Origin of the sequence: Klebsiella sp. TF21-TM, assembly GCF_019753495.1 — a bacterium.
GTDB lineage: Bacteria > Pseudomonadota > Gammaproteobacteria > Enterobacterales > Enterobacteriaceae > Klebsiella > Klebsiella quasipneumoniae.
The window spans coordinates 169,764-225,881 of the sequence record NZ_JAIJYL010000005.1; the positions used below are offsets into that span (position 1 = coordinate 169,764).

Here is a 56,118-nt window from a genome sequence, read left to right on the forward strand (position 1 = left end):
CGATCTCTGAGAACGTCGGCGCGCTGAACAATCATCTGGCGCAGCTGCTCTCCGGTAAGCTCTACTCCACCCTGCGCGAAGGCGGCAAAAAGGTCTTCTCCGGCGTACCGCCGATTAAAGAGCTGCTTAAGCGGACCGAAGAGCATATCAAAGGCATGGTGGTGCCTGGGACGCTGTTTGAAGAGCTGGGCTTTAACTACATCGGCCCGGTGGATGGCCACGATGTGCTCGGTCTGGTCAGCACTCTGAAGAACATGCGCGACCTGAAGGGCCCGCAGTTCCTGCATATTATGACCAAAAAAGGCCGCGGCTATGAGCCCGCCGAGAAAGACCCGATCACTTTCCACGCGGTGCCGAAGTTCGACCATACCAGCGGCGTGCTGCCCAAAAGCAGCGGCGGTCTCCCCTCCTACTCGAAAATCTTCGGCGACTGGCTGTGCGAAACGGCGGCCAAAGACAGCAAGCTGATGGCCATCACCCCGGCGATGCGCGAAGGTTCAGGGATGGTGGAATTTTCGAAGAAATTCCCCGATCAGTACTTTGACGTCGCCATCGCCGAGCAGCATGCGGTCACTTTCGCCGCCGGACTGGCGATTGGCGACTACAAGCCCGTCGTCGCCATCTACTCCACGTTCCTGCAGCGAGCCTACGATCAGGTGATCCACGATGTGGCTATTCAGAAGCTGCCGGTGCTGTTTGCCATCGACCGCGCCGGGATTGTCGGCGCAGACGGCCAGACGCATCAGGGGGCGTTCGATCTCTCCTTCCTGCGCTGTATTCCGGATATGGTGGTGATGACGCCGAGCGATGAAAATGAATGCCGCCAGATGCTGCACACCGGCTACCACTACAGCGACGGACCCTGCGCGGTGCGCTATCCGCGCGGCAGCGGCACCGGCGCGACGCTGGAGCCGCTGGCATCGCTGCCGATCGGCAAAGGGGTCATGAAGCGCCAGGGCGAGAAGGTAGCGATCCTTAACTTCGGCACCCTGCTGCCGGAAGCCGCGGCGGTGGCGGACAAACTCAACGCCACCCTGGTGGATATGCGCTTTGTGAAGCCGCTGGATACCGCGCTGATCCTGCAGCTGGCAGGCGAGCACGACGTTCTGGTGACGCTGGAAGAGAACGCCATTATGGGCGGCGCCGGCAGCGGCGTGAATGAAGTGCTGATGGCCCATCGCCGGGCGGTACCGGTGCTCAATATTGGCCTGCCGGATGTCTTTATTCCGCAGGGCACTCAGGAAGAGATCCGCGCCGACCTCGGCCTTGATGCCGCCGGCATTGAAGCCAAAATCCTCGACTGGCTGACATAATCGCCCCTCCCGCTCCTGCTATGCTTAAGGGATACCCTTGATGAATAGCAGGAGCGCACTATGCACTATATCCCCCTCGGCGATACTGCCTTACGTGTTTCCCGACTCTGCCTCGGCTGCATGACCTTCGGCGAGCCGGACCGCGGCAGGCACGCCTGGACGCTTCCGGAAGAGAGCAGTCGCCCGCTCATTCAGCACGCCATTGAAGGCGGCATCAACTTCTTCGATACCGCCAACAGCTACTCCGACGGCAGCAGCGAAGAGATCGTCGGCCGCGCCCTGCGCGACTTTGCCCGCCGCGATGAGGTGATTGTCGCCACCAAGGTCTATCATCAGGTCGGCGATCTGGCGGAAGGGCTTTCCCGGGCGCAGATCCTGCGCTCCATCGACGACAGCCTGCGCCGTCTCGGGATGGACTATGTCGACCTGCTGCAGATCCACCGCTGGGACTACAGCACCCCGATTGAAGAGACGCTCGAAGCGCTGGACGAGGTGGTGAAATCCGGCAAAGCGCGCTATATCGGCGCCTCGTCCATGCATGCCCGGCAGTTTGCCCAGGCGCTGGCGCTTCAGCAGCAGAACGGCTGGGCGCGCTTCGTCACCATGCAGGATCACTACAACCTGATTTACCGGGAAGAAGAGAATGAGATGCTGCCCCTGTGCCAGCGTAACGGCGTGGCGGTGATCCCGTGGAGCCCGCTGGCGCGCGGCAGGCTGACCCGCCCATGGGGTGAGACCACCGCCCGGCTGGTCTCGGATGAGTTCGGCAAATCGCTTTACAGCACCAGCGAAGAGAACGACGCGCAGATCGCCGGGAATCTCGCGGACGTGGCGGAAGAGCTCGACGCCAGTCGCGCACAGGTCGCCCTCGCCTGGCTGTTAAGCAAGCCCGGCGTCGCCGCGCCGATTATCGGTCCGTCGCGTCAGGAGCAGCTCGATGACCTGCTGCAGGCGGTGGATTTGACGCTATCTTCGGAACAGATCGACAAACTGGAGGCGCCCTATCAGCCGCATCCGGTGGTGGGCTTTAAGTGACGGGCGTGATTTCCCCGACAGCATGGCGCTGCCGGGGAGCAGCGGTCAAAGCAGACCGATCGGCCAGTGATGGCCAATAACATACAGCACGCCGGCGGAGATCACGCCGGCGACGATATCGTCCACCATGATCCCCATTCCGCCGTGAATATTGCGGTCAAACCAGCGAATCGGCCACGGTTTCCACATATCGAAGATACGGAAAATGACGAAGCCGGCGGCCACCCACTGCCAGTCCAGGGTCGGCAGCGCCATCAGGGTGATCCACATCCCGACGAACTCGTCCCAGACGATGCTGCCGTGGTCATGGGTGCCCATATCTTTGGCCGTACGATGGCACAGATAGACTCCGATACAGATGCTCATCATCACCACCAGCGAGTAGAGCTGCCAGGGGAGAAAAGTCATCAGATACCAGAACGGGATCGCCGCCAGCGAGCCCATCGTCCCCGGCACCACCGGGCTTAAGCCGCTGCCAAAGCCGGTCGCCAGCAGATGCCACGGATTACGCATACTCAGGCGGCTAAGCGCCTCGTCTCGACTACGCAAAGTGATCGTATCCCTTTAAATCAAGCGTGACCGGCTTACCGTCGCGGATAAACTGCAGACCTTCGCTCTCAGGCGCAATCTGTCCGATACAGGTAAAACGCGCGCCTAGATGGCCAAGGGCCACGTCCAGCGCCCCGCGGTTCAGTTCCGGTACGGTAAAGCACAGTTCGTAATCTTCTCCACCGGCGAGCGCCCAGCGCAGCGCCTGCTCGGGCTCAACCTGGCGCAGCATGGCGTCGGAGTACGGCATGGCATCAAGATCGATGCGCGCGCCGCAGTCGCTGGCTTTGAGAATATGACCCAGATCGGAGATCAGGCCGTCGGAGAGATCGATGGCCGACGTCGCCAGGTCGCGCAGCGCCTGGCCCTGCAGCACGCGGGGCATCGGACGCAGGTGACGGGCCAGCAGGTAATCGGCATCCGTCGACGCATCCACCGTCAGACGGTTCTGCAACAGCGCCAGGCCGGCGGCGCTGTCCCCCGGAGTGCCGGTGACATAGATCCAGTCTCCCGGCTTCGCGCCTGAACGTTTCATGGCGCGCCCTGGCGGCACAAAGCCGTGGATACCCAAGGTCATGGCGAGCGGGCCGCGGGTGGTGTCGCCGCCAATCAGCTGCATATCGTAGTAGTCAAGCTGGACAAAAAGGCTGTCGCTGAAGGCTTCCAGCCAGGCTTCATCCACCTCCGGCAAGGTCAGCGCCAGGGTGAGCCACGCCGGCTCCGCGCCCATCGCCGCGAGGTCGCTCAGGTTTACCGCCAGCGCTTTATAGGCGAGGTCGGCCGGGTCGATATCGGGTAAGAAGTGATTGCCCGCCACCAGAGTGTCGGTGCTGATTGCCAGCGTTTTTTTCTCGGGAATATTCAGGAGAGCGCAGTCGTCGCCGATACCGGTTTCGACATCAAGACGAGCGCTTTTAACGCGATCAAAATAACGGGCAATCAGGGAGAATTCGCCACATGCCATACGTTATGCCTCAGCAAAATAATAAATAAGGCCGGGTTGCGAGGCGACCCTCGCAAAACCCGGCCTGCAGTTTACTTCTTGTGGGGACGAATTACCGGAGCCGCTTTGTCCAGCACGCCGTTGACGAACTTGTGGCTATCTTCAGCGCCGAAGGTTTTCGCCAGTTCGATAGCTTCATTGATGGCCACTTTATACGGTACGTCATCACGTTTGGATAGCTCAAACAGCGCGATACGCAGCACCGCTTTTTCCACCTGACCCAGCTCTTCCAGCTGACGGGACAGGTAGGGCTTCATCAGGCCGTCGAGGTACGCGCTGTTAGTCGCCACTCCGGACAGCAGTTCGCGGAAATACAGAACATCAACATCTTTTACGTCCTGTTCCGCCAGGAACTGGTATTCGACATCAGCGATGTCGTTGTGGGACAACTGCCAGGAGTAGAGCGCCTGAACGGCACACTCACGGGCGCGGCGACGAGCAGCAGGTTTCACGGAATTCCCCTTACAAAAATCAGGCCTTGATGGCTTTCAATACGTTAATCATTTCCAGCGCGGTCAGCGCAGCTTCTGCGCCTTTGTTACCGGCTTTGGTGCCAGCGCGCTCGATGGCTTGTTCAATACTTTCAGTGGTCAGAACACCAAAGGCTACCGGGATTTCGCTGTCCTGAGCGACGTGCGCCAGGCCATTGCTGGCACCGCCAGCCACATATTCAAAGTGGGCGGTACCGCCGCGAATCACCGTACCCAGCGCAATCACCGCGTCATATTTACCGGTTTTCGCCAGTGCGCCAGCCGCCAGCGGCAGCTCGTACGCGCCTGGAACCCAAACAACGGTGATGTTTTCATCTTTTACCTGACCAATGCGTTTCAGGGCGTCAATCGCACCTTCCAGCAGGCTGTCATTGATAAAGTTGTTGAAACGCGCAATGGTGATGGCGACGCGAGCGTCCGGGGTAGCAACGTTAGCTTCAATAATGTTCATACTCTTCCTTCGGGTTCATGTGCCCCGCAAGGGGGGCGGATTTTATCATATTATTCTGAGCGCTGCTTCCTAATAATCAGGAAAGCCTCACGCAGTGGTTAAATGCAGGCAGACATCCGGGCCAACCTGACGTATCTCATTGAATTTGAAATGGGGCGCCTGACTCAGTTCTTCAAGCCCCGGCAGCGCGCATAATCCACGCGCCGCATTGCCTAACAGTTTAGGCGCAATATAAACGATAAGCTCGTCGACCAGGCCCGCCTGCAGCAGCGCCCCGGCAAGCGTGGCCCCCGCCTCCACCCAGACGCTGTTGATCTGCTGTTTGCCGAGCAGCATCATCAGCAGCACCAGATCGAGATGGCCGTTATGTTCCGGAACCAGCAGCGTGCGCACGCTGTCCGGCCACTGGCGCTCATCGGCGCTCAGGCGGGCAAACAGCGTTTCCCCCGCCTGCTGCACAATACGATGCTCGGGCGTGACGCGGTTCTGGCTGTCGATAACGACGCGCAGCGGCTGGCGCAAATTCGCTTCGGGATACAGCGCCTGGGTATCGGCGCTCAGCTCCTGCCAGCGCACAGTCAGCGCCGGATCGTCCGCCAGCACGGTGGCGCTGCTGGTCAGGATAGCATGGCTCTGGGCGCGCAGACGCTGCACGTCGCGTCGCGCCTGCGGGGAGGTGATCCACTGGCTTTCGCCGCTGGCCATCGCCGTGCGGCCGTCCAGCGAGGCGCCCAGCTTGAGCTGGACCCAGGGAAAACCGGTGCGCATCCGCTTCAGGAAGCCCTTATTCAGCGCTTCCGCCTCGTTCATCATCAGCCCGTGGCTGACGTCAATACCGGCCTGCTGCAGACGGTACAGGCCGCGCCCCGCCACCTGCGGGTTCGGATCCTGCATCGCGGCGACCACGCGGCTGACGCCGGCGGCAATCAGGGCGTCGCAGCACGGCGGCGTACGACCGTGGTGGCTGCAGGGCTCGAGGGTGACGTAGGCGGTGGCGCCGCGCGCCTTTTCCCCGGCCATCCGCAAGGCGTGCACTTCGGCATGCGGCTCGCCGGCGCGATAGTGGAACCCTTCGCCGACGATCTCGCCGTCTTTGACAATGACGCAGCCAACGTTAGGGTTAGGATGGGTGGTAAAGCGACCGCGGGCGGCGAGCTTGAGCGCACGCGCCATGTACATTTCGTCCTGCATGGCTTAGTCCTGTAAGCGGGCGATCTCTTCGCCGAATTCTTTGATATCTTCGAAGCTGCGATAGACCGACGCGAAGCGAATATAGGCGACTTTATCCAGTTTTTTCAGCTGCTCCATCACCAGGTTGCCGATCATTTTGCTGGCCACTTCGCGCTCGCCGGTGCCGCGCAGATGGGTTTTGATATGGTTGACCGCCATTTCGACGTCATCGGCGCTGACCGGACGTTTCTCCAGCGCTTTCAGCATCCCACTGCGCAGCTTGTCTTCGTTGAAGGGTTCACGTACATCGTTACTCTTCACCACCCGCGGCATGACCAGCTCCGCCACTTCAAAGGTGGTAAAGCGCTCATTACAGACCAGACACTGCCGACGGCGACGCACGGAAGAGCCTTCCCCTACCAGACGAGAGTCGATCACTTTGGTATCCACGGCGAAACAGAAAGGGCAATGCATAGCGCGTCCTGACAGGTAGTTAAACTGAAGGGTAGTTTACCGCGAAGTGACCTGACTACAAAGAAAGAGCTTTTGAGACAAAGGATCTATGGGAGAGTCAGGCGGTTTGGCTAACATTAAGCATCCTCTGCAAACGGAATCCTGACCATGACAAGACGTTACCTGAAACTCGCCATCGCGGGCAGCCTGTTTACCCTGACCGCCTGCGCCCAGCAAAGCGAAATCCGCCAGATGCACCAGAGCGTGAGTACGCTGAGCCAGGAGATGACCCAGCTCAATCAGCAAACGATCAAAATTACCCAGCAAAACGCGCTGAACGCGAAATCCACCCGCGGCGTCTATCTGCTGCCGGAGGCGAAAACCCCGGCGCGGCTGGAGAGCCAGATCGGCACCCTGCGCATGTCGGTGGCGAGCATTACGCCGGATGGCGACGGGTCACGCCTGACCTTACGTATTCAGGGCGAATCCAACGATCCGCTGCCGGCCTTTACCGCCACCGTCGCCTCCGGACAGATCACCGGCACTACCCACAGCTACCAGGAAGTGAATGTTCAGGATCAATTGATCAGCACCCCGGCCAGCATTCTCGCCCCCAGCGATGTTGATATCCCGCTGCGCCTGAACGTGACGCCGGACAAAGTCGGTTTTATTCGCGTCCACGATATCCAGCCCGCCGCCGCGCAGTAAGCCTTGCCGCCGGGCTTCCCCCTGCCCGGCGACGCCCTGTCCCGTTATTCTTATCCACTTACAACTTTTCGCAAGAGTTCATTAGAAATCGTTCTGCATCGCGATTTTCAGTAGCATTTTGTCAAGAAATGCATAGAATCGTGAACGCAATCGATTACGCATGTTCTGGTTATGTGAAACAACACGTATTTTTGTGAGCAATGATTCCTATAATAGACCCCCACAGAAACACGAAATATTTAGAAACGCTTCGGCACTTCTTTTAACGCCTTCAGGCTCAATTTAAACAGTGGCATTACTATGAAAAAAACATTACTGGCAGCGGGTGCGGTTGTGGCGCTCTCCACTTCTTTTACCGCGGGCGCGGCAGAAAACGACAAACCGCAGTATCTGTCTGACTGGTGGCACCAGAGTGTTAACGTGGTGGGCAGCTACCACACCCGTTTTGGACCGCAGATCCGTAACGATACCTACCTGGAATACGAAGCGTTCGCCAAAAAAGACTGGTTTGATTTCTACGGTTATATCGATGCCCCGGTATTCTTCGGCGGCAACAGCACGGCAAAAGGTATCTGGAACAACGGCTCCCCGCTGTTTATGGAGATCGAACCGCGCTTCTCTATCGATAAGCTGACCAACACCGACCTGAGCTTCGGGCCGTTCAAAGAGTGGTATTTCGCGAACAACTATATCTACGATATGGGCCGCAATGACTCCCAGGAGCAGAGCACCTGGTATATGGGTCTGGGTACCGATATCGACACCGGCCTGCCGATGAGCCTGTCGCTGAACGTCTACGCCAAATACCAGTGGCAGAACTACGGCGCGTCCAACGAAAACGAGTGGGACGGCTACCGCTTCAAAGTGAAATACTTTGTGCCGCTGACCGACCTGTGGGGCGGTTCGCTGAGCTACATCGGCTTCACCAACTTCGACTGGGGCTCTGACCTCGGCGATGACAACTTCTACGATCTGAACGGGAAGCACGCGCGCACCAGCAACTCCATCGCCTCCAGCCATATCCTGGCGCTGAACTACGCGCACTGGCACTACTCGGTGGTGGCCCGTTACTTCCATAACGGCGGCCAGTGGGCTGACGATGCCAAGCTGAACTTCGGCGATGGCGATTTCAGCGTCCGCTCAACCGGTTGGGGTGGTTACTTCGTGGTTGGTTACAACTTCTGATTGCTGAAACGGCAGGACAGCGCCCGGGCCACCCGGGCGTTTTTATTTCTCCCACACGTCGCAGCGGACCTTGCGCAGAAAATCGCTTAACGAGCGGTCGGCGCACTCGCTGAATCGACGCTCGGTCGCCCTGACCGTCAGACAGCGGTCGAGGCGAAAGTTGCGATAATCATTGCGCAGCTCGCACCAGGCCACCAGCAGCCAGCGCTCCCCCCAGAAAAACAGCCCCAGCGGCAGCACGTCGCGCTCGGTCACCCGACCGGACTCATCCTGATAGCGCAGCGCCAGCACCTGCTGGCTGGAGACCGCCTGATGAATGACGTCAAAGAAGGTTTTGGCATAGCGATGGGCGCCGAGATCGGGGGCAAACAGGCGGGTCTGCTCCGCCTGGCGCCGGCGCGCCTCCGGCAGGATCGCCAGCATCTTCTCCTGGGCAGACTCCAGCGATTGCGACAGCGCCTCGCCGCCCCAGGTTTTCAGCAGCCGGATCGCGGCGATCAGCGCTTCGGATTCTTTGGTGGTCAGCATTAGCGGCGGCAGATCATAACCCGCCAGCAGGCGATAACCGCTCCCCGCCTCGCCCTCCACCGGCACGCCGGAGAGGGAGAGATCGCGAATATCGCGATACACGGTGCGCTCCGACACGCCCAGCCGCTCCGCCAGCAGCGCGGCGGTGGTGAGCCGCCTGCCGCGCAGGATCTGCACAATCTGAAATAAACGGTCGGCGCGTCGGGTCATGTCTCACTTCACAAAAAGTTCAGGTTAAGCCGGTTGGTGCAGGCCGACGCGGTTGCCCTCGCTGTCAGTAAACAGCGCGATGGTGCCAATATCATTCGGCAGCGTCAGCGGCCCGAAAACACATGCCCCACCCGCCGAGGCAACGCGGTCGAGGGTGGCGGCAAGATGGTCTGTATGCAGGTAAATAATAGCGCCCTGCGCAGAGGGCGCGATACCCTCAAATTTGGCCAGCGCGCCGCCGGGGGCCGGATCCTGATGCGGGAACACCGCCAGCTCGGCGCAGTCCATGGTTTCGCGACGCAGCGTCACCTGCATCACCGGCTCATAAAACGCGACGGCGCGATCCATATCGGCGACCGGAATTTCGAACCAGTTAATCACGTTATTCATACTTCCTCCTGCTCGTTAGTGAGTTCAGAAGGAGTGTATGGGAGGGCTCCTGACAGCATACTGTCAGCAGGTTTTGTCGCGGGCAAAAAAAATCCCGCCCGCCTGGCCGGGATTGCGTTATTTCAACTGAACCGTATTACGGCAGAATAGACGGCTGGTCCGCCCCTTCTTTTTCGACCTTCTGCTGCAGCAGATGCTCGCGCTTCATGCCCAGCTTCAACGCCAGCGCGGAGGCGACGTAGATAGAAGAAGCCGTACCGATGGAGACACCGATCAGCATGGTCAGCGAGAAGCCTTCCAGAATAGGGCCGCCGAACAGGAACAGCATCAGGATCACCATCAGGGTGGTCCCGGAGGTGATCAAGGTACGGTGCAGCGTCTGGGTCAACGACACGTTGAAGATCTCGTACGGCGTACCGCGGCGGATCTTACGGAAGTTTTCACGGATACGGTCCGATACCACGATACTGTCGTTCAGCGAGTAGCCGATAACCGACATCAACGAGGCCACAATGGTCAGGTCGATCTCGATATGGAATAGCGACAGCACCCCCATGGTGATCACCACGTCGTGCGCCAGGGCGATAACCACCCCCGCCGCCAGACGCCATTCGAAGCGGAAGCCGACGTAGATCAGGATACAGACCAGCGCGGCAATCAGCGCCAGGGCGCCGGTTTGCGCAAGGTCCGCGCCGACGCTCGGGCCGACAAACTCAATACGCTTCACCGCCGCGTTCTGGCTGGTCGATTCGTTAATCACCGTCACGACCTTGCTGCCCAGCTCCTGGCTGACGTTGGCGTCATGCACCGGCGGCATACGTACCATGATGTCGCGGCTGCTGCCAAAGTTCTGCACCTGCGGCTCTTCAAAGCCCGCTTTCTGCAGGGAATCGCGCATCTGGTCCAGATCGACCGGCTTCTCAAGGGTAATTTCGATCACCGTACCGCCGGTGAAATCGAGACCCCAGTTAAAGCCGCGGACGCCGATGATGGCGATCGACACAATCAGCAGAAAGCCTGAAATGCCGAAGGCCCAGTAGTCCCAGCGCATAAAGTCCCAGACTTTACGGCCGTGGTTCAATTGTTCAACAGTATATTCCTGTGCCACAACGCACTCCTCAGATAGACAGCTTTTTAACGCGCTTGCCGCCGTACAGCAGGTTCACGATGGCACGGGTGCCGACGATAGCGGTAAACATTGAGGTCGCGATACCGATACCGGTGGTAATCGCAAACCCTTTAATGGCACCGGTACCGACCGCGTACAGGATGATCACTTTGATAAGCGTCGTCACGTTGGCGTCGAAGATCGAGCTGAACGCGCCGCGATAACCTTCGTCAATCGCCTGCTGAACGGTACGCCCGTTGCTCAGCTCTTCTTTGATACGCTCGTTGATCAGAACGTTAGCATCGACCGCCACCGCAAGGGTTAACACGATACCCGCGATGCCCGGCATGGTCAGCGTCGCCCCCGGGATCAGGGACATAATGCCGACAATCAGCACCAGGTTGGCAATCAGCGCCGAGGTCGCAATCAGACCGAACTTCTTATAGAAGAGGATCATGAACAGGATAGAGACCACCAGACCGGCCAGACAGGCTTCCAGACCCTGCTTGATGTTCTGCATGCCAAGGGTTGGGCCGATAGTCCGCTCTTCGACGATCTGAATCGGCGCAATCAACGCGCCGGCACGCAGCAGCAGCGACAGCTGGCGCGCTTCGTTCGGGTTGCTGATACCGGTAATACGGAAGCTGTTGCCCAAGCGCGACTGGATGTTGGCGATGTTAATCACCTCTTCCTCTTTCGCCAGGATAGCGCGACCGTTGGCGTCTTTCTTACCGCTGTCTTTATACTCCACGAACAGGGTCGCCATCGGCTTGCCGATGTTGTCCTTGGTGAAGTTGGACATGATGTTGCCGCCCGCGCTGTCCAGCGAGATGTTGACCTGCGGCTGGTTGTACTCATCCATGCTGGAGGTCGAGTCGGTGATATGGTCACCGGTCAGGATCACCCGCTTGTACAGCACCACCGGCTGGCCTTCACGCGTCTCTTTCACTTCCGAGTCGCCCGGCACGCGGCCAGAGGCGGCGGCGGACTGGTCCACGTTGGTATTGACCAGACGGAACTCGAGGGTCGCGGTCGCGCCAAGGATCTCCTTCGCCCGCGCGGTATCCTGGATACCCGGCAGCTCAACCACGATGCGGTCAGCGCCCTGACGCTGAACCAGCGGTTCGGCGACGCCCAGCTGGTTCACACGGTTACGCAGAATGTTAATGTTCTGCTGAACCGCATACTCACGAGCTTCTTTCAGGCGCTCATCGGTCATCACCGCTTTCAGGCTGTTGTCACCCTGAGAGGAGATCACCAGATCGCGATGGCGAGGGCTGAGATAAGAGATAGCCTGGTCGCGCGCCGCGCTGTCGCGGAAGACGATGCTCAGACCATAGTTGTCTTCCTTGCGCACGGTCGCGTAAGGAATGCCTTTATCGCGCAGCTCGCTGCGCAGGCTATCGATGTTCTGTTCCTGCAGTTTGCCTAACGCGGTGTCCATGTCGACTTCCATCAGGAAGTGCACGCCGCCGCGCAGATCAAGACCCAGCTTCATCGGCTCGGCATAGAGTGCCGCCAGCCAGCGTGGGGTTGCCGGAGCAAGGTTTAGCGCCACGACGTATTTGTCACCCAACACGGTAAGCAGCGCTTCACGCGCGCGCAGCTGGGTATCAGTGGTGTCGAAGCGCGCAAGAATAGCGCCCTCTTCCAGTGCCACAGACTTCGCGGTAATTTTTTCTTCTTGTAAAGTTTTCTGGACCTGGATCAGCGTTTGCTCACTGGCGGCGACGCCGCGCGCGCCAGTGATTTGAACAGCCGGATCCTCACCATACAGGTTGGGAAGCGCATAGATCAGGCCGACGACAATGACGACGACCAGCATGACATACTTCCACAAAGGATAACGGTTTAACACGGCAGTTCCCTTTGGGAAAAATTAGATTACAGCGCCTTCATGGTGCCTTTCGGCAGAACGGCAGCAACGAAGTCACGTTTGATAACCACTTCAGTGGTATCGTTCAGCGCGATAGCAATGTAGCCAGTTTCCGCTACTTTGGTCACGCGACCGACCAGACCGCCGTTGGTCAGCACTTCATCACCTTTGGCGATGGAGTTCATCAGGTTCTTATGTTCCTTGGTGCGCTTCTGCTGTGGACGCAGGATCATGAAGTAAAAAATCAGACCGAACACCACCAGCATCAGAATCAGAGACATCGGGCTGCCCTGCGCCGGTGCACCCGTTGCCGCTACCGCATCAGAAATAAAAAAGCTCATTGAAATTCCCTCATTATTAAAATTAATCAACGTTCAAAGGAGGCACGGTGCGCCCCTGACGTTGGTAAAAATCGGTCACGAAGCTCTCTAATTTACCCTCTTCGATAGCCTTGCGTAAACCAGCCATTAAACGCTGATAGTAGCGCAGGTTATGAATGGTATTGAGACGCGCGCCCAATATTTCGTTGCAACGGTCAAGGTGATGCAAGTAAGCGCGTGAATAATTGCGACATGTATAGCAATCACACTCGGCGTCCAGCGGCGCGGTATCGCTTTTGTGCTTCGCGTTGCGGATTTTCACCACGCCGTCGGTGACGAACAGGTGGCCGTTACGCGCGTTGCGCGTCGGCATGACGCAGTCGAACATATCGATACCGCGACGTACCCCTTCCACCAGATCTTCCGGCTTCCCGACGCCCATCAGGTATCGTGGTTTATCGGCCGGGATCTGCGGGCAGACGTGCTCCAGAATACGGTGCATGTCTTCCTTCGGCTCGCCGACCGCCAAACCGCCGACAGCGTAGCCATCAAAGCCAATCTCTACCAGACCTTTCACCGAGATATCACGTAAATCTTCGTAAACGCTGCCCTGAATGATGCCGAACAGCGCATTTTTATTGCCAAGGCTATCGAAACGGTCGCGGCTGCGCTTTGCCCAGCGCAGAGACATCTCCATCGAGCGCTTGGCGTAATCCCAGTCCGCCGGGTACGGCGTACATTCGTCGAAGATCATCACGATGTCGGAACCGAGATCGTACTGAATCTCCATGGATTTTTCCGGATCGAGGAAAATCGGATCGCCGTTGATCGGGTTACGGAAGTGGACGCCCTGCTCGGTGATCTTACGGATATCGCCAAGGCTGAACACCTGGAAGCCGCCGGAGTCGGTCAGGATCGGTCCTTTCCACTGCATAAAATCGTGCAGATCGCCGTGCAGCTTCATGATCTCCTGACCCGGGCGCAGCCACAGGTGGAAGGTGTTGCCGAGAATAATCTGCGCGCCGGTGGCTTCCACCTCTTCCGGCGTCATCCCTTTGACGGTGCCGTAGGTGCCAACGGGCATAAAGGCCGGTGTTTCCACCACGCCGCGCTCAAACACCAGGCGACCGCGGCGGGCGCGACCGTCGGTGGTATCCAGTTCAAATTTCATGCTTGCTCCTGCGTCAGAAAAACAGTCCGACGTTTTGATACTCGCCACGGAATGATTCCGTGGCTAAAAATGCGTCATGGCGTGCCAAAAGCCGGCGGGCCGGCCTTTTCAGGGACGCTCAGAAATAGCCTGCGGATTGTACGTGATAAACATCGCATCCCCGTAGCTAAAAAAGCGATATTTCTGCTCTACCGCTACCTTATAGGCGTTCATGGTGTGCTGATAACCCGCAAACGCCGACACCAGCATAATCAGTGTGGATTCAGGGAGATGGAAGTTGGTCACCAGCGCATCGATCACCTGGTACTGATAACCCGGATAAATGAAAATCTGCGTATCGTCGAAGAACGGCGCGATCAGGGCGTCTTTCGCCGCCTGCGCCGCGCTCTCCAGCGAGCGTACCGAGGTGGTGCCCACCGCGATCACGCGATTGCCGCGCGCTTTCGCCGCCAGCACCGCATCGACCACCTCCTGCGGCACTTCCGCATATTCTGAGTGCATCGTGTGCTCTTCAATGCTGTCGACGCGCACCGGCTGGAAGGTACCCGCGCCCACGTGCAGGGTGACAAACGCCATCTCAACGCCTTTAGCGCGCAGTTTGTCCAGCAGCGGTTCGTCGAAGTGCAGACCCGCGGTCGGGGCGGCTACCGCGCCCGGCCGGGTGCCGTAGACGGTTTGATAGAGCTCGCGGTCAGCGTCTTCGTCCGGGCGATCAATGTAGGGCGGCAGCGGCATATGGCCGATCCCGTTAAGGATCTCCAGCACCGGGCGCTCGTCGTTAAATTCCACTTCAAACAGCGCGCCGTGACGCGCCAGCATGGTGGCCTGAATGCTCTCGTCGTCGCCCAGTAGCAGCTCGGCGCCCGGCTTCGGCGCTTTCGAGGCGCGAATATGGGCGAGGATGCGCTTATCATCCAGCATCCGCTCCACCAGCACTTCAATCTTGCCGCCGCTGGCCTTGCGGCCGAACAGACGCGCCGGGATCACCCGGGTGTTGTTAAACACCAGCAGATCGCCGGGATTGAGCTTATCGAGGATGTCGGTGAAGGTGCCATGCGTCAGCGCGCCCGTCGGCCCGTCCAGGGAGAGTAAGCGGCAGCTACTGCGCTCAGGCATCGGATAGTGGGCGATCAGGGATTCGGGTAGTTCAAAAGCAAAATCGGTAACGCGCATGACGATAACTCAGACTGAATAAAGAGGCGGGTAGTCTAGTGCCGGGGCGGTCTGCCTGCAACCTTTACCCCTCCGGATGAATGACATAATCTATATTCCAAATCATTCCGAATGCCGCCATGCGGCAGCCGAATGCATCACCGGTGGCAGAGGGCCGCGCGCGGCCAGACAGCACGCCATCCGGGCACCGGGGCTGCCGTTCAGGGCGACGCGCAGCGCTACACCGCTCACTCTGCCCGCCAGAAAGTATTTGAAGGATGTCGTCACTATGAATTTTCTCGCCCACCTGCACCTGGCCCATCTCGCCGACAGTTCGCTGCCCGGCAATCTGATGGCCGACTTTGTGCGCGGCAACCCGCAGGGCGACTATCCGGCGGAGATTGTTGACGGCATCTATATGCATCGGCGGATTGACGTGCTGACTGACAACCTGGCGGAAGTCAAAGAGGCGCGGGAGTGGTTTCGCCCGCAGACCCGCCGCGTCGCCCCGATCACCCTCGACGTCATGTGGGATCATTTCCTGTCGCAGCACTGGGCGCAGCTCTCCCCTGACCTGCCGCTGGAGGAGTTCGTGCGCTACGCCGAGCGGCAGATCGTCCCCATCCTGCCCGACTCGCCGCCCCGCTTCGTCAATCTCAACCAATATCTGTGGTCGGAGCGCTGGCTGGAGCGCTATCAGGAGATGGATTTTATTCAGCGCGTGCTTAACGGCATGGCCAGCCGCCGCCCGCGTCTCGAGGCGCTGCGCGACTCCTGGCAGGATCTGGATACCCACTACGACCGGCTGGAGGGGCAGTTCTGGCGCTTTTATCCGCAGATGATGCGTCAGGCGAAAAACAAACAGCTGTAATCGCTGCGACATTGATAGGTAAAAGCTGGCTGAACGATTGTCAGTGCCTCTTTGTGTTATTGGCGGACAGGCTCTATACTTGCCGGCGTTGCGTTTTAAATAACCTTAGTAATTACAGGAGAATCAAATGGTTCTGGTCACTCGTCAAGCGCCGGATTTTACTGCAGCCGCTGTGCTGGGTAATGGTGAGATCGTTGAGAAATTCAATTTCAAACAGCACACCAACGGTAAACCTACCGTTCTGTTCTTCTGGCCGATGGACTTCACCTTCGTTTGCCCGTCTGAGCTGATCGCGTTCGACAAACGTTACGAAGAATTCAAGAAACGCGGCGTAGAAGTGGTTGGCGTTTCCTTCGACTCCGAGTTCGTGCACAACGCATGGCGTAACACCCCGGTAGACCAGGGCGGCATCGGCCCGGTTAAATACGCGATGGTTGCTGACATCAAACGTGAAATCCAGAAAGCTTACGGTATCGAGCATCCGGACGAAGGCGTTGCCCTGCGTGGTTCCTTCCTGATCGACGCCAACGGCGTGGTTCGTCACCAGGTGGTTAACGACCTGCCGCTGGGCCGTAACATCGACGAAATGCTGCGCATGGTTGACGCGCTGCAGTTCCACGAAGAGCACGGCGAAGTTTGCCCGGCGCAGTGGGAAAAAGGAAAAGAAGGTATGGCTGCCTCTCCGGAAGGCGTTGCAAAATACCTGACCGAAAACGTCTCCAGCCTGTAATCGGCACACGTTTTTATAAAAGGCTCGCTCAGGCGGGCCTTTTTTGTTAGCGACGTCAAAATTTAAGAAAATGACCCGGCGATATTTGTGACCAGGAATACACTTCTGCCGAAAAATTTCGCTCTACCTCTCATTTTTTCTCTGTCAAATTTCAGCGACAAATCTCAACCACTCCGTAACCCACTGAAAATAATATAAATTATTTATATAGTTTTCTGCCGGCACTTTGCCGTCGATGTGATCGCCATCAATATTTAAAACCGCGGATGTGATCTCATCCATCATTTTTATCAATGTATTTGGTCATGATTTTACTCAGGAACAGGAATACGTTCAGGAGAAGAGAATGGATATTATTTTTGACCCGACGTTAATCGCCCTGAAGCAGAATATTTCCCATGCGGAAAAGGCCATCGAACTGGCGGGTTCATTACTCGCCAGGCGTCAGATTTGCAGCGCAGAATATGTCAGCGAGATGCTGACGGTATACGAAGATTTTGGCGCCGCCATCGTGATAGATGACGGGATTGCCATGCCGCACGCCCGCCCGGAAAAAGGGGCATTGCAGACCGGATTTTCGCTTGTCACCACCGCCACGCCAGTGACCTTCGGCCACGATGAGTTCGATCCGGTTAACGTCGTCATCGCCATCGCCGGCGCCGATGCTGACAGTCATATCAAAATGATCCAACTGATAGCCTCGCTGATCGAGTCAGATATCGTGACCTTTCTTCAGCAGGAAACTGATGTGAATTCAGTCTTACATTTCATCCAAAAACAAATGGAGTAGTCATTATGTTAGTTATCAGAACGGTTTGTGGTAACGGTATTGGCAGTTCATTGATGGCTGCGAATAATGTGAAGAAGATCTGTGAAGAATTAGGTATCAAAGCGGACGTCGCCTCGGTCGATTTTGCTAACGCCGTCGGGGAAAAAGCCGACCTTTATGTCACGATCAAAGAACTGGCAAATCAATTTCCGGCCCACTGTCATGTCGCCATTATTCGCAGCTATGTCCATAAAGCAAAAATCGCCGAGGATATTACCGACGCGCTGATGAAAATTGCTGCGACTCACTCTTAATCAGCATAGAGGGAACGACCATGCAGGCTATTCTTAGTTTCTTAACGGAAATATTCAGTCAACCCGCTTTTTTAATGGGGCTTATCGCCTTCGTTGGCTTAGTGGCGCTGCGCTCCCCCGGCAACAAACTCCTTACCGGCACATTAAAGCCGATTTTAGGCTATTTGATGTTGAGCGCTGGCGCAGGCGTTATCGTTGCCAATCTCAACCCGTTGGGCGGCATTATCGAAGCGGGATTTAATATCCGCGGCGTTATTCCGAACAATGAAGCCATTGTCTCCGTCGCCCAGAAGATGCTGGGCGTGGAAACCATGAGTATTTTGCTGTTGGGCTTTATTTTCAATCTGATCATTGCCCGCTGCACAAAATATAAATATATCTTTCTCACCGGTCATCACTCATTCTTTCTCGCCTGCCTGTTCTCCGCCGTCCTGCAGGCGGCGGAGTTCCAGGGCTGGATGTTGATCCTGATCGGCGGATTCCTGCTGGGCTCATGGTCGGCCATCTCCCCCGCCATTGGCCAGCGTTACACCAGGCAGGTGACCGAGGACGGCGGGATCGCCATGGGCCATTTCGGCTCTCTGGGCTACTACCTCTCGGCGTGGATCGCCAGCCGGACCGGTAATCCGGCAAACTCCTTCGCCGATACCGAAATCTCAGAGAAATGGGGTTTTCTGCGCGATACCACCGTCACCACCGGTATCGTGATGTTTGTCATCTACTTTGTCTGCAGCGCTGTCGCCGGGTCGGCGTACCTGAGCACCATCACCGACCAGAACATGCTGATCTTCTCCGTGCTGACCGGTCTGCAGTTCGCCGTTGGCGTAGCCATTGTCTACAACGGCGTGCGCTTGATCCTGGGCGATCTGGTGCCGGCATTCCAGGGCATCAGCCAGAAACTGATCCCAGACTCCATCCCGGCCGTTGACTGCGCGGTGTTCTTCACCTTTAGCCCCACCGCGGTGGTGGTGGGATTCATCAGCTCCTTTGTGGGCGGGCTGGTCGGGATGCTCATGCTCGGCGGACTGGGCATGGCGCTGATTATTCCCGGCATGGTGCCGCACTTCTTCTGCGGCGGTACCTCCGGGGTCTTTGCCGACAAGCTGGGCGGTAAGCGCGGTTGTATCATCGCCGCCTTTATCGGCGGGATCTTCCTGGCCTTCCTGCCGGCGATGCTGCTGCCGGCGCTCGGCAACCTCGGGTTTGAAAACAGCACCTTCGCCGATTTCGACTTCGCGGTGTGGGGCATCATTATCGGTAACGCGTTTACCCAGTTTGGCCAGGTCACTATCTACCTGATTTGTCTGGCGCTGCTCGTCGCGCTGCTGGCGCCTTTCTGCTTCCGTCAGGTACGGGTGGTGGGCAACACGCTCAGCTATGAGGAGCTTATCGCCAAGCAGAAAAATGAATAAGCAAGGTCATTTTTCCCGGCGGGACGGTCAAGCTTCCCGCCGCTGACAAATAATCAGGAGTGGTTATGGCTATTTTGTCCATTGGATTTGCTTGTTTCGATCAGTTTTTCTTTCTCAATGAATGGCCCCAGGAGAATACTAAAAACTTTTGTCATGATTTTATCGAAAGCGGCGGCGGCCCGGCGGCCAATGCGGCCTGGCTGCTGGGATTATGGGGGGAGGAGGTCTATTACATCGGCCATCTGCATCAGGATCTTTACGGTCAGCGCATTATCGATGAGTTTGCCGAAGCGGGCGTGGATACCAGCCAGGTGGTTTTCTCCGATGACATGATCACCCCGCTGGCCTCGGTGCTCGTCAATCGCTTAACGGGTTCGCGGACGATTATTACCCGCAAGATGCAAACACCGCCTTCCCTGACCTACGATCAAAAGCTCAAACTGGACGATCTCGCCGAGCGACTGATTGCCGCCGAGGAGCCAGTCACTATTTTAATTGACGGCCATGAGGCGGAAATCAGTGAATATTTAATTAAGAAACTGCCCAACGCCAGAGTCGTGATGGACGGTGGGTCACTGCGTGCCAGCAATATTAAACTGGCGGCCTGGACCGACTATTTTGTGGTGAGCGAACATTTTGCCCGCGACTATATGAGCTATCGCTCGCTGAGCACCGAAGCAGAAATTAAAGCAGCGCTGATTGAGCTGAATAAAATTTGCCGCGGCGAGGCATTTATTACCCTTGGCGAAAAAGGCTGCGCTTTTTTAAAAAGCGGTATGCTGCAGATCGTTCCTTCCTGGCTGTGCAATGCCGTGGATACCACCGGAGCCGGGGATGTATTTCACGGCGCCTTCACCTATGGCGTCCACTACTCATGGCACATAGATAATATTATTTTATTTGCCAGCCTCACTGCCGCCATTTCTATTGAGAAAAAAGGGGTACGGGAATCTATGCCGGACCTGGCGGTCGTCCACCACTCGTTAAATAGCTACGAGAGAAACTTAAAGCAATATTTTGAAGAATAACTGTATTTAATAAATATCAAGAGGTGAATATGTTAGTGTCGATGAAGGACATGCTTCAGCATGCCCTGAGGGACGGCTACGCCGTCGGTCAGTTCAACATTAATAATCTGGAGTGGGTTGGCGCCGTATTAAGCACCGCCCAGCAGTGCCGCTCACCGGTTATTTTGGGCGTGTCCGGCGGCACGGTTAAGCATATGCTCGGGTTAAAATGTATTCATGACATCGTGGTTAACGCCATGGAGTATTTACATATTGATGTTCCGGTGGCGCTGCATCTGGATCATGGCACCACCCGGGAGGCCTGCGAAGCGGCGATCGCCGCCGGCTTCAGTTCCATTATGTTTGATGGCTCACATCTGCCGTTCAGGGAAAACCTGGCCATTACCCGCCACCTGGTGACGCTGGCGCACAGCAAAGGTATCTCCGTGGAGGCTGAACTGGGGACTATCGCCGGTAGCGAAGACGGCATTGTCAATTCCGAAGTCATCTATGCCGATCCGCAGGAGTGCTACACCCTGGTGACAGAAACCCAGGTGGACTGCCTCGCCGCCGCGCTGGGCTCCACCCATGGCCTGTATAAAGGCAAAGCCAGGCTGGGATTTAGCGAGATGAAAGCCATTGCCGAGCGGGTGAAGGTTCCGCTGGTGCTGCATGGCGGCACCGGTATTGCCGATGAGGATATGCGCCGGGCGATTGCCTGCGGCACCGCCAAGATTAACGTTAATACCGAAAATATGTACGCCTGGTGCCAGCAGGTGAAGGCGATCTTCGCTGCCGATACCGGGCACGATGTGAACGATCCGCGGAAAGTGATCGCCCAGGGGCTGCAGCCGGTACGCGAGATGATTGCCCGCCGCATGGCGCTATTTGGCTCACAGCAGCGCTATTGATGCGTGAAAGGTGGCTGAGACCTCCGCCCCTTAGCTACCGGGGCGGAGGCGTCAGGCATCAGAAGGCAAAGCAGGAGCAGCCCAGCACGCCCCAGAAGGCCTGTTCGTCGGAGACCGGGATCGACGATTTCCGCGCGATATCATGCTGATGGCCGTGAACGCCGCAGCTACCGCAGCACTGGTGCATCTGTACCATGGCGCCAATTTTAGCCGCCGCCGGCGGAGCGGAACGGTAATGGCCCGGGACCTTCACCACCGGCGACCACTCCGGCAGCACCGGAATGGGCGGCGGCGCCAGCGGCGAGAAGTGACCGGCGGCATACACCACTTTGCCGTCAACCACCGTCAGCACCGACTCAATGCCTTTGATCTCCTCTTCCGCGACGCTGAAATAGTCCTTCGACAGCACCACCAGATCGGCAAGCTGACCGGCGGCCAGACGGCCCTTTTTCCCCTGCTCGCTGGAGAACCAGGCGCTGCCCGCCGTCCACAGCTCCAGCGCGACATCGCGCGGCAGCCGGTTGTTATCGTCATACATCGCCATCCCGCCGACGGTGCGCCCGGAGACCAGCCAGTACAGCGCGGTCCACGGGTTATAGCTGGCGACGCGGGTGGCATCGGTCCCCAACCCTACCGGTACGTCCAGCTCCAGCATTTTCGCCACCGGCGGCGTATGTTTCACCGCCTCTTTGCCGTAGCGATCGACAAAATATTCGCCCTGGAAGGCCATCCGGTGCTGCACCGCAATGCCGCCCCCCAGCGCCTTCACCCGCTCAATGTTGCGCTCGGTAATGGTCTCGGCATGGTCGAAGAACCAGTGCAGGCCGTTAAACGGAATGTCGCGGTTCACCTTCTCAAACACGTCCAGCATCCGGCTGATGGACTCGTCGTAGGTGGCATGCAGGCGGAACGGCCAGCGATGTTCCACCAGGTGGCGCACCACCCGCTCCAGCTCATCCTCCATGCCTTGCGGCAGATCCGGCCGCGGCTGCAGGAAATCTTCAAAATCCGCCGCCGAAAATACCAGCATCTCGCCGGCGCCGTTGGCGCGATAGAAGTCGGTCCCCTGCCCCGGCTTCAGCATGTCGGTCCAGCGTTCGAAGTCCTCCAGCTCCTGCTTCGGCCGCTGGGTAAACAGGTTGTAGGCGATGCGCACAGTCATTTGCTCTTTCGCGTGCAGCTGTTCGATAATTTCGTAATCTTCCGGGTAGTTCTGGAAACCGCCCCCGGCGTCGATGGCGCTGGTCAGCCCCAGCCGGTTCAGCTCGCGCATAAACTGGCGGGTGGAGTTCACCTGCAGATCCAGCGGCAGCTTCGGCCCTTTGGCCAGGGTGGCGTAGAGGATCATGGCGTTTGGTTTGGCGATCAGCATCCCGGTCGGGCTGCCGTGGCTATCGCGGACGATCTCGCCGCCCGCCGGATCCGGCGTCTCTTTGGTATATCCCACAGCTTTCAGCGCCGCGCGGTTCAGCAGCGCGCGATCGTAGAGATGCAGCACAAACACCGGCGTATCGGGCGCCGCGTCGTTTAGCTCTTCCAGGGTCGGCATCCGTCGTTCGGCGAACTGGAATTCGCTCCAGCCGCCGACCACCCGCACCCACTGTGGGGAGGGTGTGCGATCCGCTTGCTCCTTGAGCATTCGCAGCGCATCGGCCAGCGAGGGCACCCCCTCCCAGCGGAGCTCAAGGTTGTAGTTCAACCCACCGCGGATCAGGTGCAGGTGAGAATCGTTGAGGCCCGGGATCACCGTATGCCCTTTGAGATCGACGATCTGCGTCCCCTCGGCGGCAAAGCTCATGATCCGATCGTGGCTTCCGGTGGCAACAATTTTTCCGTCGGCGATGGCCACGGCTTCCGCCAGCGGATTCGCGCGATCGAGGGTATGAATCTGGCCGTGGGTCAGAATCAGTGTGGCAGTTTGCGACATAACGCACTCCTTGGGGAGGCTGACTCAGTTTTTCTTCAACCAGCCAGCAAACAGGCGGGTCACGATGGGCATCCAGAACCAGACCACCAGCGCAACCACGCAGGCATCATTGATCAGGTGCAGCAGCAGGCTCCCCTTAAGCGAGGGCAACAGCATGCCGGTCACCGCCGGCACCAGGTTGGTGCTGGGGAAAATCACCAGCAGGGTGATCAGAAACTGTTTCCAGCGCTGCGGCTGGCGCACATTCGCCACCGGCGGGGTAAACCAGAAGGCCGGTTCGGTCCGCACCTCCGTCCGATCGCCCTCCGTCAGCAGCGGGGCAATCTCCGCCACCAGCTGACGACGGGTTTCCGACTGCGTCCAGGCGTAGAGATGCTCCAGGGTGTCGAAGCGGATAATCACGCTCCACAGATTCTGCCCTGCGGCGGGCCGGATCACATTCGCCCCGAGATGGCCGGGAAATTCAGCCGCGATGGGCATGATTTTGCCGAGCCACTCTTCGTAGCGCTGGCCGTGTTGCGGATCGAGCAGATGGCTGATGACCAGGGTCACCGATTTTTGCTGCGCCATAAAGAGTTCCTTGCTTCAGGGGAATGGCAGGATTGCTCCTGCCATTAGCGATAAATGGCTCTGCACAACATCATTCATGCTGCGTCGGGGCGGACAAACGCAGCCAACAAAGAGGCAGCTTGAAGGATGAAGTGAGTTACGCTTTACGCTCTGGCGCGCCGTGCACCATGGTATAAGCGTAATCCACGCCCATCCCGTAGGCGCCGCTGTGTTCGCGCACCAGGTCCATGACCGCATCGTAAGTCGCTTTGCGCGACCAGTCGCGCTGGTACTCCAGCAACACCTGCTGCCAGGTCACCGGCACCGCACCCGCCTGCACCATCCGGTCAATAGAACGCTCATGGGCGTCGACAGAGGTACCGCCGGAGGTATCGGTGACCACATACACTTCGTAGCCCGCCTCCAGGGCCATCAGCGCCGGAAACGTCAGGCAAACTTCGGTCCACAGAGCGGAGATCACCAGCTTTTTACGGCCGGTCGCTTTCACCGCCGCAACGAAGGCATCGTCTTCCCAGGAGTTCATTGAAGTACGCTCAATCGGCTTGACGTCAGGATGCACAGCCAATAATTCCGGCCAGATATAACCGCTGAAGCTTTTGGTCTCTACGGAAGTGTAAATCACCGGTACATTAAAAATTTTGCCGGCTTTGGCCAGCGCCACGGTGTTATTTTTGAGGGTCTGGCGATCGATATTCGCCACGCCAAATGACATCTGTGGTTGATGATCAATAAAGATAAGGGCGGAATTAGTGGGATCGAGCAGTTCACGAATAGACATTAAATACCTTCTTAATCAATGAGTTAAAAAGATGACATGATGGTTAATGCGTCGTGTAGATCCTGACTGATAAAGCATGGTGAGTATAGCCAGTTATTTCTAACAAGTTATTAAAGTTTTTTTTGTGACTTATATTTTGTCGGCGGTTAGTATTGACTCACGCCAGCTTTCATCAAATTTTTACGTCAAACTGTTCTGATTTATTCACTGGCATTGATTATTGCGCTTAGGTACAACAAGGGAAAATAAATTAATGGAAACCCCTGATGCGCGTAAACTTTGATGTTCTGATGATCCTTGATGCGCTGGACCGACACGGATCCTTCGCCACCGCCGCGGAGTCGCTGTATAAAACCCCCGCCGCGCTGAGCTATATGATCCAGAAGCTGGAGAACGATCTGGACATTGTCTTATTGGATCGCTCCGGTCACCGGGCGAAGTTTACCGATACCGGGCGATTGATGCTCGAGAAAGGACGCCAGCTGTTGAGCGCCGCCAGAGATCTGGAAAAGCAGGCCCAGCAGCTAAGCGCCGGCTGGGAGCGAGAGCTGGCGATCGCCCTCGACGCCTCGTTTCCCTTTTCAGCCCTGCTGCCGCTGATCGCCGAGTTCTACGCGCAAAACCCGCAGACGCGGCTGAACTTCAGTCATCACACCCTCGCCGGTTCGTGGGAAGAGCTGACCCACCATGGCGCGGATATTATCCTCGGCGCCATCAATGAGCCGCCTACCTCCGCCGAGTGGTCATGGCAAACCCTTGGCGCGCTGGATAACATTTTCGTGGTCGCTCCGACCCACCCGCTGGCCGGCGCGGAAGCGCCGCTCAGCAATAAGCAGCTCAGCCAGCACCGGGCGGTAGTGATCCGCGACAGCGCCCGCTATTGCCATCCGCTGAACAGCAACCTGCTTGATGAACAACCGCAAATCGGCGTCGATGATTTCGCCAGCAAAGTCGAACTGCTGTGCGCCGGGCTGGGCTGCGGCTTTCTGCCGCGTCATATCGCCCGCCCGTGGCTGGAAAAAGGCTGTCTGGTGGAGAAAAGCGTCGCCTGCTGGCGGGAAAAAGATATCACCTACATGGCCTGGCGCAGCGGGAATGACGGGCTGGCTCAGCGCTGGTGGCGGGAGGCGCTCCTCCGCGACGACCTGCTGAGCCAGCTCTATCGTTAACGGCCTGACCAGACGCAGGCGGAGATAGCCGGGAGGGTCAGCACCCCGTCATGGAAGGCGCCGGCGCCTTCCTGCAGCGTCCAGGCCCCCACGTCCAGCAGCGGCGAATCCTCGATAACCACCTCGCAGGCTTCGCCGCGGTTAATCGCCACCAGCACCCGCTGCTGTTTATAGACGCGGACAAACACCACCACGTTATCCTCGGCGTAAATCACCTGGCAGCCGCCGTAGCGCAGCGCCTGCTGCGCTTTACGCAGTTTCGCCATCCGCTGATACAGCGCCAGCAGCTGGGTATCCTGCAGCGCCGGATCCCACGGGAACGGTTTACGGCAGAACGGATCGTTATTGCCATCCACGCCCACCTCGTCGCCGTAGTAGATGCACGGTACCCCCGGCCAGCTGAACAGCCACACCACCGCCAGCGGCAGGCGCGCTACGTCTTTGCCAAGGAGAGATTTAAAACGCGCCGTATCATGGCTGTCGAGCTGATTGAACATCCGTAGCTGCTGCTGATGCGACAGCCCGGCGCGATAATTATCCATCCACGCCATACAGGTCTGGGCGTCTATCTTCTGCGGATCGTAAGAGATATCGGTATTGGCAAGGAATCCCCAGATCGGGAAGGTGAAGCCGCGGTAGTTCATTGCCGAATCTTCGGCATCCGCCTGCAGCCACTGGCGCGCGTCGCCAAAATGTTCGCCAAAGACAAAGGCTTCCGGCTGCGTTTGCTTCGCCGCCTGGGTGATGCCGGCGATATGCCGCAGGTTATTTCGCGCCCCGCCGCCTTCGCCGAGCATATGCACCACGTCCAGACGCCAGCCGTCCATGCTCCACGGCGCCTTAAGCCAGTGGCGTACGATGCTGTCCTCGCCGGCATAGATCTCGTTGACCAGGCTGGTCGACCGATAGTCGAGCTTCGGCAGACTGGCATAACCCAGCCAGTTGTGCGCCTGCCCCTCCCCGGAGAAGGTAAACCAGTCGCGCCACGGGGAGTCCGGATGATGGCCGGCGCCGCCGCTGCCCTGCTGGTGACGGTCGAACCAGGGATGGGAATCGCCGGTATGGTTGAACACGCCGTCGAGGATCATGCGCATTCCCGCCCGCTGGGTGTTATGGCGCAAGCGGAGCAGCGCCGCGTCGCCGCCAAACTGCGGATCGACGCGCCGATAATCCTCCGTGTCATATTTATGCACACTGGGGGCGGCGAAGACCGGGTTCAGATACAGGGCGGTCACGCCGAGCTGCTTCAGGTACGGCAGTTTTTCGCTGATGCCGTCGAGATCGCCGCCGTAGAACGTCGAACCGCCCGCCTCGCCGGTAAGCGGTTCGTCCCACGCCTTGCGCACAATCTCCCGTCCCGCCGCGTGATGGTAATAGACCGCGTCCTGTTCGGCGTCACGCGCAGCGCTGCGGGCAAAGCGATCGGGGAAAATCTGATAGAAAACCTGATCGGCCACCCACTGCGGGCCGGCGTCCGGCAGGTCGACGGCGAACTGCTCCAGCCTGGCCGGCGGGAAACGGCTGAAGCCCTGCGGCGTAAACCAGCGCTGATGATCGGCCCACAGCAGCTTAAAGCTGTAGCGGCGGCGCGGCTGACCGCTGGCGAGATGGATTTCACCGCGCCATGCCACCACCCCCGGCCTCGGCGCCTGGCGGAGGCGCTGCATCGGCAGCGACAGCTCTTCGTTATCTTCTTCCGCGCGCAGCGTGATCCGCTGCGGCAGCGACTCACCGCTTAACCACAGGGTAATAAACAGTCGGTCCTGTTGCACCTTGATAAAGGGTGCAACCGGAAGGTGCCATGCCTTCAACATCGTGAATCCTCATTGTGCAGAATGGGCACACCTTGCCATAGCCGTCAGGCGCAGAACTCATCGTCACAGGATTTTTTGGGGGAGGATAACGGGGGAGGACGCGGGTCGGCAAGCCGCCCCGGTCGCGCGATGCTGACCGGGGCGATGTCGATTACTGAGCCTGCGCCAGGCGGCGCTCGCGACGGGTCTTAAAGACCCAGCCCAGCAGCAGCAGCGCAATCCACGCCATACCGACATACAACGAAATGCGGGTGTCCGGATGATAGCCGATCAGGGCGATAATAAACGCCAGGAACACCAGGCCGATAACCGTGGTCGCCACCCCGCCGGGGACTTTGAATTTCAGGGCCTTGACCTCCTCCGGCGACAGACGGCGGCGGAAGGCAATCTGCGACAGCAGGATCATAATCCACACCCACACGGTGGCGAAGGTGGCCAGCGAGGCGATCACCAGGAAGACGTTTTCCGGCATGATGTAATTGAGGTATACCGCAAACAGCAGCGCAATGGTCATCACCATCACCGTCACCCACGGAATACCGCGACGCGAGGTTTTGGCGAACACCTTCGGCGCGCTCCCCTGCTCGGCCATGCCGTGCAGCATACGGCCCACGCCGAACACGTCGGAGTTAATCGCCGACAGCGAGGCCGTCAGGACCACGAAGTTAAGAATGCTGGCCGCGAAGGTAATGCCCAGATGCTGGAAGGTCAGGACAAAGGGGCTGCCGTCGGTACCCACCTGGTTCCACGGATAGATAGACATAATGACGAACAGCGTGCCGACATAGAACACCAGAATGCGCATCGGCACCGAGTTGATGGCGCGTGGAATGGATTTCTCCGGATCTTTCGCCTCGCCGGCGGTAATGCCGATGATTTCAATACCGCCGTAGGCGAACATCACCATCTGCAGCGACATCACCATTCCCAGCCAACCGTTGCTGAAGAAGCCGCCGTTGCTCCACAGATTATGAATCCCCGTCGGCTGGCCGCCGTTGCCGATCCCCCAGATAATGATGCCGAACCCGGCGAGGATCATGATGATGATGGTGGCCACTTTGAAGAACGAGAACCAGAACTCCAGCTCGCCAAACACCTTGACGCTCATCAGGTTGACGGCGCAGATGATCAACACCACGCTGAGCACCCAGATCCAGTGCGGCACCGTCGGGAACCAGACGCCCATGTAGATCCCGAAGGCGGTGACGTCGGCGATGGCGACAATCAGGATTTCAAAGCAGTAGGTCCAGCCGGTGATATACCCCGCCAGTCCGCCGAGGTTTTCCTGGGCATAGCGGGAGAATGAGCTGGCGGAAGGGTTATGCACCGACATCTCACCGAGCGCGCGCATAATGATATATGCCGCGACGCCGCCGATAATGTAGGCCAACAGTACGCTGGGTCCGGCCATTTTAATCGCGTCGGCTGAACCGTAAAAAAGCCCGGTGCCGATGGCGGAACCCAGGGCCATAAAGCGAATGTGCCGGGTGCTTAGCCCGCGCTTAAGCTTGTTACTACTTTCCATCGTGGTTTTTCAATGCCGTTTAACACAAAAAATAAAAAACCACGGAACCCGAAGTCCCGTGGTTAAACGCTTGTCCTCAACGCCGGTTAGTGCGCGCTGGAGGTCACCTGACGTCCGGCGGCACGGTCCCAGATCACCGCGAGAATTGCCATCACGGCGGTCGGCATCAGCCAGGCCAGGCCCTGCTCCGCCAGCGGCAGACGCGCGGTCCAGGCCGGCAGGATAGCGGCAAACGCCGATGACTTAATCCCGTCAATGATACCAAACATCAGACTGATAAACATGGCCGGCGCGATAACACGGGACGAATTATGCCACCAACTGCGGGTAAAGCTTAATACAACCAGTGCGATACACGGCGGGTAGATAGCGGTCAGCACCGGAATCGATACCTGAATCAAGTGGCTCAGACCGAGGTTGGAGACCGCCATCGAGAACAGGCCGAGGATAAAGACCAGCGTGCGATAGGAGAACGGCAGATACTGGGCAAAGAATTCGGCGCAGGCGCAGGTCAGGCCCACCGCCGTCACCAGGCAGGCGATGAAGATCAGCGCCGCCAGCAGGAAGCTGCCCGCCCCGCCGAAGGTATGCTGCACGTAGGCGTGGAGGATCGCCGCGCCGTTAGCGGACTGGTCCACGAGGGTGGCGCTATCCGAGCCCAGACGGAACAGCGCCAGATACAGCAGGGTCAGACCGACGCCTGCCATCAGGCCCGCCCAGACGGTGTAGCGGGTCAACAGACGCGCTTCGCTGACGCCGCGGGAGCGTGCGGCATTAACAATCACGATCCCGAACACCATCGCGCCGAGGGTGTCCATGGTCAGGTAGCCGTTGACGAAGCCATTGGAGAATGGCGCGGTACGATACGCTTCCAGCGCGTCGCTGATCGGGCCTGCCGGCCAGACAATAGCGGCGACCGCCAGCACAATCAGGGCAATAATTTTCAGCGGCGCCAGGAAATTGCCCACCGTATCCAGCAGTTTGCCCGGATAGAGCGAGACCAGGATCACCAGCGCGAAGTAGATAACGCTGTAGATCAGCAGCGGCAGCGGGCCGTCGCCGGTCAGCGGCGCAATCCCGACCTCAAAAGAGACGGTCGCGGTGCGCGGGGTCGCGAACAGCGGTCCCACCGCGAGATAACACACCACCGCCAGCAGGATACCAGCCACTTTACCAATCGGGGTGCTCAGGCTTTCAACGCCGCCGCCGACTTTCGCCAGCGCCACCACCGTCAGCACCGGCAGACCCACCGCGGTGATCAGGAAGCCGATCGCCGCCGTCCAGACGTGCTCGCCCGCCTGTAAGCCAACCATCGGCGGGAAAATAATGTTGCCTGCGCCAACGAACAACGCGAAGGTCATAAAGCCCAACGCTATGATGTCGCGAGATTTTAACTGATGGGTCATAAATTCATTACTGCCTGTGGATGTGGTGTTGTAAAAAAATGGAAAAATACCGCGCTACCCTCTCAGGGACGATACAGCGGCGATTGCCGGTAAACTCAGCGAGATATGCTCCCGAAGCGGCGTGGGAAAGAATTGTTTTTGGTATTACCACGCAAAAGCAGTCTGTCATCGACTGCGCAGGCGCAATTTAAACGCTTATAACGTTTTAAAGCAAGGCACGATCGCAAAAGCAGATGATTATGCTGGTTATCAGTTTCACACCAGAATCATTTACCATATTGATGGAAAACCCGTGGCTTATCATGCGAACAAAAAAGCAGCGTGCGTTCATTAAATAGGCAAGAGAAAAACGACTGACAGGGAAAATGACCAGCCGAAGCTGGTCATTGGCAAGATAAGCTGACAGCGCGCCGCTCAGGCGTCGTTTCTGGCAATTAATCGTTCCGGGAGCAGGAAGCTAAAACGGGTTCCCTTGCCCACCGTGCTGTCGATCTCCAGCCGGCTGTCATGATGGTTGACCGCATGTTTGACGATCGCCAGCCCCAGGCCGCTGCCCCCGGTTTGCCGGGAGCGAGCCTTATCCACCCGATAGAAGCGCTCGGTCAGACGGGGAATATGCTCCGGCGCAATGCCCGGCCCATTATCCTCGACGCTGAACAGCGCCCCCTGGGGCGTTCGCTGCCAGCTGACGCGAATTTCGGTGCCCGGCGGGGTGTGGTTCACCGCGTTATAGACCAGGTTAGAAATGGCGCTGCGCAGTTGTTCCTCGTTGCCCAGCACCTTGAGCTGCTCATCGACGGTAAAAATCAGCGTCTGCTTATCCTGGCTGAGGGTCTGCGCCTCGCGCTCCACGACCCGCAGCATCATCGGCACGTCGATGCGGTCATTCATCGCCAGCGCCGGCGCGGCTTCAATACGCGACAGCGTGAGCAACTGCTTCACCAGCCCCTCCATACGCTGGGTTTGCTCACGCATGGTGTGCAGGGCCTTTTCACGGGTCGCCCCTTCCAGCACCTGCTCCTGCATCATCTCCAGATAGCCCTGCAGCACCGTCAGCGGGGTGCGCAGCTCATGGCTGACGTTGGCGAAAAAGTTACGCCGCGCCCCTTCCAGCTGATGCATCTGCGTCACGTCGCGCGCCACCATCAGCCACTGTTTGTCGCTGTAGGGCATCACGCGAATTTCCAGATGACGGGCATTATTCAGCACCAGATTGAGCGGCTTTGAAAAATCACGCTGTTTCAGGTAGTTGGCGAATTCAGGATAGCGCAGAAGGTTAAGAATGTTTTGCCCACTGTCGTCCGGCCAGCGCAGGTTTAAAATCTGCTGCGCCAGGCCGTTGCACCAGAAAATGGCCCCCTCTTCCGTGGTCAGGACCACCGCGTCCGGCAGGGATTCCGCCCCGCTGCGAAAGCGTTTGATCAGGCTTCCCAGCTCACGTCGACGCTTTTTATTACGCATCTGCATCTGGTGCAGACCATACAGCAGCGGCTCCCAGCTGCCGCGGCCGGGCGGAGGGGTCATGCTCCGGTCCACCCACAGCCACCACGACAGGCGCATCAAATTCCAGAAATGCCAAATCAACAAACCGGTCACTGCCGCCAGTAAAAACCACGGCAAATGACCCACAAACGCCCCCAGAATCAGGGCCGGAATACACGCTAAAAAGAGCTCCAGCGCCAGCCTTTTCCATGACAGCCGTTCCAGCACGGGTCACACTCCTGTCAAAATTCAGAAACGGGCGGAGAAACGATACCCCGTGCCGCGAACCGTTTGCACCATGCGATCATGGCCACTGTGTTCCAGCGCTTTACGCAGGCGGCGAATATGGACGTCTACCGTGCGGTCTTCCACATAGACGTTGGTTCCCCAGACGTGGTTCAGCAGCTGCTCGCGGCTGTACACCCGCTCCGGATGGGTCATAAAGAAGTGCAATAATTTAAATTCCGTTGGCCCCATGTCCAGCGGACTTTCGCCGGTCATCACCCGGTGCGATGAGGGATCGAGGCTCAGCCCCTGCATTTCAATCACCTCTTCCACCGCCATCGGCGAAATACGGCGCATCACCGCTTTGATTCGCGCCACCAGCTCCTTCGGTGAGAAAGGCTTGGTAATGTAGTCGTCCGCCCCGGTCTCCAGGCCGCGAACGCGATCCTCTTCTTCTCCGCGCGCGGTCAGCATCACCACCGGAATATCCCGGGTCATCGCCTCGCGCTTGAGCAGCTTAATAAACTGCAGCCCCGAACCGCCCGGCAGCATCCAGTCAAGGAGAATCAAATCAGGCCAGGGTTCATTGAGTTGATTCACCGCGCTGTCATAATCTTCCGCTTCGACAGGCTGAAAGCCATTTTGCTCCAGAACAAAGCAGACCATTTCGCGGATTGGAGCTTCATCTTCAACGACCAGAATTCTTCTCGCCATTATTTACCCTGTGTTTTTTAGCCATCAGTATAGAAGTGCGGCGTCATTATGCGTCACTTTTGTGACAGATTTATGAAAAAAATGACCGTCTGACGATCGGGTATTTTGAAGCATGACGCGGACTTACCCCTCTCCGACAAATGGTATACTGCCGCTCATGCTTTTTTCGCTAGGGAAGATTTATGCGCATCCTTCACACCTCCGACTGGCACCTGGGCCAGAATTTTTACAGCAAAAGCCGTGCGGCCGAACATGACGCCTTCCTGACCTGGCTGCTGGCCCGCGCGCAGGAGCATGAAGTCGACGCCATCATCGTGGCCGGCGATATTTTTGATACCGGATCGCCGCCGAGCTACGCTCGCGAACTGTATAACCGCTTTGTCGTCCAACTGCAGCAGACCGGCTGTCGCCTGGTGGTGCTGGCGGGCAACCACGATTCGGTGGCGATGCTCAATGAATCCCGCGATATCCTCGCCTTTTTACACACCACCGTCGTGGCGAACGCCGGCTGCCCGCCCATTGAGCTGCCGCGGCGCGACGGCACCCCAGGCGCTATCTTCTGCCCGGTGCCGTTTTTACGCCCGCGCGAGCTGGTCACCAGCCAGGCCGGCCACTCCGGTCGGGAAAAACAGCAGCAGCTGCTGCACGCCATCAGCGACTATTATCAGGAGCAGTATCAGCAGGCCTGCGCCCTGCGCGGCGATCGGCCGCTGCCCGTGATGGCCAGCGGCCATCTGACCACCGTCGGCGCCAGCAAAAGCGATGCCGTTCGCGACATTTATATTGGCACGCTGGATGCCTTCCCGGCGCAGCACTTCCCCCCTGCCGACTACATTGCGCTGGGCCATATTCACCGGGCGCAGGTGGTTGGCGGCTGCGAGCACATCCGCTACAGCGGCTCGCCGCTGCCGCTGAGCTTTGATGAAACCGGTAAAGCGAAATCGGTGCATCTGGTGAGCTTTAGCGATGGGCGACTCAGCGCCGTGGAGACCCTTGAGGTGCCCGTCACCCAGCCGCTGGCGGTCATCAAAGGCGATCTGGCCGCCATCACCGCCCAGCTGGCGCAGTGGCGCGGCGTTGAACAGGACCCGCCGGTGTGGCTGGATATCGAAATCACCACCGAGGAGTACCTGCACGATATTCAGCGTCATATTCAGGCGCTGACGGAGGATCTGCCGGTGGAAGTCTTGCTGGTGCGCCGCAGCCGCGAGCAGCGCGAGAAAATACTGCTCAACGCCCAGCGGGAGACCCTCAGCGAACTGAAGGTGGAAGAGGTGTTCGAGCGCCGGCTGGCGCTGACCGAGATTGACGATGAGAAGCGCGCCCGGCTGCACGAGCTGTTCGCTCATACGCTGCATACGCTCACCGCGGAGGACGAAAACGCATGAAAATCCTCAGTCTGCGTCTGAAAAACCTCAACTCCCTGAAAGGGGAATGGAAGATAGACTTTACCGCCGAGCCGTTCGCCAGCAACGGCCTGTTCGCCATTACCGGCGCCACCGGCGCCGGGAAAACCACCCTGCTCGACGCCATTTGCCTCGCGCTCTATCACGAGACGCCGCGCCTGAATAAAGTCTCCCAGTCGCAAAATGACCTGATGACCCGCGATACCGCCGAGTGTCTGGCGGAGGTGGAGTTTGAAGTGAAAGGCATCGCCTACCGCGCCTTCTGGAGCCAGAACCGGGCGCGTAACCAGCCAGATGGCAACCTGCAGGCGCCCCGCGTCGAGCTGGCGCGCTGCGCCGACGGCAAAATCCTCGCCGATAAGGTCTCGGATAAGCTGGAGCAAACCGCGACGCTCACCGGCCTCGACTATGGCCGCTTCACCCGCTCGATGCTGCTCTCCCAGGGGCAATTTGCCGCCTTTCTGAACGCGAAGCCGAGCGATCGCGCGGAGCTGCTGGAGGAGCTGACCGGCACGGAAATCTACGGTCAGATTTCGGCGATGGTCTATGAGCAGCACAAAGCCGCTCGCCATACGCTGGAGAAGTTCGAAGCCCAGGCGGCGGGCATCGTCCTGCTGACGGAGGCCCAGCAGCAGGCGCTGCAGGAAAGTTTGCAGGTACTTACTGACGAAGAGAAAGCCCTGCTGGCGCAGCAGCAAAACCAGCAGCAGCAGCTTCAGTGGCTAACGCGTCGCGATGAGCTGGCGCAGCAGCAGCAGCAGGCGGCCAGCGGCCAGCAGCAGGCCCGTCAGGCGCTGGCCGACGCCGCGCCGGCGCTCGCCAGGCTTGAGCTGGCCCAACCCGCCGCCCAGTTGCGCCCCTTATGGGAGCGGCAACAGGAGCACGCGGCAGGCCTGGCGCAAACCCGCCAGCGAATCAATGAAGTGAATGCTCGCTTACTTACCAGCACGGCGCTGCGCGCGCGCATTCGCCGTAGCGCCCTGCATGCCCAGCGGCAGCGTCAGGCTGAACTGGCCGACCTGGCGCAGTGGCTGGCGGCCCATGAGCGATTTCGCTTATGGGGCCAGGAGATCGCCGGCTGGCGGGCGCAATTTTCGCAGCTGACTCGGGATAAACAGCAGCTGACGGCCCAGACCACCCGCCTGGCCGCGCTGCGCCAGAAGCTGGCCGATCTACCGGCCAGCCCTCTGTCGCTGACCGCCGATGACGTTGCGGCGGCGATGGCGCAGCAAACCCAGTCGCGACCGCTGCGCCAGCGGCTGCTCTCCCTTCATGAACAGCATCAGCTGCTGCGCAAGCGTCTGCGCCAGAACGCCGAAAGCGTACAGCAGGCGCAGGCGGAGCAGGCAAAACTCAACGCCACCCTGGCGCAGCGCCGGGAGCAGTACAAAGACAAAAACCAGCACTATCTCGACCTGAAGGCGCTCTGCCAGCGGGAAGAAACGATTAAAGATCTGGAAGGTTACCGCGCCCGGCTTGAGGCCGGTAAGCCCTGCCCGCTGTGCGGCTCCTGTGAACACCCGGCGATTGAACAATACGCCTCGCTGACGGTCACGGATAACCAACGCCGCCGCGATGCGCTGGAAAAAGAGGTCGCCGCGCTGAAAGAAGAAGGTCTGCTGATCCTCGGGCAGGTCAACGCCCTGACGCAGCAGCTCCAGCGTGAAACCGAAGCGGCCGGGCGGCTCGCTGAGGAAGAGCAAGCGCTCACTAAAGCGTGGCAGGAAACCTGCGCCTCTCTTCAGGTCACGCGGGATATTGCGCAAGAGATAAACGACTGGATACAGGAGCAGGAGCGCTACGAGCAACAGCTCTACCAGCTCAGCCAGCGCCTGATGCTGCAGAGCCAGCTTAACGATCAGGAGGCGCTGGCGCGCCAGGCTCAGCAGCAGCTGACGGCCACGCGCCAGGGGCTGGAAAGCGCCCTGCAGACCCTGACGCTCAACCTGCCGGAAGAAGGGACAGAAGCCGCCTGGCTGAACGCTCGCGAAAGCGAATTTGCCCAGTGGCAGGCGCAACAGACCCGGCATGGCGCCATTCAGGAGCAGATTGCCGCTCTGCAGCCGCTGCTGGAGACGCTGCCAGCCAGCGACGAGGCAGAGGCTGAAGCTGAGCCGGTGGTTCCCGACAACTGGCGCGCTATCCATGAGGAGTGCCTGGCGTTGCACAGCCAGCTTGTCGCCCAGCAGCAGCTGGAGACCGAAGAGAAGGCGCGCCTGGACCAGTCGCAGGCGCAATTTACCGCCGCCCTGGCCGCCAGCCGCTTTAGCGATCGGCAGGCGTTTCTCGCCGCGCTGCTGGATGACGAGACCGTCCAGCGGCTGACGCAGTTAAAACAGACGCTGGAGCAGCAGCTTCAGCAGGCGACGGCGCTCTGCGAGCAGGCAACCCGTCAGCAGCAGGCGCACCTGGCGCTGCGTCCGCAAGAGACGGACGCGGACATCCCCGCCCTGCAAACCCAGCTGCACGCCCTGGCCCAGCGGCTGCGGGACAACACCACCCGCCAGGGCGAGATCCGCCAGCAGCTCAGGCAGGACACAGAGAGCCGTCAACATCAGCAGGCGCTGGGGCGACAGATTGCAGAGGCGGCGCAGCGGGCGGATGACTGGGGCTATCTCAATTCGCTGATCGGCTCCAGCACCGGCGACCGGTTCCGCAAATTCGCCCAGGGGCTGACGCTGGATAATCTGGTCTGGCTGGCAAACCAGCAGCTTAACCGCCTGCACGGGCGCTATCTGCTGCAGCGCAAAGCCAGCGAAGCGCTGGAGCTGGAGGTTGTCGATACCTGGCAGGCCGACGCCGTGCGCGACACCCGCACCCTCTCCGGTGGCGAAAGTTTCCTCGTCAGCCTGGCGCTGGCCCTGGCGCTGTCAGATCTGGTGAGCCATAAGACGCGAATTGATTCCCTGTTTCTTGATGAAGGCTTCGGCACCCTCGACAGCGAAACGCTGGACACGGCGCTGGACGCGCTGGACGCGCTGAACGCCAGCGGCAAGATTATCGGGGTGATCAGCCACGTGGAGGCGATGAAAGATCGCATTCCGGTGCAGATCAAAGTGAAGAAGATCAATGGTCTGGGCTACAGTCGGCTGGACAGAGCGTTTGCGGTGGAGTGAGGTTTGAATCATTGCGATGTCCCCTCACCCTAACCCTCTTCCGGAGCGAGAGGGTCGGGGTGAGGGGGAGCGGTTCAGGTCCCCTGGAGCGGCCACAGCCATGCCGCGCCGCGTACTCCGCTGGAGTCGCCGTGCATCGCTTTGCGGATCGGCGTTGCACACTCGCCGCCGAAGACCCACTGTTTCACCAGGTCCGGCACCGTCTGATACAGCCGCTCGACGTTGCTCATCCCGCCGCCCAGCACGATAACGTCCGGGTCGAGGATATTCACCACGTGGGCCAGCGATTTCGCCAGCCGCTGCTCGTAGCGGCTCAGCGCCAGTTCGGCTTTTTCGTCACCTTCCCCCACCAGGCGCATAATCTCGCTGCCGGTTAACCCCTTGCCGCTCAGCCGCTGGTAGTCAGTGGCAAAGCCGGTGCCGGAGATAAAGGTTTCGATACATCCCTGTTTACCGCAGTAGCAAGGCACTTCCGCACGGTAGCGCAACTCATCGTCGTTCATCCACGGCAATGGGTTATGTCCCCACTCGCCGGCGTTACCATTGCCGCCGATATGCGCCCGCCCGTTGAGCGCCACGCCCGCGCCGCAGCCGGTGCCGATAATCACCGCGAACACCGTGTGCGCCCCCGCCGCCGCGCCGTCCACCGCTTCCGACACCGCCAGACAGTTGGCGTCGTTAGCCAGCCGCACTTCACGGTCGAGGCGCAGGCTGAGGTCCTTATCAAAGGGCTGGCCGTTGAGCCAGGTCGAGTTGGCGTTTTTCACCACCCCGGTATAGGGCGAAATCGTGCCCGGGATCCCCATCCCCACGGTGCCACGCTGTCCGGTCGCCTGCTCGGCCATCGCCACCAGGGTGGCGATAGTCTCGATGGTTTGCCGGTAATCCTCCCGCGGCGTGGGTAACCGATGGCGAAACAGCTGCTCTCCCTGGTCGCTCAGGGCTATCACTTCGGTTTTTGTGCCACCTAAATCAATACCAATACGCACGCTCAGCTCCTCACCCCGATTAACAATGCAAGCATAGCGACAATTCGCTATCATGCCCGCCTGATTTAACGACAAAGCCGTGGAAATTATCATGCTGTGGTTCAAAAATTTAATGGTTTACCGTCTCAGCCGCGATATCGAATTGCGCGCCGAGGAGATGGAAAAACAGCTGGCCGAGCTGACATTTACCCCTTGTGGCAGCCAGGATATGGCGAAAACCGGTTGGGTATCGCCGATGGGATCGCACAGCGACGCGCTGACGCATACGGCGAACGGCCAGATCATTATCTGCGCGCGTAAAGAAGAAAAGATCCTGCCGTCACCGGTGATCAAGCAGGCGCTGGAGGCGAAGATCCAGAAGCTGGAAGCCGATCAGGGGCGCAAGCTGAAGAAAACTGAGAAAGATTCCCTGAAAGATGAAGTGCTGCACTCGCTGCTGCCGCGCGCCTTCAGCCGCTTCAGCCAGACGATGATGTGGATCGACACCGTCAACGGCCTGATCATGGTGGACTGCGCCAGCGCGAAGAAAGCGGAAGATACCCTGGCCCTGCTGCGTAAAACCCTCGGCTCGCTGCCGGTGGTGCCGCTGACCCTGGAGAATCCGATTGAGCTGACGCTGACCGAGTGGGTCCGCTCCGGCACCGTGGCGCAGGGCTTCCAGCTGCTGGACGAAGCCGAGCTGAAAGCGATGCTGGAAGATGGCGGCGTGATCCGCGCCAAGAAGCAGGATCTGGTGAGCGACGAAATCGCTGTGCATATTGAGGCCGGGAAGGTCGTCACCAAGCTGGCGCTGGACTGGCAGCAGCGTATTCAGTTTGTGATCTGCGACGACGCGTCAATTAAGCGCCTCAAGTTCTGCGATGAATTACGCGACCAAAACGAAGATATCGATCGGGAAGATTTCGCCCAGCGCTTTGACGCCGACTTTATCTTAATGACCGGCGAACTGGCTGCCCTGATCCAAAGCCTGGTGGAAGGGCTCGGCGGCGAAGCGCAGCGCTAAGCGCCGCTTTCCTTCCTGCCTGGCAGGAAGGAAAAATACAACCCGGCGGCAAGCGCCGGGCGTTACGCTGGCTTACAGATAGCGGCACAGATAAGAGGTTGGCTCAGCCACCTGCAGATGGAATTCGCTGTTGCCTGGCACATTGAAGACTTCGCCGGCGGCGTAAACTTTCCACTCAGTCTCACCCGGCAGCAGGACATTCAGCGCCCCGCTGACCACCGTCATCTCTTCCGGCTGCGCCGTACCAAAGGTGTATTCCCCTTCCGCCATCACGCCAACGCTGGCGCGACCGGTACTGCTGCTGGTGAAGCCAATGGATTTCACTTTTCCGTCAAAGTATTCATTGCTTTGAAGCATAAACAAGCCCTTCTGATCGTCGTTGAAAGGCTCAATATAGGGGGCGCTCCTTGCCCCTGTCACGTGAAATTAACACATTAGACTAATAGTTCTGCCGCCAGTCGGGAAACCAGCACATTCGACAGCAAAACCGGGACATCAAGGGCTTTTTGTAACACATCGCGATGATGCTGATAGTAACCAAGACAGTCGAGGACCAGCACGTCGGCGCCCTGCTCCAGCAGCGCTTTACCGGCGGTTAACAGCTCGCTGTCGCTACCGGTAAACGGGTTGGCCAGCGCGTAGTACGGCGACTTCTCCAGTGAATGCCACTTTTGTCGCTGCATGGGCATGATCTCTTCCACCGGCACGATCACCCCGACCTGGTGCCCATCAACGATCGACGCCACCAGCGGCGGAATGATCCGCTGCGGCTCGAGGAGGATCGCGTGGTGGGTGGTAAAACCGGTCAGCTGTTCGGAGCTGAGCAGCAGGATCACATCAAAATGCTGTCGATCCAGCATGGCGATCACGCTGCGAACATCACGTTCAATTTTTTGTCGCGACACCATCACCAGCTGGTTATCGCTGAGCAGGGTCAAGAGACCCTGTTCGCCGTCACCCACGGCGTACTCTGCCATCACGTCGTCACGCGTCATCTCGCCCAGCAGGCTGATGTGAGCGATCTGTTCTTCCCTGATATGTTCGGTCAGGAGCGGTAATACTCCCGCCAGCGGCACAACGCCGATGGTCAAAATTGCCATCGTTGCACTACTCATATCATGTACCTTTTCACTACCACTGCTTCAACACAGGCTTACCACACACAGCATTCGCCCCCCTGGTGAGTAAAAATCAACCGTCGAGAAGCGTAGCAGCTCCACGCCGCAGTAGAATGTAAAGATTGCCCGGCGGCGGCGGCGCGCCTGAAAAATCCGTGTGTTAGATATTCATTAGTACGACTGATAAATAAAAAGTGTGAGATATGCCCGATATTGCCCGCAGAGCAGGCAATCCGGGCTCAGGGGTTACGACTTGTCAGGATCTTCGTAGCGCCGCTTGGCATCCACGGCTTCCTGCTCGGTAGGATGTTCGCTGATCAGCGAATTGGGTTCAGGATAGTCCGCGCGAAGTTGATACCAGGTGACCGTCTGACCCTGCGGGCCTTTCTCTACCGCAACCACGCGCGCTTCTCTCGGATATGGGGGCCTGTTTGGCATAGTTCTTCCTTCTTCTGGTATCAGAACTATCAAGTATAGGCGCCCCTCGCCGCCTTAATGTAAGTAAATTCTTAACTTACCGGGGTGGCCGCCGCGCCGCACAGCATGGTCATAATCTGTTCCACCACCCGATCCGGGGCGGCCGTAGCATCGACAATATGATGGGCAGCGTCACGGTATAACGCTTCACGCTGCGCCAGCACCTCGCCCACTTCCTCACGCACCGGTTTCCCGGTGAGCGTCGGCCGCTGTTCGGCTTTCGGGTAGGCTTCCAGACGGTCAATCAGCGCCGATACCGACGCCTGCAGATAGATCACCACGCCGTTCTCCCGCATAAACTGGCGGTTACATTCCGCAAGGATGATGCCGCCGCCGGTGGCGATCACCGTATTCGGCAGGGTCACGGCCTTCAGCGACAGGGCCTCCAGCTCGCGAAAGCGCGCCCATCCTTCCGCCTGCACGATCTCCGCCACCGTCCGCTGCTCATGGGCCTGCAGCCGATGATCGGTATCGGAGAACTGAAAATGCCGCGCTCGCGCCAGCGCATGGCCGACGGTGGTTTTACCGCAGCCGCGTGGCCCGATGAGAAAGATTGGCTGTGTCATAACCGAAGACCCCCTGGTTCCGTCTGTCGCAAAAAAAGGAAAACGAAAGAACGTATTATCGCTGTCTGTTCCGCAACGCATACGTAAAGAAAACGTTACACAACTTCTTTACACCCCATCACCACAGTGAGACAAGGGGTTCTTAATGTAAACTTATCATTGCATGTACTGTTTAACCAGCTTTACTTTCCGCCGGGCGTTATTTTTTATCCGCTGCTGGCGTAAACGGTAACACATTTATGCATAGCTTTACGAAGCAACATATTTACAACATCGTGTTTCAGACGCACCCTGATGCCTATTCGACAGTGTGACAGAGGAATGTAACATGCAATCTGAAGAACAACGCCTTATTGATGGACTGTTTTCCCGGCTGAAAGAGGCTGAGGCGCACAGTGCATCGCGCGATGCCAGCGCCGAGGAGCGGATTGCCCAACACGTGAGCGCGCAGCCGGCGGCCCCCTACTATATGGCGCAAACCATTCTTATCCAGGAAGCCGCGATTAAACAGCTCAACGATCGCATCCAGGCGCTGGAGAGCCAGGTCAGCCAGCTGCAGGCGGCGAAGCCCAGCAGCGGCGGATTCCTCTCCGGCCTGTTTGGCGGCGGCGGCTCGTCACGCGGTTCTGACCCGATCCCGGGCGCGGAGCAATACGGTCGCCCGCAGGCCAGCGCCCAGCCGCAGTATGCCCCACAGCAGCAGCAGAGCTATGCCCCGCAGGCTGCCGCACGCGGCGGCGGCTTTATGGCGGGCGCGCTGCAAACGGCCGCAGGCGTAGCGGGCGGCGTGGTGCTGGGCAATATGCTGACCAATATGTTCAGCGGCTCGCACCCGCAGGAGATTGTTAATATCATCGAAGAGAAGCCGCAGCCTGATGCCGCCGCGCAGGACGCCGCCGCAGGTGACGATCCGTTCCGTCAGGGAGACGATCAGTTCCTTGCCGACAACACCTGGAACGACGACTTCGACGCCGGCTTTGGCGATGATGATATTGGCAGCGATGACGACAGCTGGGTTTAACCCTGCTGACGTTTAACCGCCAGCAACCACTTCTCCAGCTCGGCGGCAAACTGTTGCCGATCGCGCTGCGATAAACTATCCGGGCCGCCGGTCTGAACGCCGCTGGCCCGTAATGTCTCCATAAAATCCCGCATCGTCAGCCGCTCGCGGATCGTCGCCTCGCTGTAGCGCTCTCCGCGCGGATTGAGCGCCGCCCCGCCCTTCGCCAGCACCTCCGCCGCCAGCGGTATATCGGCGGTGATCACTAAATCCCCCGCCGCGCACTGACGGACGATTTCGTTATCCGCCACGTCAAAACCCTGCTCAACCCGCAGGGTGCGGATGAAACGCGACGGCGGTACGCGCAGCGGCTGGTTCGCCACCAGCGTCAGCGGCGTCTGGGTCCGCTCTGCCGCGCGGAACAATATCTCTTTAATCACGTTCGGACACGCGTCTGCATCCACCCAAATGGCCATGCCAGCTCCTGTTACCTGCAATAAGTGCCGCCAATGTTACCTGCTTTTCTCCCCCATGAAAGCGCCAGGATGATAAGCTAATCAGATCGTAACGAAAAAAGCAGAGGGGAATGGTGATGGATAAGAAAATTGGCTTTATCGGCTGCGGCAATATGGGTAAGGCCATTCTGGGTGGACTGATCGCCAGCGGCCAGGTCCAGCCGGGACAAATCTGGGTCTACACCCCGTCGCCGGACAAGGTTGCGGCTCTGCGCGACCAGTACGGCATCAACGCCGCCGATAGCGCCCAGGAAGTGGCGCAGATTGCCGATATCGTCTTCGGCGCGGTGAAGCCGGGGATCATGACCAAAGTGCTGGGCGATATCGCCTCCAGCCTGAATAAAGAGTCGCTGGTGGTCTCTATCGCCGCCGGCGTCACGCTTGACCAGCTGGCCCGCGCGCTCGGCCACGATCGCAAAATTATTCGCGCGATGCCCAATACGCCGTCGCTGGTTAACGCCGGCATGACCTCCGTTACGCCAAATGCGCTGGTGAGCAGCGAAGATGTGGCCGAAGTGCTGACCATTTTCCGCTGCTTTGGCCAGGCGGAGCAAATTGCCGAACCGATGATCCATCCGGTGGTCGGCGTTAGCGGCTCCGCGCCGGCCTATGTCTTTATGTTTATCGAAGCGATGGCCGATGCCGCCGTGCTCGGCGGAATGCCGCGCGCTCAGGCTTACAAATTCGCCGCTCAGGCGGTGATGGGCTCCGCCAAAATGGTGCTGGAGAGCGGTGAGCATCCGGGGGCGCTGAAAGATATGGTCTGCTCTCCTGGCGGGACCACCATCGAAGCCGTGCGCGTGCTGGAAGAGAAAGGCTTCCGCTCCGCGGTGATCGAAGCCATCACCCAGTGCATGGAAAAATCAGAGAAACTGAGCCGCTCCTGAAGCTGAGCAGGCGGGCTGCAAGCCCTGAGAGGTCAAAGAACAAGGGAGCGCGAGCGCTCCCTTTTTTTCAGGCTTTCTTCAGGCAGCTACTCATGAAGGTGTTGCGTTCATCGCCCTTCAGTGATTTTGCCGAAGCCGCTTTGTTGCAGTCGCTCATCTTCTGCTGCTGAGGCGTGAGGGTCTTTCCTTGCGGCGTGGTGGTCTCTTTTTTCAGGCACTGGCTCATAAAGGTTTTGCGCTCATCCCCCTTCAGCGCCTTGGCTGACGCTTGCTGATTGCAGTCCGTCATCTTTTGCTGCTGGGGAGTAGGCGTTTTTTCTGCCGCGCCAACCGCGCTGATAAAGATCAAGCCAAACAGTAGGGTCATCAGTAAGGTTATTTTCATCGCACCATCCTTCTGTGAGTGGAACGTTGTAAGTCTGGACGCAGATAGAAAAAAAACCAGCCGGTGACGCGAATTCGCCACCGGCAGCGACTTATTTGAGACTCAGGGCCGCTTTCATGGTCGAGAAGAGGTCGGTCTGGTCGGTCAGGCCGACGACGTTAGCCGCATGCGGACCGTAGGCCGCAATGCGCAGCTGGGTGCCGGTGTGCTCCATCGACTCTTCCTCGGAGTTACCGTAACTCATCACCATCACCGCGCCATCGTGCGTGTTCAGGGCCTGGGTCAGCCCCGGGGCTTTGCTATCCGCCGGGATAATCTGGCTGGCGTGCGCATGGTCGGCGGTGACGATCACCAGGGTATTGCCGTCTTTTTTGGCAAATTCCAGCGCCTTCTGCACCGCCTCGTCGAGGTCCACGGTTTCGCCGATCTGGCCGCACGGATTCGCCGCATGATCCTGCTTATCGATTGAGGCGCCTTCCACCTGCAGGAAGAAGCCTTTCTCGTTGCGGCTCAGCAGGTCAATCGCTTTCTCCGTCATCTGCGCCAGCGTCGGCACCGAGGCGTCGCGTTTCGGGTTTGGCGTACAGGTCACCGGCGGCTTATCGATATTACCGTGATAAGACGCCTTGGGCCCTTCCCAGCGTACCGGCATATTGCCGTCGGCGAAGAGTCCCAGCAGCGGTTTATCCTGGCTGGCTGCCGTCGCGGCGGCAAGAGAGGCCGCGTCGGTCACAATCTGGTAGCCGCGTGCTTCCGCCTGCTCGCGCAGGGTTTTGCCCTGCCACTCGCCCGCCGTCGCCGTTTCGGCAAAGGTCTTCGCGCCGCCGCCCAGGGTGACATCCGGCCGGGCGTTCAGCAGCTGTTCGGTAATGGAGCCTTTGCCCCCTTTCTCCAGCGCATTGCTGGGGCATTTTTCGCTGGTGACCGTGGGGCCGTAGCATTTACGCGATGTCACATGCGCCACCAGCGCCGCGGGGGTGGCGTCCTGCAGCTCGGCAGTAGAAACGTTGCCGGTGGCCAGGCCCGCCGCTTTCGCCAGCTCGAGGATGGTCTGATGCGCGTTCTCATGAATATCGACGCCCAGCGCGCCGTTATAGGTCTTCACGCCGGTGGTCCAGGCGGTGGCGGAGGCCGCCGAGTCGGTGACGTAGTCCGGTTTACCGGTTTTTTTATCCAGCGAATAGTGCGTGTACTGCCCGGTTAACGGCAGGGCGTCAATGCCTTTAAAGAAACCGCCCGCCCCTTCCGCATAATTTCGCGCAGCGGTAATTTCAGAATCACCCATGCCATCGCCAATCAGCAAAATAACGTTTTTGGCCGGCTTATTGATTATCGAGGCGCGCAGCGCTTCGGTTTGATCGCCCGTTAAACGACGCGCGCCGCCGGGAGTGGTGATATCTCCCTGGGCAGCGCGATTTTCCAGAACCGGCGCGGCAGTAGTTTCCGCATGAATAACCGGCGAGCCCAGCAGAGGCAGCAGGGCAATAAACAGGGCGCTTAATTTCACTTTTGTCATCTCCATGTAAAAAATACTTAAAAAAACAAAACGTGGGAGACTTTATAAAAGGGAGATGACAGAAAAATGACGGCATCCTTGTCGCGTCGCAAAGATTAGCTACGAGGATGCCGCAACAGCTTCTTTAGATATTGCTGCAGCAGGATGGCATCCTGGTCGTTGACCGGCGGACAGGGCGTCACCTGGTCTATCGCCTGCTCAATATCCTGAATCAATGCCTGCTGGGCATCATGCTCCATATGGCGCAATAATGCGGTGACCACGATCTCCAGCGCTTCAACCTGCACCGTCAGTTCCTTTGCTTCTTCTTCCTTTTGCGCCAGTTTAACCAGTAACTCAGCAATGAGATTCTTCATAGCACCAGTTCCTTATGCGAGGTCTGTTTTTCGATTGAGATGTCATACCCGATGACGGACCTCAGAATTACTTAAAATAAGAATCGTCGCAACACCCAATATACAGCGAAACGTTTTACCACAACAAAATACCACTATAAATAGTATTGTTTAATCATGAGCGGCGCTGTTTATAACCAAAGTGCGTCGGAAATAATAAAACGGAATAGCGCTCACGCCATGGCGATAACAAAAAGTAATGATAAATCTACTGGCGGGGAAAAATGCTGACGGTATGGCGTTAAATACCGTCAGCCGAGGTTCAGGCCTTCGCCCGGCGGGTGCGGCGCAGCATCCATGCCAGCTGCCAGAGGTTGATGAAGACGATAATGGCGGTGGCAATAAATACCCAGCGGAAGCCGGCCATCGCCGATACGGAGGCGCCAATCAGCGGCCCGGCGACGTTGCCCAGATACATAAACGACTGGTTATAGCCAAAGATGCGCCCGGTGACGCTGTCGCTGCTGTATTTCAGCAGCAGGGTCTGCACCGCCGGAAGCATCGCGCCATCGGCAAAGCCGAGCAGAAAACGTAGCGTCCCCAGCTGCAGCGGGGTGGTGACAAAGGACATGGCGAAGAACATCACCACCGCGCAACAGAGCGTCGCCAGCAGGATCCGCGAAGTGCCGATGCGGTCGCCAAGCTTACCCAGCCGTGGGGCAGAGATCAGCGCCGACACCCCGGGCACCGCGGCGATCATCCCGGCCAGAAAAGCGATATTGTTGCTGTCCGGCGCCATCGACTTGATAAACAGCGCCAGGATCGGGCCAATTGAGCCGTTACACAACTGGATCACCAGGGTGGTGAAAAAGAGGCTGATCACCAGCCCCGGATAGGGCAAGGAGGCAAAGACCTGTTTCCCGGTGAGACGATCGGTTTTGCTGACCGGCGGGCGGCCCCCCTCTTTGATCAGAAACAGGGTGACCAGAAAACTGATGGTCAGCAGGATCGCCGTAATAAAAAAGACCATCCGCAGCCCGACGTGGTCCGCCAGGAAACCGCCCAGCAGCGGGCCGCCGATCACCCCGCTGATTTGCGCCGTCGACAGGGTGCTCAGCGCCCAGCCGCTACGCTCGCGCGGCACCTGGGAGGCCACCAGCGCCATGGCGTTGGGGATATAACCGGAGGTTAAGCCCATGATCGCCCGCAGGATAAACAGCTGCCAGACGTTGGTGGCGAAGGCCTGAAGTAAAATGGCGATCGCCATTCCCAGCGAGGCGCGCAGCAGCATCAGCTTGCGGCCTTTGCGGTCCGCGAGGCTCCCCCACATCGGCGAGACGACCGCCGAGACCAGAAAGGTGACGCTGAAGGTCAGTCCCGACCACATCGACAGCGCTTCATGCGAGGTGACGCCCAGCTGGGAGACGTAGAGGGGTAAAAAGGGGAGAATTTGACTGATCGCCAGGCCGGTAAAAAAGCACCCAAACCAGACGGAGATGAGATTAACCTTCCAGGATTCCATAACTACGCGTATTCATTAATGATTTGCCAATTATTACCTAGCTTAGCAATTTCATTCCACTGGTGTACTACCATAGATGCGCTGGCGGTGAGTTTGGTGTTTTATGAATGCGCATGAGAGGCTGACGAAGCATTTTCTGGTTATTCAGGCTGCTCACAGGGCTTTATGCTCAAAAGCAGAAGCCCTGCCCGCGCATGCCAAAGTGAAAATGGTTGGCGTGCGCCGCGTTGTACTCCGGCCCCAGCGCGTTGCCGAAGTAAGGGCAGCTGTTGCTTAGCAGCGCCGCCAGCCAGGGGTGAGAGCGCTCGCTGCGCCAGCCCTGCAGGACGCTGATGCGTCTGCCGTCCGTCAGGCGGAAGCCGCTAACATCAAGGGCATCCGCCGTCGCGTGTTCACTGCGCCGCGCCTGTTCCCGATGGTAGATATTACGGCAGGCGAAGCTGCCGAGATGATCGATCTGGCGCAGATCGCTGGCCATCAGCTGACGGGTCAGCGGCTTCGCCTGCTGTTCGACGTACAGCGCACTGCTGAGCGCCAGCGGGCAGCTGGCGAGGAAACTGCTGCTCAGCTGCACCGAGCCAAAATTAGCCACCCGCACCACGTTACGCAGCGGGCAGGCGCCCTCGCTGTCGGCCACCGGCTGGCTGGCGATGAGCCGTCGGCGGTTGGCCTCCGCCAGCAGAGAGGCGCACTGGTCGGCCGTCAGGCTGCGCAACTTGAACGACGTCAGCCAGCCCGGGGGATCGTCAAGGGCCAGCGGCGCCAGCGGATTCAGGTGTGGCGGCAGATAGCGATATCCCACCAGGCCCGCGCCGAGCAGCCCGGCCAGCACCAGCAGCGTCTTTCCTCTCACGCCCGCTCCCGTCAATTGATCAGGTAAATATTATGGCAGGCAGGCGGCGGTTTCACATGGTATGTTATGCCCTTTGATGTAATCTGGATGGAAGTTGAAATGGCAAAGATGAGGGTTGGGATCGTTTTTGGCGGTAAGTCGGCAGAGCATGAAGTGTCGCTGCAGTCAGCGAAGAATATCGTGGAAGCGATTGATAAATCACGCTTCGATGTGGTTCTGTTGGGGATTGATAAACAGGGACTATGGCACATCAACGACGCCGGCAACTACCTGCTCAATGCTCAGGATCCTGCCCGCATCGCCCTGCGCCCTTCAACGGTGACCCTGGCGCAGATCCCGGGCCGTGAAGCGCAGCAGCTGATTAACGCCGAAAGCGGCCAGCCGCTGGCGGCCATCGATGTGATTTTCCCCATCGTCCACGGCACGCTGGGCGAAGATGGCTCCCTGCAGGGGATGCTGCGCATGGCCAATCTGCCTTTCGTCGGATCCGATGTGCTGGGCTCTGCGGCCTGTATGGACAAAGATGTGACCAAACGACTGCTGCGCGACGCCGGGCTCGCCGTCGCGCCGTTTATCACCCTGACCCGCGCCAACCGCGCGCAGTTTAGCTTTGCCGATGTCGAAGCGAAGCTGGGCCTGCCGCTGTTCGTTAAGCCGGCCAACCAGGGATCGTCGGTTGGCGTCAGCAAAGTTAAAAACGAAGAGCAGTACCATCAGGCGGTGGCCCTGGCCTTTGAATTTGACCATAAAGTGGTGGTAGAGCAAGGCATTCAAGGCCGGGAAATTGAGTGTGCGGTGCTGGGTAACGACCACCCGCAGGCCAGTACCTGCGGCGAAATTGTCCTCAACAGCGAGTTTTACGCTTACGACACCAAATATATCGACGACCAGGGCGCGCAGGTGGTGGTCCCCGCCGCTATCGCCCCGGAGATCAACGACAAGATCCGCGCTATCGCGGTGCAGGCTTACCAGGCCCTGGGCTGCAGCGGCATGGCCCGCGTCGACGTCTTCCTCACCGCCGACAACGAGGTGGTGATCAACGAGATCAACACCCTGCCGGGCTTCACCAACATCAGCATGTATCCGAAGCTGTGGCAGGCCAGCGGCCTCGATTACACCAGTCTGATCACCCGCCTGATTGAGCTGGCGCTGGAGCGCCATGCCGCGGACCGGGCGCTGAAAACCTCCATGAACTAAAACGCGTTTACCCCGCCTGGCAGCGGCGGCCTCAGGCCTCTTCTGCCGGGCGGCGGCGGATCACAAAGCCCGCGATCCAGAAGCTTATCACCCAGGTGACCAGACCGACGGCGTAAGATTGCCAGCCCTGCGTCTCAAACCCCAGCAGCCCCACCACGCCATTTAGAATAAAAATTAACCCCAGCGCCACCGCGTAGTAGTGCCAGTCGCGGCGAATTTTATCAGTGAGCTTCATGCGGCCTCCAACAGCAAAAAACGCATCTTCGCATAGCCGCCCGCGGCGGTCTGTAGCGATATGGAGAATGTTGCTGGATTGCGACGCCGGTCTCCCTTTTCCCTTCCTGTGGCGCGGTTAACACAACGGCGAAAACAGGATTATTCCTGGAGGGCAATTACCAGCAATCTGATACTGGCGACGGCGTCGCACTGCCAGAATACCTGCCATAGAGCTGGAGAAAAAACCAGCAGTACAGAGGTGGGAGGGCCTATGGCTGAATTCAGTTTTTCAAAATCGCTTTTGGGAAATAAAAAAAGAGGGGCGCTGACCGGCAGCCATGTCGCTTACGGACTGTTTGTCCTGATCTGCTGCTGGGCCGGCGCGCAGATGCTCAGCATGCTGATCCACGCCCCGGGAGTCTTTGAGCGCCTGATGCAGGCCCAGGACGCCAGCCGTCCACAGGTCGACATCAGCCTCGCCGTTGGCACCCTCTTTGGCCTGATCCCTTTTCTGATCGGCTGCTCGTTCATCGGGCTGCTGGCGCTCATTGTGCGCTGGCGTCGGCGCCGTTAACGCCGCGCCATACAGCTTGCCCGCCGCTCATCGACCCGTTTCGCAAACCACGCCGTCGTCAGATTACGGGTGATTTTCGGACTCTCAAGCTGGATCCCCGGCAACATCTCCCGCGGCAGGGTTTTGCCCGTTTTTTTATCCGCGAGGCGGAAAACCTGTTGATAGAGGTCGGTCTTCTCAAACGCCAGGCTGTCGCCCTTTTTCAGCTGGCTATGGATCTCGCTGTCGCTCATCCCCAGCTGGCCCGCCAGGCGGCGCACCGCCAGCTCGGTGCTGCCCGGCTCATCGCTGTCATAGCGGATAAGGTCGCCGTCGAGCGCCAGTTTCACCCCGCTGGCTTTCACCACCGCGTTCTGGAAGGCGGCGTTACGGCTGGCATACCAGCCGGCGTTAAAGTCGGCAAAACGGTACAGCGGCACGCTGTAGCTGGCCGGGTAGTTCAGCAGATGATAGGTGCCAAACCACAGGCCGCCGCGCAGGCTGAAGACCTCCTGGCGCACCGTACCGTTCATTTTCCACGGGTAGCCGGAGGTGTGCTGCTCGGCAAAGGCGATGCTGACCTGCATTGGGCCGCCGGTGTGCACCGGGTTCAGGGAGCCGAACAGCTTCTGCCCCATCGGCACCATCCCGATAAAGTCATCAAAAATAGCGCTCAGCTGCTTTTCCGTCTTCACGTTGTCCAGACGGTCGCTGTAGCTTTTGCCGTTTGGCGAGGTGATCTTCAGCGCGGTATGGACCAGAAACAGCGGAATGTGCATTTTTTCCGCCCGGCGGTCGATCTCCTGCCAGGCGATTTTATTCAGCCCCGGCACCACCGGGTCGGACTGATAATTGGACTCCTGCTGCGCGACCGCCAGCACCGAGCAGACGTTCTCTTCCGTCGGCGCCAGCTTCTGGCTGTCAAAGGCGGTGGCGATGGCTTGCGCCCAGGCCTCCCGATCCTTCACGCTGGCGGGCATTTTCTGCCGCACCACCGACGCCACGTCAACGGGCTTCTCGCCCTCTTTCAACACCGGCGCCTGTTGGCTGGTACAGGCGCTTAGCACCACGGCCGCCAGCAGCGTCAATGAACCGGGTATAATGCGCGATAAACGTGCGGCCATCCTGCTTCCTTGTCTTGATTAACATAATGTCGGGATCGCTTCCTGCAGCGGCTTGCCGTCCAGTTCGCGCTCAAAGCTGCGCAGACGTTTGTAGATGGACATCAGTTCCACCAGCGTCGTCCACGAGCTGATCAGGTACTGGAACGAACCGCGCACCTGGCCGAAAACGTTGGTAATTTGCGTCATCAGCCCGAGGGTAATCGTACCGGCAACGATCGACGGAAACAGCAGGAAAAGGCCGAAAACGTTATCCACCTGCAGATAGAGAATGCGGGCGATATTGAAATACATATAGTGGAAATAGAGACGGAAATAGTTGCGACGCACCGCGCTGAACAGCTCGCGCACCGTCGGCGGCGTGGCGCGGGTTTCATCGTCCTCGCCGTAGACCAGCTCTTTACGATAGGCCGCTTCCACGCGCTGGTTTTTAAACTCCAGACCCGGCAGCTTAATCCCCACCACCGCCAGCAGGCCGGTCCCCATCAGCGACCAGACGATCGCGGCAATCACCAGGCCATACGGCAAGTGACCGACGATGGGCAGGTCGGGAACGTGTTGCGAGAGCGTCACCAGCACCGGCAGGAAGGCGATCAGGGTCATCACCGCGTTGATAAAGCTCACGCCCATATCCTCCAGGGTGGAGGCAAAGCGCATGGTGTCTTCCTGCACACGCTGCGCGGCGCCTTCGATATGGCGCAGATGCTGCCAGTGGGCCATGTAGTGTTCGTTCATCGCCGTGCGCCAGCGGAAGACGTAGTGGCTGACGAAGAAGTTGTTCATCACGCCGATGATCACCGCGATGAGCGCGATGCCGAGAAAGATGCCGATCTCATGATAAAACTGGTTGATGCTGACCTTATGCGGGGTGGCCAGCGCGCTCTGGATCAGGTCATAGAACGGCGCATACCAGGCGTTGATCGCCACCCCCACTTCCACCAGAAACCAGGTGACGAAGATGATGAGCGACGTGCCGAGAATCGACCAGTACTGCCAGCGATGTGGGCAGTAGACAAACCAGAACAGCGCAAACACGCCGACGCAAAACAGATAGTAAGCGTAGAACACCAGATAGTTGAGCGACCAGAAGCGCGCCGCGCTGATCGCCACATCCTGCGATGCCCCGGTGACCCGCAGCAGCCAGTCGCCGCCGCCCGCCTGCCAAAAGATCACCGCCAGCAGCGACCAGATAAAGGCAGAAATAAAAAACGGCCCCGGTTTGGGGAAAAAAGATTTAAACATCATTGTCTCCTGCTAACTTCTTATCGTTCTGCTATTGCTGTATACGACGCATACGTCGGCCGCCGCGTGAAAGCGTTCTCGCGGGGCAGACGGATGATAAGACCGGATATCAACAGCTTAGTTCTGCTGCCAGGCGTGCAGAATTGTTTCTGTGGGTTTCACCTGTAAAGGATTGCCAGGAACGGTCAGCGTACGCCACACCTCATTGTAGTGGGCGATGAGCGTCGCGGCCTGCGCGGCGGGGCGGTTGGCGGTGGTGTGGGCATCTTCCGCGATAACAATGCCGTATCCGCGGCTGGCGCCGTTTTTAATGGTGGTGTCGAGGCAGTAGTCGGTGGCGCAACCGCAGATGACAAACTGCTGAATGTCGTGTTCCCGCAGCACCTGCTCCAGCGAGGTGTGGTAGAAGGCGTCGCAGGCGGTTTTAGTGACATAGAGCGCGCCGGCCGGCTGCTCCAGCTCAGGGAGCAGGGCGAAGCCTTCGCTGCCGGCTTCGAGGCCGCCGGCCTCATCATGTTGAATAAAAATGACCTTATCCGCCGCGCGCACCAGACGATTAATTTGCGCGACGCAGCGCTCACGCGCCAGACGCGGCGTGGCGAACACGCCGTTTTGCATATCCACGACCATCACTACCCGTTGAGCCGCCATTGTTTTCTCCCGCGAACCTTCAGCCAAACGGTCATCATACGCGCCGGCGAAAAAAGCCGATATCCGAAAGCGTAAAAAAGTCTTTTTTACGCACCGTTACCTTTTTCCTGCAGGAATGTCGTGAATCCCGCTTTGTTCTGCGCCACTTCGTAGTATAAATACCCTCTTCTCTTTTATTTATTTAATGGATGATTTCCGTTGAAACGTAGTTTGCTCATTTTTGCTGCGCTGTGCGCGGCGTCGTGGACCTCGGCGCAGGCCGTACAGCCCACCGTTGACCCGGTTTTCGCCTCGGATGTGGTCGATCGTTACGCCAATCATATCTACTACGGCAGCGGCGCCACCGGCATGGCGCTGGTGGTGATCGATGGCAATCAGCGTGTGTTTCGCAGCTTTGGCGAAACCCGCCCCGGGAATAATCAGCACCCGCAGCTCGACTCGGTGATCCGTATCGCCTCCCTCAGCAAACTGATGACCAGCGAGATGCTGGTGAAGCTGCTCGACCAGGGGGTGGTGAAACTCGACGATCCGCTGAGCAAATACGCCCCGCCGGGCGCCCGGGTGCCTGACTGGCAGGGAAAACCGATCACCCTGGTGAATCTCGCGACCCATACCAGCGCCCTGCCGCGCGAACAGCCTGGCGGCGCCGCCCATCGCCCGGTGTTTGTCTGGCCGACCCGCCAGCAGCGCTGGAGCTGGCTCTCTACCGCGACCCTGAAGACCGCGCCGGGCTCGCAGGCGGCCTACTCCAACCTGGCCTTCGATTTGCTGGCGGACGCGCTCTCCACCGCCGCCGGCAAACCTTATCCGCAGCTATTTGAAGAGCAGATCACCCGACCGCTGGGGATGAAGGACACCACCTTTACCCCGTCGCCGGACCAGTGCCAGCGGCTGATGATCCCGGAAAAAGGCGCCAGCCCGTGCAACAACACCCTGGCGGCGATCGGCAGCGGCGGAGTCTACTCGACGCCGGGGGATATGATGCGCTGGATGCAGCAGTTCCTGTCATCCGATTTCTATACCCGCGGCCAGCAGGCCGACCGGATGCAGACGCTGATTTATCAGCGTAACCAGCTGACCCGGGTGATCGGTATGGACGTGCCGGGCCGCGCCGACGCGCTGGGGCTTGGCTGGGTGTATATGAAGCCGAAGAATGGCCATCCGGGGATTATTCAGAAAACCGGCGGCGGCGGCGGGTTTATCACCTATATGGCGATGAATCCGCAGGCTAACGTCGGCGCTTTTGTGGTGGTGACCCGCTCGCCGTTAACCCGCTTCAACAATATGAGCGATGGCATCAACGACCTGGTCAGCGAGCTGAGCGGCGCGCAGCCCAACATGCAGACGGCCAGCCAGTAAGCCCGGAGGAGGTTTCGCCGATGCGACATAACGATCGTTTTGGCGAAACATCCCGCTGCCATTTCAGTTACACTACCGTCTTTCATTTCACAAAATCAGGCAAACCATGACAGATTTAATCACTCGCCCCCGCCGCCTGCGTCAATCCGCTGCGCTGCGCGCCCTGTTTGAAGAGACAACACTGAGTTTGAACGACCTGGTGTTGCCGATCTTTGTTGAAGAAGAAATTGATGATTACAAAGCGATCGAGGCTATGCCCGGCGTGATGCGTATTCCGGAAAAATATCTGGCGCGCGAGATCGAACGCATCGCCAATGCCGGCATTCGCTCGGTGATGACCTTTGGCATTTCTCATCACACCGACGCCACCGGCAGCGATACCTGGAATGAAAATGGTCTGGTGGCGCGTATGTCGCGGATCTGTAAGTCCACGGTGCCGGAGATGATCGTCATGTCCGATACCTGCTTCTGCGAATACACCTCCCACGGCCACTGTGGCGTGCTGTGCGACCACGGGGTGGACAACGACGCGACCCTGGAAAACCTCGGCAAACAGGCCGTTGTCGCCGCCGCCGCCGGCGCGGACTTCATCGCCCCTTCCGCCGCGATGGATGGTCAGGTGCAGGCGATTCGCCGCTCGCTGGACGCTGCCGGCTTCACCAATACGGCGATCATGTCCTACTCGACCAAGTTCGCGTCTTCCTTCTACGGCCCGTTCCGCGAAGCGGCCGGTACCGCGCTGAAGGGCGATCGTAAAACCTATCAGATGAGCCCGATGAACCGCCGGGAAGCCATTCGCGAGTCGCTGCTCGATGAAGCCCAGGGCGCCGACTGCCTGATGGTGAAACCGGCCGGCGCCTACCTGGATATTCTGCGCGATATCCGCGAGCGCAGCGATCTGCCGCTCGGCGCGTATCAGGTCAGCGGGGAGTACGCGATGATCAAATTCGCCGCCCAGGCGGGCGCTATCGATGAAGAGAAAGTGGTTCTGGAAAGCCTTGGCGCGATCAAACGCGCGGGCGCCGACCTGATCTTCAGCTATTTCGCCCTCGACCTGGCCGAGAAAAAAATCCTCCGTTAAGCCTCCCTCTCCCCGGTGGCGCTGCGCTTACCGGGGCTACCAAACCTCATCCCCGGTGCGCTGTATTTATCGCGACCACCACACCGTAGCCCGGATAAGGCGCTTGCGCCGCTATCCGGGGACAGGCGCTAACCAATATCTGTAGCTAAAACTTTGCGCGCCGCTTTCCACCTTCTGCGCCTTCTCCTTGGCGTACCGGATTTCGCCTTCTAACGTGTTAAACCACATCATAAATACCGAATTCCAGGAGATCCTGTGGTGGCTTATCGACGT

59 protein-coding genes and 1 pseudogene (2 of these 60 running past the window's edge) are annotated in these 56,118 nt (G+C 58.8%); 22 read left to right on the forward strand and 38 right to left on the reverse strand.

Translation table 11 applies throughout. The features are described from left to right. Positions 1-1,313: the 3' portion of a 1-deoxy-D-xylulose-5-phosphate synthase gene (dxs, locus tag K5R89_RS07025; RefSeq protein ID WP_217220213.1), read on the forward strand. It extends 550 nt beyond the left edge of the window; 1,313 of the gene's 1,863 nt are visible here — the last part of the coding sequence; its start codon lies beyond the left edge, outside the window; the stop codon is at positions 1,311-1,313. A gap of 60 nt (positions 1,314-1,373) precedes the next feature. Continuing rightward, on the forward strand, positions 1,374-2,348 hold the full coding sequence (locus tag K5R89_RS07030; RefSeq protein ID WP_217220220.1) for an aldo/keto reductase: 975 nt from the start codon (positions 1,374-1,376) through the stop codon (positions 2,346-2,348). A 45-nt stretch (positions 2,349-2,393) separates the two neighbouring features. Here K5R89_RS07030 and pgpA read toward each other — a convergent pair whose 3' ends face one another. The 6 genes from pgpA to nrdR form a co-directional block, all read right to left on the reverse strand. Next, positions 2,394-2,897, reverse strand: a complete 504-nt coding sequence (pgpA, locus tag K5R89_RS07035; protein ID WP_004177266.1) for a phosphatidylglycerophosphatase A — start codon at positions 2,895-2,897, stop codon at positions 2,394-2,396. Beyond that, a complete protein-coding gene (gene thiL / locus K5R89_RS07040; RefSeq protein ID WP_049013798.1) occupies positions 2,890-3,861 on the reverse strand; it encodes a thiamine-phosphate kinase in 972 nt (323 codons plus the stop codon). Before thiL ends, pgpA begins: the two co-directional genes overlap by 8 nt. A gap of 71 nt (positions 3,862-3,932) precedes the next feature. Further along, positions 3,933-4,352: a transcription antitermination factor NusB gene (nusB, locus tag K5R89_RS07045; RefSeq protein ID WP_002891356.1), complete on the reverse strand. Its 420-nt coding sequence runs from the start codon at positions 4,350-4,352 to the stop codon at positions 3,933-3,935. 19 nt (positions 4,353-4,371) lie between these two features. Beyond that, the gene (ribE, locus tag K5R89_RS07050) at positions 4,372-4,842 is read right to left on the reverse strand and encodes a 6,7-dimethyl-8-ribityllumazine synthase (protein ID WP_001021161.1); all 471 of its coding nucleotides are present in this window, start codon (positions 4,840-4,842) and stop codon (positions 4,372-4,374) included. An 87-nt stretch (positions 4,843-4,929) separates the two neighbouring features. Then, positions 4,930-6,033, reverse strand: a complete 1,104-nt coding sequence (gene ribD, locus K5R89_RS07055) for a bifunctional diaminohydroxyphosphoribosylaminopyrimidine deaminase/5-amino-6-(5-phosphoribosylamino)uracil reductase RibD (protein ID WP_032453582.1) — start codon at positions 6,031-6,033, stop codon at positions 4,930-4,932. A 3-nt stretch (positions 6,034-6,036) separates the two neighbouring features. Beyond that, complete coding sequence (nrdR, locus tag K5R89_RS07060; RefSeq protein ID WP_002890417.1) at positions 6,037-6,486, reverse strand: transcriptional regulator NrdR; 450 nt, start codon at positions 6,484-6,486, stop codon at positions 6,037-6,039. 147 nt (positions 6,487-6,633) lie between these two features. On the opposite strand from nrdR, the gene K5R89_RS07065 reads away from it, so the two are divergent. Together K5R89_RS07065 and K5R89_RS07070 are read left to right on the forward strand one after the other, a co-directional pair. Then, the gene (locus K5R89_RS07065; RefSeq protein ID WP_101992025.1) at positions 6,634-7,173 is read left to right on the forward strand and encodes a DUF3251 domain-containing protein; all 540 of its coding nucleotides are present in this window, start codon (positions 6,634-6,636) and stop codon (positions 7,171-7,173) included. 300 nt (positions 7,174-7,473) lie between these two features. Beyond that, on the forward strand, positions 7,474-8,358 hold the full coding sequence (locus tag K5R89_RS07070) for a nucleoside-specific channel-forming protein Tsx (RefSeq protein WP_004204836.1): 885 nt from the start codon (positions 7,474-7,476) through the stop codon (positions 8,356-8,358). 42 nt (positions 8,359-8,400) lie between these two features. Here K5R89_RS07070 and K5R89_RS07075 read toward each other — a convergent pair whose 3' ends face one another. The 8 genes and pseudogenes from K5R89_RS07075 to K5R89_RS07110 all read right to left on the reverse strand — a co-directional run bounded on the left by K5R89_RS07075 (position 8,401) and on the right by K5R89_RS07110 (position 15,314). Continuing rightward, the gene (locus K5R89_RS07075) at positions 8,401-9,096 is read right to left on the reverse strand and encodes a YafY family protein (protein WP_072422251.1); all 696 of its coding nucleotides are present in this window, start codon (positions 9,094-9,096) and stop codon (positions 8,401-8,403) included. Positions 9,097-9,120: 24 nt separating this feature from the next. Then, positions 9,121-9,486, reverse strand: a complete 366-nt coding sequence (locus K5R89_RS07080) for a VOC family protein (protein ID WP_016160371.1) — start codon at positions 9,484-9,486, stop codon at positions 9,121-9,123. A 136-nt stretch (positions 9,487-9,622) separates the two neighbouring features. Then, a complete protein-coding gene (gene secF / locus K5R89_RS07085; RefSeq protein WP_008805371.1) occupies positions 9,623-10,594 on the reverse strand; it encodes a protein translocase subunit SecF in 972 nt (323 codons plus the stop codon). A 10-nt stretch (positions 10,595-10,604) separates the two neighbouring features. After that, on the reverse strand, positions 10,605-12,452 hold the full coding sequence (gene secD / locus K5R89_RS07090) for a protein translocase subunit SecD (RefSeq protein WP_008805370.1): 1,848 nt from the start codon (positions 12,450-12,452) through the stop codon (positions 10,605-10,607). A 26-nt stretch (positions 12,453-12,478) separates the two neighbouring features. Beyond that, positions 12,479-12,811, reverse strand: coding sequence for a preprotein translocase subunit YajC (yajC, locus tag K5R89_RS07095; protein WP_002890398.1), 333 nt, complete (start codon positions 12,809-12,811; stop codon positions 12,479-12,481). A gap of 22 nt (positions 12,812-12,833) precedes the next feature. After that, positions 12,834-13,961: a tRNA guanosine(34) transglycosylase Tgt gene (gene tgt / locus K5R89_RS07100; RefSeq protein WP_002890395.1), complete on the reverse strand. Its 1,128-nt coding sequence runs from the start codon at positions 13,959-13,961 to the stop codon at positions 12,834-12,836. Positions 13,962-14,069: 108 nt separating this feature from the next. Beyond that, positions 14,070-15,134 (reverse strand): tRNA preQ1(34) S-adenosylmethionine ribosyltransferase-isomerase QueA, encoded by a 1,065-nt coding sequence (queA, locus tag K5R89_RS07105; protein ID WP_004204841.1) that lies wholly within the window; start codon positions 15,132-15,134, stop codon positions 14,070-14,072. Positions 15,135-15,198: 64 nt separating this feature from the next. Beyond that, positions 15,199-15,314: pseudogene (locus K5R89_RS07110) on the reverse strand (hypothetical protein). A gap of 88 nt (positions 15,315-15,402) precedes the next feature. Between K5R89_RS07110 and acpH the strand changes: the two are divergent. Then, on the forward strand, positions 15,403-15,984 hold the full coding sequence (gene acpH / locus K5R89_RS07115; protein ID WP_023288592.1) for an ACP phosphodiesterase: 582 nt from the start codon (positions 15,403-15,405) through the stop codon (positions 15,982-15,984). Positions 15,985-16,111: 127 nt separating this feature from the next. Next, a complete protein-coding gene (locus K5R89_RS07120; protein WP_217259264.1) occupies positions 16,112-16,714 on the forward strand; it encodes a peroxiredoxin in 603 nt (200 codons plus the stop codon). 144 nt (positions 16,715-16,858) lie between these two features. Here the strand turns inward: K5R89_RS07120 and K5R89_RS07125 are convergent, their stop codons facing one another. Beyond that, positions 16,859-17,005 (reverse strand): hypothetical protein, encoded by a 147-nt coding sequence (locus tag K5R89_RS07125; protein ID WP_049013822.1) that lies wholly within the window; start codon positions 17,003-17,005, stop codon positions 16,859-16,861. A gap of 55 nt (positions 17,006-17,060) precedes the next feature. Between K5R89_RS07125 and K5R89_RS07130 the strand changes: the two genes are divergently transcribed. From K5R89_RS07130 to fba, 5 genes are all read left to right on the forward strand, one after another. Then, positions 17,061-17,504, forward strand: coding sequence for a PTS sugar transporter subunit IIA (locus K5R89_RS07130; RefSeq protein WP_217259265.1), 444 nt, complete (start codon positions 17,061-17,063; stop codon positions 17,502-17,504). 5 nt (positions 17,505-17,509) lie between these two features. Continuing rightward, positions 17,510-17,797: a PTS sugar transporter subunit IIB gene (locus K5R89_RS07135; RefSeq protein WP_017898931.1), complete on the forward strand. Its 288-nt coding sequence runs from the start codon at positions 17,510-17,512 to the stop codon at positions 17,795-17,797. 20 nt (positions 17,798-17,817) lie between these two features. Then, positions 17,818-19,209: a PTS ascorbate transporter subunit IIC gene (locus tag K5R89_RS07140; protein ID WP_032453580.1), complete on the forward strand. Its 1,392-nt coding sequence runs from the start codon at positions 17,818-17,820 to the stop codon at positions 19,207-19,209. Between the two features lie 65 nt (positions 19,210-19,274). Continuing rightward, entirely contained in the window at positions 19,275-20,237 is a 963-nt protein-coding gene (locus tag K5R89_RS07145) for a carbohydrate kinase family protein (protein ID WP_032453579.1), read from the forward strand. Positions 20,238-20,272: 35 nt separating this feature from the next. Further along, on the forward strand, positions 20,273-21,127 hold the full coding sequence (fba, locus tag K5R89_RS07150) for a class II fructose-1,6-bisphosphate aldolase (protein ID WP_072199152.1): 855 nt from the start codon (positions 20,273-20,275) through the stop codon (positions 21,125-21,127). A 58-nt stretch (positions 21,128-21,185) separates the two neighbouring features. On the opposite strand, the gene K5R89_RS07155 is transcribed toward fba, so the two are convergent. The 3 genes from K5R89_RS07155 to K5R89_RS07165 form a co-directional block, all read right to left on the reverse strand. Then, positions 21,186-23,054, reverse strand: coding sequence for an amidohydrolase (locus K5R89_RS07155; RefSeq protein ID WP_217259266.1), 1,869 nt, complete (start codon positions 23,052-23,054; stop codon positions 21,186-21,188). Positions 23,055-23,078: 24 nt separating this feature from the next. Next, complete coding sequence (locus tag K5R89_RS07160; protein WP_217259267.1) at positions 23,079-23,624, reverse strand: antibiotic biosynthesis monooxygenase; 546 nt, start codon at positions 23,622-23,624, stop codon at positions 23,079-23,081. Positions 23,625-23,760: 136 nt separating this feature from the next. Then, a complete protein-coding gene (locus tag K5R89_RS07165) occupies positions 23,761-24,402 on the reverse strand; it encodes a hydrolase (RefSeq protein ID WP_002890357.1) in 642 nt (213 codons plus the stop codon). Positions 24,403-24,668: 266 nt separating this feature from the next. On the opposite strand from K5R89_RS07165, the gene K5R89_RS07170 reads away from it, so the two are divergent. Next, on the forward strand, positions 24,669-25,571 hold the full coding sequence (locus tag K5R89_RS07170) for a LysR substrate-binding domain-containing protein (RefSeq protein WP_023288585.1): 903 nt from the start codon (positions 24,669-24,671) through the stop codon (positions 25,569-25,571). Here K5R89_RS07170 and malZ read toward each other — a convergent pair. The 5 genes from malZ to phoB all read right to left on the reverse strand — a co-directional run bounded on the left by malZ (position 25,568) and on the right by phoB (position 32,737). Then, on the reverse strand, positions 25,568-27,385 hold the full coding sequence (gene malZ / locus K5R89_RS07175; RefSeq protein WP_048296839.1) for a maltodextrin glucosidase: 1,818 nt from the start codon (positions 27,383-27,385) through the stop codon (positions 25,568-25,570). The two genes, K5R89_RS07170 and malZ, sit on opposite strands and share 4 nt — an antisense overlap. A 151-nt stretch (positions 27,386-27,536) precedes the next feature. Continuing rightward, entirely contained in the window at positions 27,537-28,910 is a 1,374-nt protein-coding gene (proY, locus tag K5R89_RS07180; protein WP_132134263.1) for a proline-specific permease ProY, read from the reverse strand. An 86-nt stretch (positions 28,911-28,996) separates the two neighbouring features. After that, entirely contained in the window at positions 28,997-30,316 is a 1,320-nt protein-coding gene (gene brnQ / locus K5R89_RS07185) for a branched-chain amino acid transporter carrier protein BrnQ (RefSeq protein ID WP_023288582.1), read from the reverse strand. A 414-nt stretch (positions 30,317-30,730) separates the two neighbouring features. Continuing rightward, positions 30,731-32,026: a phosphate regulon sensor histidine kinase PhoR gene (phoR, locus tag K5R89_RS07190; protein ID WP_023288581.1), complete on the reverse strand. Its 1,296-nt coding sequence runs from the start codon at positions 32,024-32,026 to the stop codon at positions 30,731-30,733. A gap of 21 nt (positions 32,027-32,047) precedes the next feature. After that, positions 32,048-32,737 carry a phosphate response regulator transcription factor PhoB gene (gene phoB / locus K5R89_RS07195; RefSeq protein ID WP_004204861.1) on the reverse strand — a complete coding sequence of 230 codons (690 nt, stop codon included), beginning with the start codon at positions 32,735-32,737 and terminating at the stop codon, positions 32,048-32,050. A 182-nt stretch (positions 32,738-32,919) separates the two neighbouring features. Here phoB and sbcD point away from each other — a divergent pair, with 182 nt between their 5' ends. Together sbcD and sbcC are read left to right on the forward strand one after the other, a co-directional pair. Beyond that, positions 32,920-34,125: an exonuclease subunit SbcD gene (gene sbcD, locus K5R89_RS07200; RefSeq protein ID WP_217259268.1), complete on the forward strand. Its 1,206-nt coding sequence runs from the start codon at positions 32,920-32,922 to the stop codon at positions 34,123-34,125. Beyond that, entirely contained in the window at positions 34,122-37,259 is a 3,138-nt protein-coding gene (sbcC, locus tag K5R89_RS07205; RefSeq protein WP_217259269.1) for an exonuclease subunit SbcC, read from the forward strand. Before sbcD ends, sbcC begins: the two co-directional genes overlap by 4 nt. 74 nt (positions 37,260-37,333) lie before the next feature. Here sbcC and mak read toward each other — a convergent pair whose 3' ends face one another. After that, positions 37,334-38,248 carry a fructokinase gene (mak, locus tag K5R89_RS07210; RefSeq protein ID WP_023288578.1) on the reverse strand — a complete coding sequence of 305 codons (915 nt, stop codon included), beginning with the start codon at positions 38,246-38,248 and terminating at the stop codon, positions 37,334-37,336. Positions 38,249-38,339: 91 nt separating this feature from the next. Here mak and rdgC point away from each other — a divergent pair, with 91 nt between their 5' ends. Beyond that, positions 38,340-39,251: a recombination-associated protein RdgC gene (gene rdgC / locus K5R89_RS07215; protein ID WP_002890285.1), complete on the forward strand. Its 912-nt coding sequence runs from the start codon at positions 38,340-38,342 to the stop codon at positions 39,249-39,251. A gap of 72 nt (positions 39,252-39,323) precedes the next feature. Here the strand turns inward: rdgC and ppnP are convergent, their stop codons facing one another. From ppnP to aroL, 4 genes are all read right to left on the reverse strand, one after another. Further along, entirely contained in the window at positions 39,324-39,608 is a 285-nt protein-coding gene (gene ppnP, locus K5R89_RS07220) for a pyrimidine/purine nucleoside phosphorylase (RefSeq protein ID WP_002890284.1), read from the reverse strand. A 77-nt stretch (positions 39,609-39,685) separates the two neighbouring features. Continuing rightward, entirely contained in the window at positions 39,686-40,366 is a 681-nt protein-coding gene (locus K5R89_RS07225; protein WP_072096489.1) for an AroM family protein, read from the reverse strand. 249 nt (positions 40,367-40,615) lie between these two features. After that, a complete protein-coding gene (locus tag K5R89_RS07230; RefSeq protein ID WP_008805350.1) occupies positions 40,616-40,807 on the reverse strand; it encodes a YaiA family protein in 192 nt (63 codons plus the stop codon). Positions 40,808-40,878: 71 nt separating this feature from the next. Beyond that, positions 40,879-41,412, reverse strand: a complete 534-nt coding sequence (gene aroL / locus K5R89_RS07235) for a shikimate kinase AroL (RefSeq protein WP_217259270.1) — start codon at positions 41,410-41,412, stop codon at positions 40,879-40,881. A 328-nt stretch (positions 41,413-41,740) separates the two neighbouring features. Between aroL and K5R89_RS07240 the strand changes: the two genes are divergently transcribed. After that, a complete protein-coding gene (locus K5R89_RS07240) occupies positions 41,741-42,433 on the forward strand; it encodes a DUF2076 domain-containing protein (RefSeq protein ID WP_023288576.1) in 693 nt (230 codons plus the stop codon). Here K5R89_RS07240 and K5R89_RS07245 read toward each other — a convergent pair. Next, positions 42,430-42,888, reverse strand: coding sequence for a YaiI/YqxD family protein (locus tag K5R89_RS07245; RefSeq protein WP_004204870.1), 459 nt, complete (start codon positions 42,886-42,888; stop codon positions 42,430-42,432). The genes K5R89_RS07240 and K5R89_RS07245 overlap by 4 nt on opposite strands. 116 nt (positions 42,889-43,004) lie before the next feature. Between K5R89_RS07245 and proC the strand changes: the two genes are divergently transcribed. Further along, positions 43,005-43,814: a pyrroline-5-carboxylate reductase gene (gene proC, locus K5R89_RS07250; protein WP_023288574.1), complete on the forward strand. Its 810-nt coding sequence runs from the start codon at positions 43,005-43,007 to the stop codon at positions 43,812-43,814. 67 nt (positions 43,815-43,881) lie between these two features. On the opposite strand, the gene psiF is transcribed toward proC, so the two are convergent. From psiF to K5R89_RS07275, 5 genes are all read right to left on the reverse strand, one after another. Next, the gene (gene psiF / locus K5R89_RS07255; RefSeq protein WP_023288573.1) at positions 43,882-44,199 is read right to left on the reverse strand and encodes a phosphate starvation-inducible protein PsiF; all 318 of its coding nucleotides are present in this window, start codon (positions 44,197-44,199) and stop codon (positions 43,882-43,884) included. A 91-nt stretch (positions 44,200-44,290) separates the two neighbouring features. Beyond that, a complete protein-coding gene (phoA, locus tag K5R89_RS07260) occupies positions 44,291-45,721 on the reverse strand; it encodes an alkaline phosphatase (protein ID WP_032428614.1) in 1,431 nt (476 codons plus the stop codon). Between the two features lie 89 nt (positions 45,722-45,810). Then, complete coding sequence (iraP, locus tag K5R89_RS07265) at positions 45,811-46,071, reverse strand: anti-adapter protein IraP (protein ID WP_004204875.1); 261 nt, start codon at positions 46,069-46,071, stop codon at positions 45,811-45,813. Positions 46,072-46,372: 301 nt separating this feature from the next. After that, entirely contained in the window at positions 46,373-47,572 is a 1,200-nt protein-coding gene (locus K5R89_RS07270; RefSeq protein ID WP_087827706.1) for a multidrug efflux MFS transporter, read from the reverse strand. Between the two features lie 169 nt (positions 47,573-47,741). Next, positions 47,742-48,425, reverse strand: coding sequence for an extensin family protein (locus K5R89_RS07275; protein ID WP_023288570.1), 684 nt, complete (start codon positions 48,423-48,425; stop codon positions 47,742-47,744). Positions 48,426-48,524: 99 nt separating this feature from the next. On the opposite strand from K5R89_RS07275, the gene ddlA reads away from it, so the two are divergent. Beyond that, on the forward strand, positions 48,525-49,622 hold the full coding sequence (ddlA, locus tag K5R89_RS07280; protein WP_023288569.1) for a D-alanine--D-alanine ligase: 1,098 nt from the start codon (positions 48,525-48,527) through the stop codon (positions 49,620-49,622). Positions 49,623-49,653: 31 nt separating this feature from the next. Here ddlA and K5R89_RS07285 read toward each other — a convergent pair whose 3' ends face one another. Further along, positions 49,654-49,857, reverse strand: coding sequence for a DUF2754 family protein (locus K5R89_RS07285; RefSeq protein WP_004204881.1), 204 nt, complete (start codon positions 49,855-49,857; stop codon positions 49,654-49,656). Between the two features lie 252 nt (positions 49,858-50,109). On the opposite strand from K5R89_RS07285, the gene K5R89_RS07290 reads away from it, so the two are divergent. After that, complete coding sequence (locus tag K5R89_RS07290) at positions 50,110-50,412, forward strand: YaiY family protein (protein ID WP_023288568.1); 303 nt, start codon at positions 50,110-50,112, stop codon at positions 50,410-50,412. On the opposite strand, the gene K5R89_RS07295 is transcribed toward K5R89_RS07290, so the two are convergent. From K5R89_RS07295 to K5R89_RS07305, 3 genes are all read right to left on the reverse strand, one after another. After that, positions 50,409-51,515, reverse strand: coding sequence for a DUF1615 domain-containing protein (locus K5R89_RS07295; RefSeq protein ID WP_050533107.1), 1,107 nt, complete (start codon positions 51,513-51,515; stop codon positions 50,409-50,411). The genes K5R89_RS07290 and K5R89_RS07295 overlap by 4 nt on opposite strands. An 18-nt stretch (positions 51,516-51,533) precedes the next feature. Next, complete coding sequence (sbmA, locus tag K5R89_RS07300) at positions 51,534-52,754, reverse strand: peptide antibiotic transporter SbmA (RefSeq protein WP_217259271.1); 1,221 nt, start codon at positions 52,752-52,754, stop codon at positions 51,534-51,536. Between the two features lie 117 nt (positions 52,755-52,871). Then, entirely contained in the window at positions 52,872-53,384 is a 513-nt protein-coding gene (locus tag K5R89_RS07305; RefSeq protein WP_072096510.1) for an isochorismatase family protein, read from the reverse strand. Positions 53,385-53,603: 219 nt separating this feature from the next. On the opposite strand from K5R89_RS07305, the gene ampH reads away from it, so the two are divergent. The 3 genes from ampH to K5R89_RS07320 all read left to right on the forward strand — a co-directional run. Then, positions 53,604-54,764, forward strand: a complete 1,161-nt coding sequence (gene ampH / locus K5R89_RS07310; protein WP_023288566.1) for a D-alanyl-D-alanine-carboxypeptidase/endopeptidase AmpH — start codon at positions 53,604-53,606, stop codon at positions 54,762-54,764. A gap of 106 nt (positions 54,765-54,870) precedes the next feature. Next, on the forward strand, positions 54,871-55,845 hold the full coding sequence (gene hemB, locus K5R89_RS07315; protein WP_002890201.1) for a porphobilinogen synthase: 975 nt from the start codon (positions 54,871-54,873) through the stop codon (positions 55,843-55,845). A gap of 255 nt (positions 55,846-56,100) precedes the next feature. Continuing rightward, a protein-coding gene (locus K5R89_RS07320) for a transposase (protein ID WP_217259272.1) crosses the window boundary here: on the forward strand, positions 56,101-56,118 show its start. Its footprint extends 474 nt past the window's final position; the window shows 18 of its 492 coding nt (coding positions 1-18); its start codon is at positions 56,101-56,103; the stop codon falls past the right edge of the window.

Bases quoted from the DNA above. Each gene is read 5' to 3' on its own strand.
- K5R89_RS07030 (WP_217220220.1), top strand. From the start codon at position 1,374: ATGCACTATATCCCCCTCGGCGATACTGCCTTACGTGTTTCCCGACTC.
- thiL (WP_049013798.1), bottom strand. From the start codon at position 3,861: ATGGCATGTGGCGAATTCTCCCTGATTGCCCGTTATTTTGATCGCGTT.
- ribE (WP_001021161.1), bottom strand. From the start codon at position 4,842: ATGAACATTATTGAAGCTAACGTTGCTACCCCGGACGCTCGCGTCGCC.
- ribD (WP_032453582.1), bottom strand. From the start codon at position 6,033: ATGCAGGACGAAATGTACATGGCGCGTGCGCTCAAGCTCGCCGCCCGC.
- nrdR (WP_002890417.1), bottom strand. From the start codon at position 6,486: ATGCATTGCCCTTTCTGTTTCGCCGTGGATACCAAAGTGATCGACTCT.
- K5R89_RS07065 (WP_101992025.1), top strand. From the start codon at position 6,634: ATGACAAGACGTTACCTGAAACTCGCCATCGCGGGCAGCCTGTTTACC.
- K5R89_RS07070 (WP_004204836.1), top strand. From the start codon at position 7,474: ATGAAAAAAACATTACTGGCAGCGGGTGCGGTTGTGGCGCTCTCCACT.
- K5R89_RS07075 (WP_072422251.1), bottom strand. From the start codon at position 9,096: ATGACCCGACGCGCCGACCGTTTATTTCAGATTGTGCAGATCCTGCGC.
- K5R89_RS07080 (WP_016160371.1), bottom strand. From the start codon at position 9,486: ATGAATAACGTGATTAACTGGTTCGAAATTCCGGTCGCCGATATGGAT.
- yajC (WP_002890398.1), bottom strand. From the start codon at position 12,811: ATGAGCTTTTTTATTTCTGATGCGGTAGCGGCAACGGGTGCACCGGCG.
- tgt (WP_002890395.1), bottom strand. From the start codon at position 13,961: ATGAAATTTGAACTGGATACCACCGACGGTCGCGCCCGCCGCGGTCGC.
- queA (WP_004204841.1), bottom strand. From the start codon at position 15,134: ATGCGCGTTACCGATTTTGCTTTTGAACTACCCGAATCCCTGATCGCC.
- acpH (WP_023288592.1), top strand. From the start codon at position 15,403: ATGAATTTTCTCGCCCACCTGCACCTGGCCCATCTCGCCGACAGTTCG.
- K5R89_RS07120 (WP_217259264.1), top strand. From the start codon at position 16,112: ATGGTTCTGGTCACTCGTCAAGCGCCGGATTTTACTGCAGCCGCTGTG.
- K5R89_RS07130 (WP_217259265.1), top strand. From the start codon at position 17,061: ATGGATATTATTTTTGACCCGACGTTAATCGCCCTGAAGCAGAATATT.
- K5R89_RS07135 (WP_017898931.1), top strand. From the start codon at position 17,510: ATGTTAGTTATCAGAACGGTTTGTGGTAACGGTATTGGCAGTTCATTG.
- K5R89_RS07140 (WP_032453580.1), top strand. From the start codon at position 17,818: ATGCAGGCTATTCTTAGTTTCTTAACGGAAATATTCAGTCAACCCGCT.
- K5R89_RS07145 (WP_032453579.1), top strand. From the start codon at position 19,275: ATGGCTATTTTGTCCATTGGATTTGCTTGTTTCGATCAGTTTTTCTTT.
- K5R89_RS07155 (WP_217259266.1), bottom strand. From the start codon at position 23,054: ATGTCGCAAACTGCCACACTGATTCTGACCCACGGCCAGATTCATACC.
- K5R89_RS07160 (WP_217259267.1), bottom strand. From the start codon at position 23,624: ATGGCGCAGCAAAAATCGGTGACCCTGGTCATCAGCCATCTGCTCGAT.
- K5R89_RS07165 (WP_002890357.1), bottom strand. From the start codon at position 24,402: ATGTCTATTCGTGAACTGCTCGATCCCACTAATTCCGCCCTTATCTTT.
- K5R89_RS07170 (WP_023288585.1), top strand. From the start codon at position 24,669: ATGCGCGTAAACTTTGATGTTCTGATGATCCTTGATGCGCTGGACCGA.
- malZ (WP_048296839.1), bottom strand. From the start codon at position 27,385: ATGTTGAAGGCATGGCACCTTCCGGTTGCACCCTTTATCAAGGTGCAA.
- proY (WP_132134263.1), bottom strand. From the start codon at position 28,910: ATGGAAAGTAGTAACAAGCTTAAGCGCGGGCTAAGCACCCGGCACATT.
- brnQ (WP_023288582.1), bottom strand. From the start codon at position 30,316: ATGACCCATCAGTTAAAATCTCGCGACATCATAGCGTTGGGCTTTATG.
- phoB (WP_004204861.1), bottom strand. From the start codon at position 32,737: ATGGCGAGAAGAATTCTGGTCGTTGAAGATGAAGCTCCAATCCGCGAA.
- sbcD (WP_217259268.1), top strand. From the start codon at position 32,920: ATGCGCATCCTTCACACCTCCGACTGGCACCTGGGCCAGAATTTTTAC.
- sbcC (WP_217259269.1), top strand. From the start codon at position 34,122: ATGAAAATCCTCAGTCTGCGTCTGAAAAACCTCAACTCCCTGAAAGGG.
- rdgC (WP_002890285.1), top strand. From the start codon at position 38,340: ATGCTGTGGTTCAAAAATTTAATGGTTTACCGTCTCAGCCGCGATATC.
- ppnP (WP_002890284.1), bottom strand. From the start codon at position 39,608: ATGCTTCAAAGCAATGAATACTTTGACGGAAAAGTGAAATCCATTGGC.
- K5R89_RS07225 (WP_072096489.1), bottom strand. From the start codon at position 40,366: ATGAGTAGTGCAACGATGGCAATTTTGACCATCGGCGTTGTGCCGCTG.
- K5R89_RS07230 (WP_008805350.1), bottom strand. From the start codon at position 40,807: ATGCCAAACAGGCCCCCATATCCGAGAGAAGCGCGCGTGGTTGCGGTA.
- aroL (WP_217259270.1), bottom strand. From the start codon at position 41,412: ATGACACAGCCAATCTTTCTCATCGGGCCACGCGGCTGCGGTAAAACC.
- K5R89_RS07240 (WP_023288576.1), top strand. From the start codon at position 41,741: ATGCAATCTGAAGAACAACGCCTTATTGATGGACTGTTTTCCCGGCTG.
- K5R89_RS07245 (WP_004204870.1), bottom strand. From the start codon at position 42,888: ATGGCCATTTGGGTGGATGCAGACGCGTGTCCGAACGTGATTAAAGAG.
- proC (WP_023288574.1), top strand. From the start codon at position 43,005: ATGGATAAGAAAATTGGCTTTATCGGCTGCGGCAATATGGGTAAGGCC.
- psiF (WP_023288573.1), bottom strand. From the start codon at position 44,199: ATGAAAATAACCTTACTGATGACCCTACTGTTTGGCTTGATCTTTATC.
- phoA (WP_032428614.1), bottom strand. From the start codon at position 45,721: ATGGAGATGACAAAAGTGAAATTAAGCGCCCTGTTTATTGCCCTGCTG.
- iraP (WP_004204875.1), bottom strand. From the start codon at position 46,071: ATGAAGAATCTCATTGCTGAGTTACTGGTTAAACTGGCGCAAAAGGAA.
- K5R89_RS07270 (WP_087827706.1), bottom strand. From the start codon at position 47,572: ATGGAATCCTGGAAGGTTAATCTCATCTCCGTCTGGTTTGGGTGCTTT.
- ddlA (WP_023288569.1), top strand. From the start codon at position 48,525: ATGGCAAAGATGAGGGTTGGGATCGTTTTTGGCGGTAAGTCGGCAGAG.
- K5R89_RS07285 (WP_004204881.1), bottom strand. From the start codon at position 49,857: ATGAAGCTCACTGATAAAATTCGCCGCGACTGGCACTACTACGCGGTG.
- K5R89_RS07290 (WP_023288568.1), top strand. From the start codon at position 50,110: ATGGCTGAATTCAGTTTTTCAAAATCGCTTTTGGGAAATAAAAAAAGA.
- K5R89_RS07295 (WP_050533107.1), bottom strand. From the start codon at position 51,515: ATGGCCGCACGTTTATCGCGCATTATACCCGGTTCATTGACGCTGCTG.
- sbmA (WP_217259271.1), bottom strand. From the start codon at position 52,754: ATGTTTAAATCTTTTTTCCCCAAACCGGGGCCGTTTTTTATTTCTGCC.
- K5R89_RS07305 (WP_072096510.1), bottom strand. From the start codon at position 53,384: ATGGTCGTGGATATGCAAAACGGCGTGTTCGCCACGCCGCGTCTGGCG.
- hemB (WP_002890201.1), top strand. From the start codon at position 54,871: ATGACAGATTTAATCACTCGCCCCCGCCGCCTGCGTCAATCCGCTGCG.